The organism is Paenibacillus sp. FSL R5-0473 (genome assembly GCF_038004565.1).
GTDB lineage: Bacteria > Bacillota > Bacilli > Paenibacillales > Paenibacillaceae > Paenibacillus > Paenibacillus amylolyticus.
On record NZ_JBBORL010000001.1, the window covers coordinates 1,730,145 to 1,787,815 of the forward strand.

Genomic DNA, 57,671 nt, shown 5'->3' on the forward strand with positions numbered 1-57,671 from the left:
TTCTGATCCCCGTACAGAGGGCAGCCGATTTCTTTCATTTGCACTCGAATCTGATGAGATCTGCCGGTGTGCAGTTCGATATGGACGAGGCTGTAACGGTCTGTCTCGCCGATAACACGGTAATCCAGAACGGCATCCTTACCGCCAGCCGTACCTTTAGGTACAACAGTAACGGTATTTGTACGTGCATCTTTCAGGAGCGTGTGTTTTAACGTTCCCTGCTGTGCAGGCAACCTGCCGTGTACAACAGCCGCATATATTTTACGGAAATGACGTCCCCGCACAGTCTCGGACAATCTCGAAGCTGCTTTAGAAGTCTTGGCAAAAATCATTGCCCCTCCAACAGGACGATCAAGTCGGTGTACTAACCCGAGATAAACATTGCCAGGTTTGTTGTATCGTTCTTTCAGATCCTGCTTCAGCAATGTAAGCAAATCCGGATCACCTGATGAATCTTCCTGTGTAGGTACATTGACCGGCTTCGTAATGCCTAACAGATGGTTGTCTTCGAACAGAATCGGAATTGCATCGTGATCATGCCGATGTTCTGACATGATTAAGACTCCCAACGGCCCAGAATACCACAAGGCAGATCAAGACCACTACGTGTGATCGGCAGACCAATTTCACCTGCAGTAATTTCACCACCGTACTGAGCAGACATCGTCATGGTCAACATGTTGCGCAGAACCGTAGAGGAAATGCCCGTAGTGTAGGAGTTAACCAGCATGAATAATGGATTATCCGACAAGATCGTCATACATGACTTCAGGAAAGGATATAGGTTCTCTTCCAGTTTCCATGTCTCTCCATTAGGGCCACGGCCATATGAAGGAGGGTCCATAATAATGGCGTCGTAACGATTTCCGCGACGTTGTTCCCGTTGTACAAATTTGAATACATCATCTGTAATAAAACGAACAGGGCGATCAGCCAGTCCGGATAATTGAACATTTTCCTTGGCCCATTGAACCATGCCTTTAGCTGCATCCACATGCACAACAGATGCGCCTGCATAAGCAGCAGCTACCGTTGCTCCGCCTGTATAGGCAAACAGGTTCAAGACAGAAATAGGGCGTCCTGCATTGGAGATTTTGTCCATCATCCAGCTCCAGTTGGCGGCTTGTTCAGGGAACAGACCAGTGTGCTTAAAGCTGGTAGGTTTAATGTGGAATTTCAGGTTTTCGTATCCGATCGTCCAACGCTCGGGAATGGGCTTTTTCATATCCCAGTTACCGCCACCGGAAGAGCTGCGATGATAGTGACCATGCACCTGACGCCATTCATTGGTTTCTTGCTCAAGGGGCCAGATAATCTGTGGATCGGGTCTGCGTAAAATCACATCTCCCCAACGCTCCAGTTTCTCGCCGCCTCCTGTATCGATTACTTCATAGTCCTTCCAATTCTTAGCTACGTACATAATGATTTATCCATCCTTCAAAAGTCATTTGGATACTATTGTACAACAAAAAAGGGCTTGGACGCCAGTTGGGGGACGGGAGTGCGCCATATACTGAAAAACAAAGATAACCAAAAATTTAATTTGACAATGATAATCATTATCACATATGATTTTGTTAATCAAAAATTCATTCTTTCTTCATAGAGAGAATATAACATGATCAAATAAAGTGAGGGAAAAATAGATGGCTAAATTGTTAGTGGCTTATGCGAGCATGACAGGAAATACAGAAGAAATTGCAGAACTGATTGTGGAAGGAATTACACAGGGAGGCCACGAGGCAGACCTGAAATCCGTAACGGATTGTAATGCATCTGATGTATTGGACTATGACGGATTCATGATCGGTGTGTACACCTGGGGAGACGGGGAGTTGCCAGATGAATTCCTTGATTTCTATGAGGAGCTGGATGAGCTTGACCTGAGTGGTAAGAGAGCTGCGGTGTTTGGTAGTGGTGACACCTCGTATGAGCAGTTCTGCGGTGCAGTTGATCTGGCGGCTGCCAAGCTGCAGGAGCGTGGGGCGGAGGTATCTCCAGAGATGTTGAAAATTGAATATAGTCCGCTTGAGCAGGAGAAAGAAACATGCCGTGACTTTGGCAAACGCTTCGCTACTGCCGGATTACAGGTGTCCTAAAGATCATGTTAAGACATAATGTTCAGGCAGCGATGCCAGTCGGAAGGAATGATCTTCCTGGACGTCTGCTTGAAGATTACAGATTGGAAGAAATGCTGCGCAGCCCACATCGATTCATCCGCCCTGAACCAGTGTCTGAGCAGCGTCTTCCACTTCAATGGAGGCACCGTGTACAATATGCGGTGAGCCATGCGGTCAATGCTTTTTACAGTCTCGACCCCGATGTTCGTAAAGAGGTACCCGTACAGTATTTACTTGAGAAGTGGTGGCCCAGAAAGACGGATGGTTTCGAATCTGTTCTCCATTACTGGGATGTGAAGAACAAGATTACGGATGAATTGTCACTCGCCATTGCAATGAACGATGATTTGAAGCATCCAGCCATTCTTTTTGAACAGTGGAGAACGGAGTTACCTTCATTATCCATGCATTTATCGATGATAATTCAGGCGGCCTGGCAACCAGAAGGCTGGGATTCGCTGCTTATTCAGAAATATATGGTTGTCCATGATCCAAACGTAGTTGAGGCATTTCAGCATATGGTCAGTGCATTCTGCTGGGAAGCCTTCGGAAAATTACCGGGTATGATCGAGATATACTGCTTGTTGGAAGGACGCAAAATAAGGTACATCCCTGGACGCCAGTCTCTGATCCGTTCCATGGACTACATTCGCTTGATACGTGACAGCATGCCGCAAGCAGAAGTGGTGGAGTCAGAACAGTTTACGACGCGTGATAAAGCGCGCATCCACGAAGAGGTAGATCGCTGGAGAACGGAAGCCATTGAACCGAAGAAAACATGGTTGATGTGAAGACAGTTGAAGGATAACGATATATCATGCAGATAGAGGAGGGGAAGTTGCCATGTCTACCGGTCTAAGTCAAGATATAAGCAGCAGCAAGAGACGTGCAGGAACTTGCGAATTCAGTCCGTTGCCAGTACCCCAGTCGGTTATACGAAAGTTGCTTGATGAAGCAGATCCTTCATTATATGTAATGAGTTCAGAACCTTGGAGGTTTATGTTGTTTGCAGGCGAAGGACGACAGCTTTATCTGGAAGCGGTCAGACAGAGCTATCCACCCCATCTGGCTGATCGCTACGGCGATTGGGCTACATATCAATACACGGAAGCAATTCCAACCCATCTGGTTGTCGTGGCGCCTAGAAATGCCCGTGAGGATGATCTTCTGCCGGCCAAAGCCTGGAGCAAACGCTTTAGTATTCTGGCTGCGGAACAGGGGTTGAATGCGGTCTGGAAGATCAATGATTATCAACAACATCCTGTGTTTATGAATTTAATGGGTTTGACAAGTGAAGAGAAGGTGCAGGGGGTATTCCATATCGGTTACGGAGACCAGCCTGCATTGCGGGATATGGATGCAAGCAGACCAGCCTCTGAACTGATGACGGTATATGACCATCTGGTCTAAAAAAATGATTCATTAGTTCTCTTATTTGCTGGTGTTGAATAGAAAATCACGAACGAGCTGACGATTCGTCTGATCTTTGTTGTAGACGGAGAACAACCGATTGGATACGGTAAGGACATTGCCAAAAAAGAATCGTTCGAATTGGGTCTGTCTGCCCCCGAATGAACCAGATCCAAGCTCCCAGATTAGGCGGAACAGAGCGTTGCGTTCGTGAGAAGCCATATCGTTCCCTTTCAGATATATATTCAGTGAAGGAGCGATATCGGATTGAAACTCTTCTTCCTGAGGGATCATAATCACCCCGCTCGAACCTAAGAGCTGCAGAATTTCAATCATCTCAGGATAAAGTTTCGGAAAAAGGAGATTGGCTGCCATCAATGGTTTGGGTGCAGGTAATACAAATCCTCTTCCGTCTGGTATTGCACCTGCCTCCGCGGCCAAGGCCAATGCTTTTAACGATTCAAGACCTGCGAACACACGTGCAGATTTCTCTATAACATGTGCTTCCGTATTCAGATCCAGCGTATCCGTGAGAAGCTGGATTGTACCGAGAACAAATTCCGTCTTGGCAATATAACGACACAATACCTGATGACCTGCGTGAATATGAAAGTTACTACCACTGAAGAGACGCGAGGATATTTCCTCACTTCCTGCAAAAAATATTCGTTCATGCGGAACGAGCACCCGGTCAAAGATGACGATATTGTCCATTTCTTCATATCTGGAACTCAGGGGATAATTAGTGTGGGATTTGGCTGCGTAGGTATCCCTGCATACGAGACTGATTCCTGGAAGATCATTGGGGACAGCAAAAGAGAATGCAAATGGATTTTCGTCATCAAATGGGGCGGGAGAAGGTGACGGATAGACAAATATCTCATCCGAAGTGGCAGCTTGTGTAGCCATCATGAATGCACCACTAATAATGAGACCTTCCTCGTTGCGATCTACGACCTTTGCGGCAATAGCATCTTCAGTAGCATCCAATTGCCCTGAGATCTTGCTGGCATATGGCTGAATGAAGGCATGGGATAACGTGATATCATGATCACGGCAGTACGCATAATAATTCTTGAGATTTTCTGCATACTGGGGAGATAATTCTTTCAGGAGATCGGCACCTGTGTAAAAGGACATTATGGCTGTATTCATGTAATCGGGTGAGCGACCAAGAAAGCCATGATGCACATTTGCCCAGATATTCATCCCTTCCCGTCGTTTACGGAGGTCGTCGGCACTGGTTGGAGGCAGGAAGGATATGCCCACAGGTTTGCCGTCTGCCGGGGAGGCATACGTCATCGTTTCTGCAAATTTAGGATCAGATTGTAGATCATACATGTACATCTGAGTCTCCATTAAACCTGCAAATGCTACATGTTCAGAGCGTTTTCCAGTAATAAGGTTACCTTTGTACCAGCAAGGGACGGACTGTGCATCAATTCGTTCGCGATACTGTGTGCCACTTTTAACAGGCATTGTTATTCACCTCTTGGTTCTAATCGTTCATGGGCATACTGACTTCTTACGTAGTGTACGTAGGTCATCTGTCCAATGTGCATTGAAGAGGTGAGAAGGATTTTTACAGAATAGGGCTTGATAATAATTATCATTCTTGTTACAATAGACAAAGAAAAAAGGAACCGGTAAGGGCTCCTTTAAGTCGATTACATGAAATTACTTATTTTACTTCAAAAGTCTTGCAGTCTGTTTCAGCAGACTGACTTGCTTCTTTGTTACTGTGACTCACGATGTAGATCGAAGAAGCGTTACATTTGTTCTCTTGAGCCCAGTGACGACAGGAATTAACTTCACACAATACGTCTTTTGCCATGATTGTTAACCTCACTTTAATTGGATTACAGTCGTTGGTATAAAGAATCCGGATATAACAAGTTGCCGCTTGTTAATCTGGAAAATTTTTGCTCTCGTGAAATTCGGAGGGCTTTTTTGCGTTATACACAACGATGCATACTTAGAATAGCAAATTTAATTGAAGCTTGCAACCAAATGCCCCCATCTGTGGCAAAATAGTGGACGTGTTGTGGTTATATTTGCAAAAAGGCAGTAGTATGTTATTATTTAATAGTAATAATTACGATTAAAAGTCTAATTGAATCTATATAAATTGAACTAAACATTTACACGAAACTATAAATGAAGGAGCATGTGAATACATGAGCAAAATAAACCATATGAACCGGATTCCCCGCGCGAAAGGGATCGATATGGCTGCTTTTTACACGCCGAAAGAGTGTAGACGCAAAGCCCAGCATATTGTATTTTCCGCTGAAAATGAACGCATCATTAATGAATTTGTCACCATTCTGGGCATGAAAGAGAAGTTCAGAGAGCATGATGTATCAATCCCCAACAAAATGGTCATGTTCGGGCCTCCCGGTACGGGAAAAACATTAACGGCATCACATCTGGCGGAGCGCCTTGATCTGCCATTGGTTCTTGTGAGATTAGATGCGATCATTCATAGCCATCTTGGTGAGACGGGGAGTAACGTACGTAAGTTATTCGAATATGCACGAATGAATCCCTGTGTGTTATTTCTGGATGAATTTGATGCCATAGGCCGGACACGTGAGAGCAATGATGAAGTGAAAGAGATGGCTCGTGTCGTCAATACGTTGTTGCAATGTCTGGACGAATTCGATGGGGACAGTATTCTGGTGGCTGCGACGAATCTGGAAACCCAACTGGATCACGCCATCTGGCGGCGGTTTGATACGAAGATGACCTACGGTATGCCTGATGATTCGAGTCGCAAATTGTATATCAGCAAATTGGTAGGGGCATTTGAACAGGAGACTCGGCTGGAAGATTACATATGTGAACGCTTGACCGGGTGCAGTTATGCGGATATAGAGCAGATCGTTCTGAAAGCAAAGCGGAAAGCAATCATTGCCAGTAGTGTACTTCATAAGCAACTGATCTCGGATGCTTACGATGAATACAGACCACGTGTATTAGAGTGTTGATTGCTTCCATTCTGGATAAAGCAACAAAGAACAACGTTGAACTAGCCCAGTCTCCTGAATGGAGTTCTGGGCTAGTTGTCATGTTAGCGAGGTGCGTTATACTTTAACGGCTGCTCCGTATGCTTTTTCTGTATTCATAGCTTCTTGTGTTGCAGTCCAGCGTGGCAGGCTTAATCTGAACATGCTGCCTTCCGGGCTGCTGGAGACAAGTATCAGTTCACCGCCCTGTTCCTGAGCGAGTAGGCGGCTATATGTTAATCCTAGACCCAGACCGCGGTTACGACGTTTTTTGAGTTCTCCACGATAGAACCGTTCGAAGATTTTTGGTTGTTCTTCGGCTGCGATGCCTGTGCCGTGGTCCTTAACATCAACGTAAAGCATCTGTTCTTCTGTACTTAGATAAATATCGAAGACAGCCTTCTGTTCAGGAGCTGTGGCATGAAGTGCGTTATTAAGCAAATTGACAATGATCTGCTGAATGCGGAGAGCATCCCCCAAGGTAAAAAAGTTAATTGGAGGTGCGTGCAGCTGAACCTCTGGCATTTTGTCCTCATACGCAATCTTCCACTGATAGATGATCTCACCGACCAACAGTTTCAGATCCGTCCGTTCCTTGCGAACGGCAACACTTCCTGCAGCCATGGCGTTATAGTCAAGCAAATCTGCGACCATTCGCTCCATGCGTTCAGATTCCTTCAAAGCGATATCCAAAAATTCTTTACCTTCCTGTGGACTCACGACATCGTCACGTACCGCCATAACGAGCCCCTTGATGGAAGTTACCGGTGTCTTGAGTTCATGACTTACCCCTGCCAGCGAAAGTGTACGCCATTCTTCGAGTTGCTGGAGACGAGTGGCCATATCGCGAAATGAATTTACAAGTTCATTGATCTCACGTTCTCGTGTATTCAAGTCAAGACTCACATCATAATTGCCACCTCGAATCTGCTCAGCGGCATAGGCGACCTGACGAATCGGTCTGGATAACTTATTGGACAGGAGATAGATTGTAAACCATCCACAGAGGATTAGTCCTCCGAGGATTAGAGCCACGAGCCATATCGTCTCTGGACCAAATGTAATGGATTGTTTGGACTGCATGACCCACACTTTACCCAAGGTTTGATCGCCCTCGGATATGTTGACCGTTACACCTGCATATTTGTTGTTTCGAGGTTCAAGATAATCGTCTGACAGTCGATAATGCACATCTTTTTGCTCCATTTTAGGCTGGGAAAAGATCAATTGATTGTTGTTGTCCAAGATCATGACACAAAAATAATTATCTGTGTTGAATAGTTTCTCTCGCTTGGTTACCAGTCTGTCCAGATCGGGTGGAACCCGAAGCATATTATTTTCACTGGTCACTCGATCGGCAATCTCCAGCCCAAGCAGTTCTGCGGTTTTGAGGCTTTTCTCAATGGAAGTTGTTCGAATCCAGTAGAGTGCCCCTGCCGCAATAATCGTGAAGCCAATGCACAAAATGAGAAAATATCGCAGTGTCCAGTGTGACAGAATGGATATCGTGCGTTTGGGTTTCTTCTGTTTCAGTTGGCGATCCAAAATTGATACCCCATTCCTCGCAACGTCCGAATTTCTCCCGTCTCTGGCGACCAGTGGGAGAGGGCTTGACGTAGTCGTTTAATCGATAGATCCACAGCACGGTCACTGCCATCGTAGTCCATCCCCCATACCTGTTCAATAAGGTGATCCCTGGTAAATGTACGATTCGGATAATCGGACAGGAAGAACAGTAACGACAGGTCACGAGGTGTGAGTGCAACCTCTGCACCGTTCAGCAGCACCTGCTTGGCAGCAAGATCAATGACGAGATTTCCAAAGGAACGCTTCTCTTTGCCACCTGAGGTCCAATGTGGATTACGGCGCAACACCGCATTAACTCTGGCGACCACTTCTTCCGGTACAAAAGGTTTGCTCATATAATCGTCAGCACCGGCATTTAGTCCGTTGAGACGGTCTGAAATGTCATCCAGTGCAGTTAGCATGATCACGGGACAAGCACTTTTTTCACGAATAATCCGCAGCAGATCCCATCCGTCCATTCCTGGTAGCATCACATCAAGTAATACAAGGGAAGGCGTTACGGTATCAAAAAGGGTCAGTGCAGTAGGTCCATCTGCTGCATGATGAACTTCAAATTCTGCTTTTCTCAGATAAGCAGCCAATACTCGTGCAATAGCTTGCTCATCCTCGACGATAAGTATGGATTTCAAAAAAGCCGTTCTCCTTTCGCTTTGTAAACTTGTACTGATTTTACATGAGCCAGAGCGTAAAGCCAATCCTGTATTACGGATTTGAAAAAAATATGTGACTTGTCTTATCTTGACTTCTTCCTGACACATTCAATTGATATGATTCACTCCAAGAAGCAACCTAAACAATCATGTACTGGAGGAAACATAGAGATGAACAAGAAAGCAAAAGCATGGCTTATTACAGGTGTAGCGGCGGTTGCTGTAATCGGTGGCGGTGGTTACTATATCACAAACAGTTACTTGGGGAACAACGTGGAGATTGAGCAGGTGCTTCCTGCGAGCACAGCGACTTCCACCACAGCTGTAGATAGCACAGGAACGGTTGTAGCCAATGAAACTGCTGGAGCAGAGCAACTGAACGGAGACTGGAGCATCAGCGAAGGTTCCAAAGTATATTTCTCTGTAACTACATCGCAGGAGACCGTTAACTTTGTGGACGAGCAGGTAACAGGGAATTGGACAATTAATGTAGACGATGCTGCTCAGATGAAGGCAGAAGGACAGATCGAGATGGACGGAATTGATTCCGGGAATGGACAGCGTGATGGTCACGTGAAGCAAGCCGATTTCTTCGACGTTGCTACATATCCACAAGCTACATTTACAGCGACTTCATTTGAAGGGGTACCTGCGGAATGGCCTGTCGGTCAAACGGTTGATATCAAAATGAATGGTACGATTACGGTTAAAGGTATTGAAAAAGAAGTAACTTTTGATGCAAAAGCTGCTTATGAGAATAATGCAGTCTTGTTGTCGGCGACATCGATGGTAACGTTCGAAGATTTCGGAATGGAAAATCCACACTCCGTTGTGCTCTCGACTGAAAATGATATCCAGGTACAACTTGAATTGAAACTTACTAAATAAGTGTAACAATGATCATATACCTGAGAATCTGTTCTGTTCTGCCTTAGGGTGGACGGACAGATTTTTTGCTTTCTTTTGCAAAATAGCGTGATCGATATAGCTCAAATGTAACTATCACAGGATCACATTGTTAAAATAACTGCTGTTTCCTTTGGATTATGCCGTGTCGCCTATCACTATTAAGCGCTTACAATGAGGAGGATTCATAACATTCATTGATCCATGCACAATCAAACACAAAAAGGGGGAGATCAAGAGTGAATAAGAGTTACATAAGCGGGTGTCTGGTATTACTAATGCTGTTCTGTGATCTGGGGTTGATGGTTCGTCCAGCGGCTGCAGAAGATGCAAAAGTGAACGTGGCATTTAACAAGGTGGTTACGGTAAGAGAGGAAGATCTAGTGAATGAGGGGCAAAAAGAAAAGGCGGTAGATGGTGATGTGAATACTCACTGGAGTGCGAGCTCACCTACTTCTGAGAGTAATCCTCATTGGTTGACTATAGACCTAGGTGCGCCATATGATCTATCTGGAGCGGAATTGACTTGGAAGGACAAAGACCAAGTTGTAAAATATTTGATTGAAGTATCTGATGATGGTAACAACTGGTCAACTGTTGTGGACCAAACGACTAACGAAATAAAACAGACTGTTGCCAGTGAAGAGTTCCAGACCAATACACCTGTCCAGTATGTGAAGGTTACAATTCCGTACTATGCGGGAGCAAATTGGTGGCCCGGGATATCCGAGCTTAAAGTCTGGGGAAAAGAGGAAAAAATTGATCCAGCAACCATTACAAGTTACGATCCCGTTAAGGTCAATACAGTAGCTGGGGTTGCACCTGTTCTGCCAACAAAAGTGACAGCGAAGTATCCGAACGACAAATCTGGTTCGGTTCCAGTGGAATGGGAAAGTATCGACCCTTCAGAGTACGCACATGCGGGTAGCTTTACCGTGACGGGTGCAGTATATGGAGCCCCTGTTCAACCGGAGGCCACTGTAACAGTTGGAGGATATCGGACGGATTACGTTAGAGGAGTGGATATTTCCACGTTAACCGCCATTGAGGCTAATGGAGGGAAGTATCTGGATAGTAATGGCACTGAAAGGGACTTGCTTGATATCCTGAAGGATCGCGGTGTCAATTATGTGCGTCTTCGTCTGTGGAATGATCCACAGAAATCAGGGGGCTACAACGACAAGGACGATGTCATTCGTTTGGCCGAGCGGGTGAAGAAAAAAGGTATGAAGATCCTGCTGGATTTCCACTACTCGGATGAGTGGGCGCACCCGGGTCAGCAGCTTCGTCCCAAAGCTTGGGAAGGCCTTTCGCATGAAGAGCTGAAGCAGGCCGTATACAACTATACGTATGAAGTTGTGGGAGAAATGAAAGCAAAGGGCGCCATGCCTGATATGGTGCAGATCGGTAATGAGATCAACAGTGGTGTTCTGAACGGCTTGAGCAGCGACGTGGATTTTAAGCAAAATGTTGCATTGCTGAAAAGCGGAATTGATGCTGTACGTGCAGTAGAAGGAGAGATCACCAATAACGCTGATAAGGTTCAAATCATGATTCATCTCGCAGAAGGCGGCAAGGCGGATACGTTCGACTGGTATTTCAGTGAGCTGGAGAAAGGCGAACTGAAGTACGATATCATCGGACTTTCCTATTATCCGTTCTGGCATGGAACATTTGCCGATGTGCAGAACACCATGAATAAAGTATCTGACAAGTTCAAAAAAGACGTGATTATTGCCGAGACATCGTATCCATTCTCATATAAAAACGGGGATGCACACGGCAATATCATTGGATCGGATGAAGCGCTTCATGTTGGGGGAGCAACATTCCCTGCAACGGTACAGGGGCAATATGATGCTATTGCTGGCATTATGGATATGATTGCTGACGTGCCGGAAAACCGCGGAGCAGGCTTCTTCTATTGGGAGCCCGCATGGATTGCCGCCAATGTAGGCTGGATTGATTCCGAGGGAGATGCATGGGAAAATCATGCCATGTTCGACTATGATGAATTTCCGGGGAATGGTGGATACTCCTACGAAGGACGTGCCTTGCCATCACTGGATGTTTACAAACGCGGATTGGAGCTTCTGCCCGCAGACCGCCAGCAACTGGATGCGGCGCTTACACGAGCCAAATCATTGGTACAGACTGATTTTACTCCGGAAAGCTGGGTGACTCTGGCTCCGGCAATCTCGGCAGCGAATGATGTATACCAACAGGCATACACGCCGGGCGGGGTAACTCAAGCAGATACAGATGCAGCGACAACAGCATTGGAACGTGTGATGCAGCAGATGCAGGTTATCACCCCGCAGCTTGACGAGCTCAGAGCTAAAATAGCGGAAGCGCGTACGTATCAGCAGCCTGACTGGTCTGCGGCCACTTGGGCGGTATTGACCAAAGCGCTGGAAGGCGCTGATCAGGTCTTGAATGATCCAAGAGCAACACAGACGGATGCGAATATAGCGGTTAAACGTTTGCATGATGCCATTCAAGGTCTATCCAATGTGGACAAAACACAACTGCACCAGTACATTCAACAAATGCAGCAGCAGACTAAATCTTCCTATACACGCCGGAGCTGGTCTGTATTGGAACAGTCTTTGCAGGCAGCGATTCAGGTCCGAGATAACAATGCTGTTGTCCAGTCTGAGGTGAATTCAGCACTGAGTACGTTGAAACAAGCCTTTACTAATCTAGTCTCTCTGGAGGCTTTAACAACGGGAAAAACAGCAACGGCTTCAAGTAGTGCAGGGACAGGAGGCAATCAAGCCAATTCTCCTGAAGGTGCAATTGACAACAATTCGAACACTTCATGGGGAACAGACGAGAGTAAGGATAGCTGGTGGCAAGTGGATTTGGGTCAGGTTGCTAACCTCCGTAAAATCGAAATGTCGATGTGGAGTGGCGGCATCAAATATACGATCGAAGTGTCCAACGATAACAAAAATTTTGTGAAAGTAGTGGACACCACAAGTGATGTTGTTGTATCAACCGCACCTAGCCATGTACTTCCAGAAGGCACGGAGGGACGTTACATTCGGGTAACGATTAAAACAGGTCCCACATGGGTAGGATTCATGGAATTTGAAGCATACGGTACGTTCCCAGCGGACAAAACTGCACTGCAAACTACTGTAGATACCGCTGAGAAATTAAAACAAACCGAATACACGACATCAAGCTGGAATGTATTCAGTAAGGCACTTTCTGAAGCGAAGGCATTCATTCTGGAAGTTGAATCTTCAACGCAAGATGTAAGCAATGCGGATCGTGCGTTACAAGATGCTGTGAGTAAGCTTGTACGTCAAGATGTAACACCTGGCCCTGGCCAGCCATCAGAACCAAGTGTACCTTCACAACCTTCCAACCCGGGAACAGCACCATCGACGGGGAATCCTTCTGTAACACCACCGGTTGGATCAGGTACTGTACCAGAGAAGGGTTCAATAACGGTAAAAGGAACAGCAACCGGGGATGACAAGTATTCGATTCGTCCAGATGTATCTCAATTAACTCAGGCACTGCAATCCATGGATGCAGGAAATCGTACGTTGAAACTGATTGCAGATGTGCCTGACACAGCCAAGACAGTCACATTCCAATTGGGTGCAAGTCAACTTGCGGCATGGATTCGTTCCGAGGAAGTAAAATCTCTGAATGTAGTCGTAGGACAGACTACCGTTCGTGTTCCTCTAAGATCACTCCCGCTAATCATTGCGGAGAGTGCGGGAACGTTCGACATCGTAGTGGCAAAAGGATCGACAGATACACTATCCACATCGCAAAAAGCAGCGATCGGTAATCATGCGATTGTTGATGTAAGTTTGTTAATGAACAATAAGCCATTGCAATGGACAAACAGAACGGTTGAAGTTGCTCTATCCAATGTGGAGCAACCTAAAAAGAATGATGTAGTTATGGTTGTACATTCCGTATCTCCAAGTGGAGAAATGGAACCTGTTACGTATTCCATGTACGATGATAAGACCAAAACGATGGCGTTCAAACCGCTGGAATCCAGCAGTTATGTCATTGCAGAAGTTGAAGTGCCATTAAATGATCTGCAAAATTACAATTGGGCTCTCCAAGAGGTGCAGAACCTATATGGTAAAGGGATTATTACGGGGATGAGCGCAACTCGTTTTGCCCCACAAGGTGAACTGACCAGAGCACAATTTTTGCAAATGATTATTAAAGGTATTGGTGATACACGCCAGCCGGATCCATCTATTTCAGTCCCAACGGATGTGAAGGAAGGGCAGTGGTATGCCAATTCAGTACGACTTGGAATTGAAATGAACATTATTCAAGGCCGGGCAGATGGAAGCTTCGGAGCCAATGAACGTATTTCGCGAGAAGACATGGCCGTTATGCTGAACAGAGCACTGAAGGTTGTGCAACATGATCAGGATGCGACCAATGCTGTACAAGGAAATATGATGTTTGTAGACAACACCGAGATCGCGGCATACGCCAAAGAAGCTGTAGCCTCGATGCAACAACTTGGACTGTTAAATGGCATGCCTGATGGCACGTTTGCTCCGAAAGAAACAGCGAACCGTGCACAGGGAGCTGTTGCAGTCGCCAGACTGATGGAACAACTGTATTAGAGGTAGTTCAAACGTCCGTTTTTATTATGAAGGATGATGCTTGGTAGCATTATCAACACTCATGAATAGAAAATAACAAAGCAGGTAAAGAGATCGGATCATATGATTCGGTCTCTTTATTTTTTGCGGAAAAAATGAGGTTCAGACTTCATCCCTTTCTCTAAATAGGCATATAAACAATTTGTTAATGTCGTATTGACAATATCGAATTCATTTGTTATCATTTCGATAATATCAAAACGACAATATTAAAGAAATGGGGAATGAGCCATGTTTGGATTCCGATTTGCGAAATTTCAACCCAGTGAGTATGTCATGAAAGTTAAAAATGGTGAGGTACAACGTCAAGGTGTCGGATTGTCCTTCTATTACTATGAGCCGACCACATCGGTAGTGGTTCTACCCGTATCCTCGGTGGATGTACCGTTCATGTTCGAAGAGATTACAGCGGATTATCAGACGGTTACTGTGCAGGGGCAATTAAGCTATCGAATTGTGGATTATTTGAAAATAACCCAGAGCCTGAATTACACGTACAATTTGCGCAAAAATCGGTATATTTCCGACGACCCCGGCAAGCTGGATCAACGGGTGATCACCACAGCGAAAGTACTAACCAAGAAACATCTGGAACAAATGCCGCTGAAAGAAGCTATTCAATCCAGTGAACGTCTTGCTAGCAGCATGAAACGAGAAGTTGTGCAAAGTGAAGAATTGGAGAAACTGGGCGTTGAGTTGATGAGTCTATCGATACTTGCCATTCTGCCTAATAAAGAGACGATGCGTGCATTGGAAGCACAAGCGCGGGAAGAGATTTTGCGTCAGGCAGATGAAGCGCTCTATGTACGTCGCAATGCCTCCATTGAACAGGAAAGACGAGTGAAAGAGAATGAACTGAACACCGAAATTGCCATAGAGACGAAGAAACAGCAGATTCGTGAGACCCAATTGCAGGCTGAGCGCTCGGTGAAACAGAAACAAAATGAGATGGAGCAGGAGCAGCTTCAGTTCAATACAGCGATGGAGGAACGGAAGCAGCAACTGATTGAGTTAACCATTGCCAATCACAATGCCGAAGCAGATGCCAAAGCCTATGAGATTGCTGCCGTAATGAATTCATTGCAAAATGTACAGCCGAATGTACTGCAAGCAATGGCGAACATGGGCATGAATTCTGATAAACTGATCGCACTTGCGTTCCAGGAACTGGCTGAAAATGCGGGCAAGATTGGGCAACTTAATATCTCGCCAGATCTGTTGCAGGGATTGATGTCTCCTGCGCCGGGCCGAGATCAGGGAGGTCGAGCGAGATGAGATTAGGAAGAAGAGAGCAAGCAGAGCAGGCAGGGAAATCAGTACGTCAGCAGGCCACAACGAACGATCGAATGACCGAACACAAGCTGATTTTGGTGAAGCGCCGGACCCGACTGGAGGAACTGGTGGTTCGATATAACACGGTGCAGCAAGCTCAGTTCTATATTGAACGTCTGGGCGCAGACTTCAGTGATTATATGGAGGAAGACCGTCGTTATCGGCAATCTGTGCAGCAGGCACAACAGCAACTGGGTCAATTGGGACGGGTTCAGACGATTGATCGGGAACATGTACCCAATTTTATCTTTGGAGAGCAAGATATCGTGGTCGTGGTTGGACAGGATGGGCTTGTGGCCAATACCCTCAAATACGTAACCGAGCAGCCGCTCATCGGTGTGAATCCGGACCCGATGCGTTGGGATGGCGTGTTATTACCTTTTACCGTGGAAGATCTAAGCTTCATTGTTCCTGATGTCATTCGAAAGCAACGAACCTTGAAAGAAGTCACTCTCGCCAAAGTGGAACTAAATGATGGACAGTATCTATATGGTGTCAATGATCTGTTCATTGGTCGGAAGACGCATGTATCGGCTCGTTATGAAGTGCGTTTGGGTTCATCCACAGAACAACAATCTTCTAGTGGCATCATTGTATCCACAGGCATGGGATCGACAGGTTGGTTCAAAAGTGTGCTGGCCGGAGCCACCGGAATTGTTGGATCGGCGGCATGGCAGAACATGAATTCCGAAGCAGAGGTCGCTACAGCATCGGCATCCATTCATGGAAGCAGTCAAGATCTGAATCATTTTAACTGGGATGCGCCTTATTTATATTTTTCAGTACGTGAACCGTTCCCGAGCCGGACGACTGCGGCCAATCTCGTGTTTGGACAGATCCATTCAAAGCAACAACTGCACATTGTATCCCAGATGCCAGAGGATGGTGTTATTTTCAGCGATGGGGTCGAGCAGGACTTTCTTGAGTTTAACTCAGGGGTGGAAGCTATCATTGGGTTGGCAGAGAAGAGGGGGCGTCTCGTGGTCTGACCCTTTATTTTCAAGCCGTTTCCGACTAGAATGGGTAACTAGATGTGATACACTGACGTCAGGAAACGGAAAGAGGGTTAACGATGCAGTCGATATTGTTGGTTGAAGATGATGCCAAGTTAGCAGGATTACTGGCGGCTTATCTGACCCGAAATGGATTCCAGGTACAGGTCACAGATGATTTTCGTCATGTACTGGATGAATTTGTGGAAGTGAAGCCGGACCTTGTGCTGATGGATGTGAATTTGCCTCAATATGATGGATTCTACTGGTGCAGGCAGATACGCACACATTCCATATGTCCCATTTTATTCATATCGGCTCGTGATAGTGGTATGGATCAGATTATGGCGTTGGAACATGGAGCGGATGATTATATTACAAAACCTTTTCAATATGAAGTTGTTCTTGCCAAAGTCCGTAGTCAGCTACGCCGAGCCTATGGTTCTTACGCTGCTGTTCAACAGGAAGTAACAGTGACGAATGGTCCCATGATTCTCTATCCTGAGCGATTTGTATTGGAATATGATGAGCGTTCTACCGAGCTAACACAGAAGGAAGCGATACTGGTGGAAGCGCTGATGGCGAAGGCAGGGCGAGTTGTCAGCCGAGAAAAATTGTTAGAACAGATGTGGGAAGATCAGCATTTTATTGATGATAATACGTTGAATGTCTATATTACACGTGTTCGCCGGAAGTTGAAGGAGCTGGGTGCAGAAGAGATTTTGGAGACGGTTCGCGGAGCGGGTTATCGTGTGTTGGATCTGGATTCATCCGCACAGGGGAAAGGGAAATGAGACTTTTCCTGAAAGACCACCTGATGTTAGTCGGATTTTATGTGTTACAGATGCTGCTCGTTCCGTGTGTCTACTGGCTCTCTGGTGAGGGCCGTCCGATGAAGATTGTCCTTTATGGCATGCTGATCAGTATCGTGGTATTGATGGTTTATCTGGTCACTCGTTACTTCCAGTTGCGAGCATATTACCGTCTACTTCAACAACCACGCAAACTGGTAAATGAGCCTTTCCAAGCGCTTGGAAATTCGGGTGTGGCGGAAGCCATCCAGGAATTGTTACATGAACTGGAGCGTAATCGGCAGAACGAGATGGGTCAGTTACGTACTAGCAAGGATCAGCAGGTGGTATTCATGAATCGCTGGGTTCATCAGATGAAGACCCCGTTGTCCATTATCCAACTGACCTTGGAAGATGTAGAAGATGAGACGGCGGGCAGTATTCAGGATGAGCTGGATAAAATGCGCAAAGGACTTGAAATGGTCTTGCATTCATCAAGGCTTGAACAGTTCGAAGGGGATTTTCGTGTGGAGCTGTTGTCTCTGCATGAGGTGCTTCGGAGTAGCATTGCAGAGAACCGACGTTTGTTTATTCGCAGAGGCATTACGCCGGATATCCGTATGGAGGGCGACCTTCAGATCTACAGTGATTCCAAGTGGCTGCGGTTCATGTTCACCCAGATTTTGACCAATGCCGTGAACTATTCCGATAGCAAATCAGGCAAAAAAGTGATCATTATCGGCTATAAACAGGAAGAGCGTACAATCCTGGACATTCAGGATGAGGGAATCGGCATCTCGTCTGAGGATATTCATCGCGTGTTTAATCCCTATTTTACAGGCGAACGGGGCAGACAATACCATGAATCTACGGGAATGGGATTATATCTGGTCCGTGAGATCAGTGCCCGCCTGGATAACCGTGTCGAGTTGTTTTCTGAGCCGAATGAGGGAACGTTGGTTAGATTCAGCTGGATTCATTCGAAATATCCGAAGTGAAAAGTGCTTTGCCCATGGGCGAGGTGCTTTTTTTAATGGACAGAAGTGTGATAGAGAAGGCAGGGGAACAGAACCTTAAACGCGTTGTAAGGGAAGTTTAAGGTAATTCGATAGCACCGTTACGGGAGGTCAGTTAGGATAAGAATAGAATTAACGTATAAAGAATGACGGATTAGGAGGGAATTACGCATGGAAATGTTACAGGTATCAGGACTGAACAAAGTATATCAGGGCAAAGTGCAGACTCAAGCCCTTAGTGATATTCATCTGACAATCAAACAAGGTGAATTTGTGGGTATTATGGGCCCGTCGGGCAGTGGCAAAACCACATTGTTAAACATGGTCTCCACCATTGATGAACCCAGCTCGGGCAAGGTGCTGATTAATGGCATGAACCCGTTTGATATGAAAAAGAAAGAACTTGCCATGTTCCGACGTCGGGAACTCGGATTTGTCTTTCAGGATTTCAATCTGTTGGACACGTTGACTGTTGCTGAGAATATTGTACTTCCATTGACACTGGACAAGGTCAAACTGAAGGAGATGGAGAGCAGACTACATCGCATTACAGCGAAGCTTGGGATTGATCATATTCTGGATAAACGAGTCTACGAAATTTCGGGTGGACAGCGACAACGAACAGCCATTGCGAGATCCATGATCAATATGCCTTCGATTGTTTTGGCGGATGAACCCACCGGTGCCCTGGATTCTACGTCATCCCAAGCGGTCATGGAGTCACTTGAACAGATGAACCAGCAGGAGAAAACAACTATTATGTTGGTCACACATGACCCGCTTGCGGCAAGTTATTGCAACCGCATCGTGTTCATTAAGGACGGAAAGCTGGCAGCCGAGGTACACCGTGGAGATAATCGACAGACGTTTTTCCAGCGGATCATTGATACTTTATCCTTCTGGGGAGGGAATTCACATGAGCTTTCCTCAGTTCGCGTTTAACAATATTCGCCGGAATGGGCGAGCGTATATTGCTTTTTTTCTAAGTAGTGTGTTTATGGTCATGATATTCTTCGCTTATGCGGTGTTCATTTATCATCCGTATGTGACAGAGTTACCGATGGGTGACACAACCGCTACGGGAATGCAGATCGCTTCAATTATCGTATATGTGTTTGCATTTTTCTTTGTTATGTATTCCATCAGTGCTTTTCTCAAATCTCGGAATAAAGAGTTTGGCATTCTGACCATACTTGGTGCAGAACCCGCACAGATTCGGAGATTGGTCATTTTGGAAAACATGTTGATCGGCTGCCTGTCCATTATTGCCGGTATCGGCGGAGGTATGTTGTTGTCCAAGCTGTTCCTGATGTTAACTACTCGTTTTATCGGGATGGATGATCTGCCCTTTTATTTTCCCGTGAAAGCGATTCTGATTACGATTGGAGCCTTTCTGTTATTATTTTTCAGCATTTCACTCTTCACATTGTTTTTTATCGGAAATAAACGGACGTTAGAACTTCTAACGGGAACCAACAAACCTAAAAAAGAGCCCAAAGCTTCATGGTTCTTCTCACTTCTGGGTTTTGCATTACTTACAGTAGGTTTTGTGGTACTCCGTAACGGGTTAAATGGCGGAACAATCATGCTTGCAGCAGTAACAGGGATAGCCGGGACGTATTTTTTCTACTCACAACTTTCCGTGCTCATCATCCGTTTATTGAAGCGTAATCGTAAAACGGTATGGCATGGTACACGTCTGTTGTGGATCTCAGAGATGAGTTATAAAATGAAGGATAATGCCCGCATGCTCTTTATGGTGACCGTGGTGATTGCGATTGCTTCAATGAGTGCAGTTGTAATTTTGTCACTGGATCAGGAGAACCGGGAACAGTTTACAAACAACGATTTTGCAATTCAATACAACGTATTCAGACCAACAGAGCAACTGGATATGAGCGCTATTGATTCGAAACTTGAAGCCGCAGGCTTGGATTATCAGCAAGTCTATATTGAATATTTCTGGTCTGATGCAGATCAGAGTGCTGTCTCGGTTATGCCGCTTAGTCAATACAACCAATACAATCTGACACAAGGGAGAAAGATGTTCCAATTGGATACCGGGTCCGCTGTATTTGTGGATACCCGCAATGAGAAGGGTCAGGATCAGATAAAGCGCAACAGATTTCGTGATTATGCGAAGGGAGACAAGTTGACGTTGACTCTGAATGCTAGTCCGCTGGAAGTTAGGGTTACGGATACAGATATCGATCCACAGTTTGGAACCCTACTCTATGCTACAGGTGTAGTTGTCCTACCGGATGAGAAGTATGAAGAGATTGCCCAACAGATCAAAGATAATATGATATCTGGTAAATACCTGTATCAGATTCCTGCATGGGGTCATGCTGTACCTGATCGCCACTCTTCGGAAGCCATGGTTAGCGATCAGCTTCTATCCTCCGCGGATTCCATCCGAAGCAGCAATGCTTCAACGGATAACCAGTCTGGATATCTGAGTACGCGGTACGATGATTTTGAAAGATTCAGACAGGGTACAGCACTCTTTACCTTCCTGGGCATATTTATCGGATTAATCTTCTCGATCTCTTCCGCAAGCTTTCTGTATTTCAGACTGCATACCGATCTTGAAGCGGATGGAAAGATGGTGCATTCTCTTTCGAAAATGGGTCTCAGTTTCCAGGAGATGAAACGATCATCCACCGTTCAGATTGCCATTTTGTTCTTTTTACCGATCGGGGTAGCCATCATTGAAACTTTGGTCGTAGTTAAGCCATTCCTGACTGAATTCGGTATTACCAATTATACGATGCCGGTGTTGACTGTATTTGGTGCCTTTGTACTTGCACAGACGTTTTATTTCATCATTATACGTTCGAGATATATCGCTTCTCTGCGCAAAATGATGGTGTAACCATCTTAGAAACAGACGGTCATTAGGACCGACCATGATTTGTTCATTGCCCGCATTTTCTTGATTCAGATCAAGGAAACGCGGGCTTTTTTGCGATAAGATGAATGCATTCACAGATTATATTATCGAGGAGGACGATTATCATGAGTATCACGTCATTGCAAGAAGTTAAAACATTTAGTGAGGACCGTTTCACGAAACGAGTTTTATTCCAACAGGGTGGTGGAGTGACCTTTGTCCTTCATTTTCTGCCAGGTCAGCAGCTTCCCGTTCATAAACATCCGGGCACAGACGTTATTTTGCTGGTGGTTGAAGGCACAGGCACACTTATGCTGGATGGAAAAGAACAAGAGGTGAAACAAGAGGATGTAATTCATTGCGGCGGTGAAGTGGAGTTTGCATTCCATAATACAGGAGATCAGGAGGTTCGTTTGTTCGTGGTGTTAAACAAAGTGCCAGCAGCATCCTATGCAAAGGACATCTAACATCTAATATCAAGGAATCGATAGAATGATTCACTGATCGGCACTAATATGGGAAACTCTATTCTGGAGTTTCCTTATTTATTTTTTATTCAAGAATACCTTGACCAAGTGTGGCTTCCATCGCAAAACAAAAAGCATACCTGGGTCTGAGAACATCAGATCTTAAGTACGCTTCTTTGTATTCCGCCAGCAACTTGTTCATTCATCCGGTCTATAGTCATTCTGCTTAGAAGTATCCCAGCATTTCCTTGGCTTCATTTGACATCAGCTGTGGAGACCATTGTGGCTCCCACACGACTTGAACATCAATATCGGTCTTATTTGTATTTTCCTGCAAAACCCATTTCACCGCACCGACAATCGTATCATGCAGCGGGCAACCTGGTGTAGTCAGCGTCATCCGTACATGTACCCGTTCAGGCTCTTCCCTTAATTCATACACCAGACCCAGGTCAACGATATTGACACCTAATTCAGGGTCATACACTTCCTTGAGACATTCTAGCAAATGCGTGGTTTGTTCCATCATGTTCACTCTCCAGTCCACCTTATTAATATTAACGTCTGAATACCAAAGCAATATTTGTTATATAAATGATGGAGACAAGAGACAGTATCGTTCCTCCAACCATCATGACCTCAGCCAGATTAATCAGAATTCCACTGATAAGCAAAAGGCTTCCAGCGACCATGGCGAGCATACCCCAATTGACATACCGTTCATTCAACATACCTGCCATCAGCGGTGTTCCGGGTCTGCCGGCCTGCTTGCCATATTTGTGGGTCCACCATAGAAAAGGCACGATTTTGGAGGCATAACCAAGTATGGTGAGAGACACCCAGCCCCCGAGATATACCCATCCAGACAGCAGAACAACACGTGGATGGAGCAGCAACTCAGTCCCTTGCGAGGAATAGATCAGTAGTGCAACAGCATATACAGCAAACGCACGACTTACATAGACAGACCAGCGAATGCCCGGACCTGGGTTACTTTTGTGCCGTTTCTCCTGAATTTGCTCCAAGTGATACACATAGAAGAGAAGGGCGGCGGTTAGAAGTAAGAGCGCAAGCCAGAGCAATCCTCCCTTGATACCTGTCAGAAATGCGATAACACCTGTAACTACAGCTGCATTCCACAGAACCAAGACCACTTTTTGCAGTGGAATGGAATAATCGTGGGACAGGTAGAACATGGGCAGCATTTTGTAACTGAAGCCGGTAATTAACATGCCAAACCAGCCGAAGGTTCCCATCCAGATATGTGCACCGAATAATCGTTCATGCAGACCATTCCAATCACCAAAGGCAAAATTCAGACCCATCAGCATACCGGATAGCCCGGTAAGAACCAGATAAAGACAGGAACACGCTGCACTGATTGTTACCGGATTCCACTGTGAGGCACGGAAGAGGGTAACGGCCATATTCCATCCGAACAACAGAATGCCCGAGAGCGCGAGTGTAGCAGAACCCGCAATCCAGATGACATCTGCACGGATGAAGCCGTATAACATGCCCACGATTCCGATACTGAACAAGAAATAATGACAATAACCAAGAAACAGACTGTAGATATTGGATTGCAAAATAACATGTATCAACTGATAAACGGCACCCATAGCCAGCATGGTTGCCCACCCGAGCACAAACAGATGGGCATGAAACCAGCCTTCGGGTCCTCTGAGTTCATCACCAAGCCAGCCTGTCAGCGAGAGCAGGGAGAATGCGTGATACATTACAAATCCAAAGATGCCCGTGATGATAAAAAGAAACGGCAACCTGGACATGGCCTTTGCCTCCTTACCCTTTTTCAATTCTCACTTTGGCCGTACCATCGGCTTGATCCTCAACCGTGAAGGGGCAACCGAGATTGTTTAACTCTTCAATCAAGAAGACTGGCACACGGTCATTATGAATCAGTACGACTTCCCCAGGATTGCAACGTTCCAGTGCGGCAAGTGTTCGCATCATGGGTTGTGGCGGTTCCAATCCGCGATTGTCCAGTATAACGGTGGGCGTCTGTAGAGATTCAAAGTTTTCAATCGCAACAGCTTGCTCCTCCGGATGGCCTTTGCATGAAGCTGATTCTTCGTCTGAACCGGGCTCAGAATCGACTTCCGATCCAGATAAAACCATTGCAGATAATGCTTTGGCACCGGTTTTATTTTTTTTGTGCACAAACGTGGTAACCCAGTGATCTGAACCTTTTCGTTCCGATGTGCTGGAGTATCCTTTCATCTTGAGAATACCGAGCAGGGGCGTTGGTTTGAATGGAGCATGGAGTACAAAGACATCTTCATGTCGAAGGCCTTTGACCGTGTCCATGATCAGTTGAAACGGCTCTAACTTTTTACTTAGATGAGGACGCACATCCAATTCGACAATATGGACATCAGATGGAGACATGTGCGTTCACATCCGATCCTGCACTAGCTACATCCGCCTGCTGTACCAACTGCAGAGATGATTCATACAGGGCGGCCATTCCACCGTACAGCGCATAGAAGAATGACTCCGGCGCATCGAGGGAGAAGGACAGATAGGCTTTGGGGTCCATGCCGAGCAAACGCTCAAAAAGTCTTGCACTGTCATAGGCGTAAAAACAGAAATGAGTATATTCGAACACAGGCATTTTTTCGTAAATGGTGATAATCTCTTGCGCATATTCCGCTTGCTCACGCTGTGCCAATTGAACCATGGTTGTGGCGTCTTCCAGCCGTAGCGTGATGCGAAGTGTAGTATCGTCAATGATTTCAACGTGCGCCATAGCCGTTCAGCTCCAATCTATAATTTACTGATTTTGACTTGGAAGGTTGTAGGACCCTGCTCAATATACTCCCAGTTGAAGCCATCGGGATGTGTGGATTGAAACTGGAATCGAAGAGGCTTTGGATCGTGATCGTTAATAAGCAACATGGATTCCTGTGGTCGCAAATGATCAAACGTTTCGAAAATAACTTTATGTTTCAAATGCGGTGGATACTCCGTGGCATTAATGGTTGCTGCGTATGTGTTCATGTGTCATTCCTCCAAATAGGGATAGTGTGGTGTTGCAATTTGATTATAGAAAACGTGAAGGGGGGGCTGTGTGAGCCTGCTCACACATTTTTTAATGTCATAGTCTCGCCTTATTTGAGTCAGAATCCTGTATGGAAATATTGCCATGGGCAAGCCAAAGCTAACAATATCCTGATACGCATATTGCTAATTGTGAATGCGAAAGAGACCTTAACATTGATTACGGTCGTTAAGGTCTCTTTGTGCACACACAGTTTAATGTAATAGCGTGGGAGAAAACAGTGTAGCTGGGTGCAGGGTGGTCACGTATCCCTTTGTTCCTTCAAAGCTTGCAAATCATGAATGATGATCCGGCTGCGATCCACTTCGAGCAAATTCTCTTTTGTAAGCTGGTTTAAAAGCCGATTCGCTGTTTCCCTTGTTGTACCAATAGAATTGGCAAACTCCTGATGTGTCATGGGCAGGTTGATGATAATCTGGTCTCCATGCATTTGTCCGTGCTGATCTGCAAGCATGAGAAGGAAGGAAAGTACACGATTGCGTACATCCTGACCAGAGAGCACCTGCAATTTATCCTGTAATTCTCTTATTTTATCACCGAGCACACGCATAATTTTGATCGCAATTGAAGGTGTGCTCAGCATTAATCGTTCTAAAAGTCGGACAGGTATGGCTAGTAGTTCGGTAGGGGTAATGGCTTCTGCGGTGGCCGGGTAAGGGTGCGCATTAAAAAAGCCGGTGTGTGGGAACATATCTCCTGTTTTGAGGAAAGAGACAATCTGTTCATGCCCGTTCTCATCGGTTTTATAAGCCTTTACAATGCCGGTACGGATAAAAAAGACAGCTTCTTTTTCGCTTCCTTCGCTGAAAATAACCGATTTCTTCTGAATACTTCTGGAAATGGCGATATCTTCGACTTGCTTTAATTCCTCGGGGCTAAGGTCCTGGAAGATGGGGAACTGTTGTAGAAACTCCGTTGTTGTATCTTTGTTTACCCTACTCATGAGAATCTCTCCTCTCTGTGTTCATAGTTCTGAACGACGACATCATTTCATCATAACGTGATTTTTGAACACATCAGGTGATATAGATCACCGTAAAGCCACATCACTGTTTTTGATTACTCAACCTGGGTTAATGGAATGATAGAATATGATTGAACAAGAGAGGGGTCGGCCCGGATGTGGACTGCATTCATGTGGGGCGGCATCTCTGCCTCAGCGGTTGTCATTGGCGCACTCGCAGCCTTGTTTCTAAAGATTCCCAAACGAGTTATTGGCTGGATCATGGCTTTTGGGACAGGAACATTAATTGGTGCAGCGACCTTTGAACTTCTCGGAGATGCGCTGAATGATGGAGGAATAATACCTACAGCCATTGGATTTACGGCGGGTGCCGTCGTGTATACCTTGTTTGACCTGCTCGTTTCTGCAAAGGGAGGGGCAGGGCGTAAACGTTCGGCAAATTCGGGAGACTCGAACCAAAGCGGGCTTGGGATCTTTGCAGGAACAGTAATGGATGCTATCCCGGAATCCATCATGCTTGGTGCCAGCTTACTGGCCGGTAACGGTGTCAGTGTGGTCCTGGTAGTATCGATCTTTGTCAGCAACATTCCTGAAGGTCTGTCCAGTACGGTTGGACTACAGGGCAAATACAGTCGTGGCAAAATCATATTAATGTGGCTTAGTGTACTATTGATCTCCGCGATTGCAGCACTGGGTGGATATCTGTTTCTGGAGCAGCTTCCAGAGGAGATGGGTGCAGCGATTGGTGCATTTGCAGGTGGCGGAATCATTGCCATGATCTGCTCGACGATGATGCCGGAAGCCTTTGAAGAGGGTGGGCCAATTGTGGGTTTGATTGCATCTATGGGATTGCTTGTGTCGCTGTTGCTGGATCTGTAGATGACAGAACAAGCTTCCGATCTATTGGTTGAATTTATATAAAAAGAGTATCCGAACAGAGTGGTTTCTGATCGGATACTCTTTTTTGCCAAAACAGCTTCCTCGCATCCACAAGCTTTCTTACCCAGTTCATTGGCTTCGGGCAGGCGATTCAATTTTTTCCCTAAGCTGCTCCAATTGCAGAATAAGGATGCAGTTTCCTGTAACCTGAAGCAGTCCCTGAGTTTGCATCATGGCAAGTTTACGACTAAGTGTTTCGGGTGTGATCCCGAGTAACAGAGCCATATCTTTTTTGAATACAGGCAAGCGGATCTCATGTTTTGCATGATTTCGGGTATGGAAATACAAAAGCAACTTGGCAATCTTCTGTTCCGTTGTCATCGCACTTAGCGAGCTGTTCCATTCATCTGTTTCACGGAGCAGCTTGGTAATGGCAAGCAGGAAATGATAAGCAAGCTTCGGATCGTGTTCAAGTAATTGGTCAAAGTCATGCTTGCTGATAGAGCAGATGGCCGAAGGCTCCAGAACTTCGGCGTTTGCGACATGTGGTTTTTGGTGTAACAGGGAATCTTGTCCGAAGAAATCACCGGGAAACAGAAACCGAATAATATGTTCCTTGCCATTTTCATTGTATTTGGATAACTTCACACCTCCCTGATGAACCACATAAAGCGTATCTGAGCGTTCTCCCTCCTGGACGACAACTTCGCCTTTGTTATATTTGCGGGTATGCAGAAGGGAGATCAACAAGACAGCTTCGGATGGATCAAGATGCTGGAACAGAGATACTTTGGAGAAACAGGCATCCTTCGCTTCGTGTGTACAGATCATCGTTTAATCACCTCGAATGGTTCAGGATAGGTATAGCCATTATCTATTGTCATGTCTCAGTGAGACATCGCGGGTCCACCATGATCAGTTCCATCCTTGGTCACACGCAGAACAGCGGCAGCTCCTTTGGCTACATGGTTGAACTGATGGGTTACAATCGCATAATCACCTTCTTCGGTCACGGTGAACTCTACGACAGCTCCACCACTTGCGGGAAGCATAACCGTCTGTATTCCATACTGGATGTTGCGTGGATTCCCATCGGTATACACACGGTCCATAATGGTACCCACAACGTGGAAGGATGAGACTTCATTGGGTCCTGCATTACTGACATAGATTCGCACCGTATCTCCTACTTTGGCTAACAGGGGATGTTTTATTAATCCATAATCATTGCCGTTAAATACGACATAATCCGGTTCCCCGTTCAAAAAAGCTTCATAATCATGCTCTTTATACCATTCACTCTGAACAAGAGTATACTCACGGTCTACCAAGTGATCGGAAGGGTATCCTGCTTTGGGATCAACAATAATCATGCCGTACATCCCGTTTGCGATATGGGCAAGAACCGGTTTAGTTCCACAGTGATACATGAATACACCGGGTGAGGAGGTTGGATAGGTGAACGTACCTTCCTTGCCTGGCATAACATCAATAAATTTGCTGCTGGGAGCAGCATGTACAGCGTGAAAATCCATGGAGTGAGGCAGGCTGGAATCTTTATTTTTCAACGTGAACACCATGGTATCTCCCTCGGTCACTCGTAGGACGGGTCCGGGGACGGTACCATTAAATGTCCAAGCGTTGTATATCACTCCTTTGGAGATTTCGACATCTGTAACCTGGGCCGTCATTTCAATATATACCGTAGTACCTTCTCTGCGAATGATCGGGTCCACCGGGGGTTGACTGATCGCAGAGGAGGAGGAGGAGACTTCATCGTGGTGAACAGGTTTAACCGTGTCGGTTGAACTACAGTGAGAGAGAGTTGCTGTGAATATAGCAAATACGAGTGACCATTTGTATACATTCAGTAAGGAGAACATAGTTGCACAACCTTTACTCAAGTGATGTTTTTCACAATCTAAAAAGCAGGTTTTCTTTCATTTCAGTAGTTATTTAGTTATAGATTACGTTATCGAGGTGGAGACGGGTGTGATGAGGCACACACTTGGGTATGTCGTATTAGAGGCATTTCCAACAATCTGTCTTCAATTGTTGTGCTGAGCAACGGAGTTTCATATAATTTTAGAGAGATGGATTGGTAAATGTTGAGTATTTTGACGCTGTGTATGTCGTAGTTTTAGAAGAAAGGTGGATACAGGATGAAACGTTTCGAAGATGAAGGTGCGTATAAGTATAGTTTCTATTCGGTCCTTCGACGGGGAGAGCGGATTGATGTGAAATGTCCCAAATGCGGTGGGCACGCTTCGATTGATCAACGGAATGGTCAACTGGGATGGAAGTGTTACGAATGTTACGCTCAAGCTTTTGAAGAACCAGTATATCAATATAAAGCCAAGGGGAATTGTGCTGTATGTGAACGTTGGTTTAACGTGGAAGTCACAGACGAGAAGAAGACGTCTCACCGATCGACGCATGTGGAATGTCCGCATTGTAGTTCTGTGAATCAGGTTGAATTACACGCCAAGCCGACATACCAAAGGTGTTTTTCCGAGATTTGTGCAGGGAAAGATCCTGTGTTCGGGCTGGAATTATACTTCCTGGATAATTTCAGAGGAAAAATAATATGGGCTGTGAATCGGGAGCATCTGAATTATCTCATCGCTTATGTCTCCGCAGACCTGCGTGTAAAATACGGAAATATGCCTATACGAACGGCTTCACATAGTATTCCTTCTTATATCAAGGATGCGAAGAACAGGGATGTAGTTGTGCGTACACTGTCGAAGCTTCAGCACAAGACTGGATGAGACTGAAATTGAAGAGTTAAAGCCGCAAGGAGAGAAGAAATGAAACTACGAGTTAAACTTACTATTTTTGCAGTCATTCTGGGTATGTTGATGATTCCGGCTTATTTTATTTTACAGACATTTGGTGTATTTCAAAAAGAGACAGTATTATCTGACTATGCTCTGGCCGTTGATGTTAATGGGAAGTCCTATGGGGCCTGGCCGCTGATTAACAGTTTTGCAGCGATGGACAAAGAGGAAGATAACCGTCAGTTTTATTACCGAATTGATATGAATCATATCCAATACCTGTTTAATCTGGCCTATAAGGAGTATGATGTGAAGCCAGGCGGGGACAATCCGTATCTGGCTGGTACTGTAAACTATCAACGTACAGATCACAACTATGTACAGACCGAGAGACAGTATGAGAACGCCAATGATTTCACAACGGTTTTGAATCTGTATGATCAGGATGGGCAGGTGATCTACACCTACAATAACACCGGCAAGGGAGATAAACAGCTGGTAGAATCCATCATTCATCAGGGAATGAGCCGTAATAGTGGCGGTAGTAGCGAAGCTGCCCGCGATCCGTATATCAATATTACGGCGTTATTCCGTGACAAGCTGAACATCGATGTGAAACTGACGGTGGATGAGGAACACAAAGTGGTTACCATTCGAATGAACAAATCGGAGGCGAGATGATGAATGAGTATGGTGTACAACACGGACCTGCTTATCTGGAAGGATTAATTAGGAAGGAAGAGAACATAAAGTCCGATGAAGTGGAGTGGAAAGGCAAACTTCAAATGAGTGATGGTCATGATAAATTCCATATTTTTTATTATGGTGACTTGACTGAAGATGATCTGATTACCTGGCATGATTCGACACCTCTTCTTGTATATGCGGAGCATACGGTCACGGGTGAGCGCTATCTGCTCATTGATACCGCCAAGCACGGCTATGATGCTATGTTATGTGAGACCTATTCGGAAGACGCACTACATGACAGACCCCTTCGTCCTTACCTGGATGTTGAAGGTGAGGACATATTTGAAGTAGAGTTGACGGCTTACTACAATGTGCCTTGGGATGAAGAGTTTGGCGAAGATGTAGATGAAAATGGGGCATATGAACTGATTACGGGAGAGCGCATGCATTTTGATCAGGTCAAGCGTGATGGATATGATGCCTTTGCCGTTCGCATTCTGAATCGTAAAGGAGTATGGACTGAAATTGTACAGGAAGAACTGGCTTAGATCCTGAAAACGAATGAACCAAACTGAGATGGGAGATGTCGACAAATGTATATTGTATCCCGTGTACTTAAGCCGGTTCCAACAGAGGAACTGGATCACTTTGAACAACAGCACGGCATCTCGCTACCTTTATCATACCGCACCTGGATTGAGCACTACGGGGAAGGTACATATACGGGGTGGATGAATGTGCAGAGACCGGACCCAGAAGTGTTGAAGCCTTTTGTTGAATATGATTTTTGGATACATACGGATGATTCGCCTATAAGTCAGCATCAACTTGAGCAGTGCATCTCCATCGGCAGTTCTGTAGATGGAGATTTCCTTGCTGTTCATCCGGAAGTTGAGGGGCTGTTGTGGCTACCGCGTCATGATGAAAATATCACCTTATGGACATGCTCGGAGACTGAATTTGGCGAAACGCTGGACCGGATCTATTGTGGGTATTACCATCAGGATAAACCAATAACGCCACTTTACTTTGAGCCGTGGAATGAGCTGCGGAAACATACGTTTTACCATTTTTCAGGGACGGAACAGGGAAGCTCCATGAAGGAACTCGCCGATACATGCAAAACAGAATTTAAGTGGGATGCTGTGTTGGAGAATGAGTACATGTGCAAGATGTTCATGGTGTCGATGGGAGGATATTTACGATTTAACTATGCAGCTGGGAGAGAAGTTGCCCTGTTCTATGAAGAAAAGAATGGTGCGGAGGAGGCGACGGATAACGAAATCAGTATGTTCTTGCAGGCACATCATTGTACGGCATATGAATAGGGGCAGAGTGGAGGGACACCTATGAGTTGGTTAAAGGAAGACATTGCGGAACAATGGCGCAATGAAGGCAAGCGTTATGCAAGGGATGTCAATGCATTTGTCCGGAGAAGTATGCAGGGAGAGCAACCGGATGAATCCGAGTTGGAGGGAGACTCCAGAAGCGGAATGAGTACTGAAGTATTCCATATGGTGAGACAGGCCAATCTCCATGGTGATGTGGAGGTGCTTCGACATGAGCTACCCGCAGCGACGTGGCCATTGAACGAGGCGTTTCAGGCTTCCATGCAAGCGGTCAAAGTTGTAGGTTATCTGAACGAGGAAACGATTGTATGTAATACGGGGATTTTCACGGAGAATAGTCAGATATATACGATGGATCAGCACGGATGGCAGTTGATCTCTCCATATACTTTTGCAGGTTGCTCATCGGATGGACTTGACTTTGCGCTTGCAGGACCGGATGGGATTCGTATCATTCGTCAGCCAGATCGCAAGTTGGAAGGACAGGAGATAGCGACATATCAATGGGAAGATATTCAAGCCCGGATACAGTCGGCATTACCTCGGATTGAATCACTTGCGGACTGTGAGCATCCCGAACGGACACTTGAAGGACTTATACCTATGGATGAAGGCAGAGCACTACTTATACACTCAAGATACGGGATATATCTTGTAACGCAAGATCAGGTGACCTTGCTTCATCCCGATCTGGCAGAGATTGAAGAGTATGAGCTAGAGGATACACAGATAGATATGGGACATGCAGCTGTATCAAGGGATGGTAGATGGATTGCCTATGGCAGCCAAGGAAGCAATCATATGGTGATGGACCGTCGGCTGAGCAAGACATACTCTCTCTATCCAGAATCGAGCTACCCTCATTATGCAGCATTCACCAGTGATAACCAGACCGTCTGGTTTAACGCATGTCATTTCTATAACGGGGTCACGATACAGGTCCAGCTGAAATCAATTGCAGGCAACGAAACGAAGGAAGATTGGCCAGTGATGGATGAGAATGCACGTGTGTATGCAGCGGTGGAAATAGAGGCAGGCATGGTGCTTGGGGATGCATATGGTTATCTATATTGTGTAAATGGCGAGGGTAAGGAAGTATGGCGTCATTTTGTGGGAAGTACCATCTATTCTCTCGCCGTATCACCAGAGCGATCCAAACTTGCAGTTGGCACATATGGTGGCATGCTGCATGTGCTCGATCTTCGTTCCAAAGAGATGGACGAGTACGGGATCGGTACAGGTACTCTTCGTGAGCTGGAGAGGTATGTGTTGTGGCGTGGAGAAGAACCTCTGCGCTGGTAAGGTCTCGTATTACAACCTGCAAAGGGGTGAAGGAATGGAACGTGAAGAGGCTGTAACGTTATTAAAATGTCACTCCTTTTCTTATGATGATCTGAGTCATCCCAAGATGGAGAACGGTTTTATTGGCAGTTTGCGGCCTTTCCGTGGACATTTGATTGAGGAGAATTTTCATGAGTTGATGGAGATATTGCGTGTTCTGGCACCAGAACTTGCACGGCCTTCATTGGATCGGGAAGTCACGGCATGTCTATGGGGAATTACTCATATGGCACGTGCCTGGGCCGTTGAGCCTGAGGGTATGCTTCGCAGCAACAACCTCATTTCGGACGAACAGGTGGCATTGATGGAACAATGGCTTAATTTGTTATCTTACGCAGTTATGATTCTGATTGAAGGCGGCGGTGAGGAAGAAGCGTTTTGGGGATATCATCAATATCTACAAGAAGAGAAGAACTGAGTTAGGGGAGGTGTGGTGTGATTGGAGCCGAATGTATCATTAAACGTGCTAATGGACGAGCTGAATCGCTTGCTGGGTGAGAGAATACAGGATCAAGAGATTCGCCAATTGTTTGCAGAATATCAACATCGGGAAGGTGCATCCGAGGAAAGTCTGGATCTATTCGAAAAGGAGTATGGCGTCCGGCTGCCTGGCGATTTTCGTACCTTTTACCAAAGAAAAGACGGCAGTGGTTATGGGTTACATGTGCTTTACCCAGGGGATGCTGAGGAGGGTCGATGTACGCCCTTTTATCTCATGTCATTGGAAGAGATTCGAGAGACCAAACAATACTTCTGTGAAGTGGATGAGAAGCTTGAAGAGTATTATTCTGCCGAAGAGATCAGCCAGCTGGACCCGGAGATCAAACCATATTTGTTCCATAAAACATGGATTCCTTTTGCAACAATTGCGGGAGGTTCGCTGTATCTGATGCTCGATTTTGATCCAACGGCGGAAGGCACGTATGGGCAGATTATTATGTACGTGCACGATCCGGTCTTTGTTTATTACCTTACACCTACCTTCACGGATCTCCTCAGCATGTCGAACCGTAATCTGAAGATGATGGATGAGATCACCTATTAAAATCCTGCACGATTAGACAATTCCTTCAATAATAAAGAAGCTGCCGAAGCAGCTCCTTTATCTGAACAAGTACTTTGAATGAGTCTAATGATTACCACTGGAAGAAACGATGCCCATGAAATCCTCCACCTGGAGGTCCTCCGTGTCCACCTGGACCACCCGGCCCGCCTCCATGAGGTCCGCCTGGATAGCCACCTCCTGGGAAATGACCAGGGTGTCCACCGGGGTAACCACCGCCGGGATATCCACCATGCCACCAAGGACCACCGATCGGATATGGTAGTGGAACAGGAACGATGGGCGGGTATGGATACGGATAAGGGTAAGGATACGGTGGGGGTGACGGATAATAAGGGTAAGGATAACCCGCAGATTGCGGGGATGAAACTGAACCAGGGCCGTATGCCATGTAATAAGCCTCCAATGACTGGATTGATGATATCAGCCTATGCCACAATGTAATCAGATGATACAGCAGATTGAAGATTAATGAATAATGAGTAATGAGGGGGAACATATGGTAGCCGTAGCTTTTCACACTGATCCAAGAGGAACGGCCTATGAGCTGTTGATTGACGAATTGATCGAGAAGGCAGATCGTTTTATGCTGGTAGACAGACAAAGGTACGAAGAGAACGAGATACCGGAAGTAGTTCGTGTGTTAGAGAGATTGAAGCCCTATCTTGTGGAACGTGCTACGATGGAAGAAATGATGCTAAAAAGCGGAGCCTATTATTCCGAAGGCACCTATTATACATATCGCTGTACGCCGGAATCGGGTCGCGTGCTCAAAGAAGAAGCCAATCGTTTTCATGATTGGTGTTATCCGTCATTGCCGGACGATCTTTGCTTTATGACAGAAGACGGAAATGATTATTTTTTCTCGGTTGCCCATGAGCATATGTATGGCATGAGGATTACATACAAAGAAGCGAGTGAACTTATGGAGCGGATTCCGGGGTTGTTCTTTGATTTGGACCGTCATAAGGAAATTGATCATCTCCTGGACGATGCGATCAGACATCAGACCGATAAGCTGGATATCAGCTTACATGGTTTAAGTGAGCTTCCCGAACGAATTCGGGAGTTGAAGCACTTGAAGGAGTTGACGATTTTTGAGCAGAATCTGTACTCACTCCCTGCAAGTCTGTTTGAACTTACTTCATTGGAAAGATTGGTCATTACAACGTTGGATCTGGAGTGTATTCCGGCAGAAATCGGGAAATTGAAGCAACTTCAAGAGTTAAGAATTTATTGTGGCAGTCCTTTTGAATCTGCACCTGGTTGGAGGCCCAAACCACAAACTGAGTTGGGATTAAATTGTATCCCGCCTGAGATTGGTGAATTAAGTGAGCTGAAGTATTTGGAGATCGTATATTCTGGTATACGTGAGCTCCCCCCGGAGTTGGAAAAACTGAAGAATCTGCGTGCTTTACTGGTGACAAATGCACTGATTGAGGGAACTCCGGATGTTGTCACAAGAATGCATTGGCTGAAGTATGTAGACTTAATGAATATTCCATTTGGAACCCATTGGGAAGAAGTCTGGGAAATGAAAAAGAACATGTAACAAATAGAGCCCTGCTCGGGATGTCCGAGTCAGGGATATTTGTTATGCGAGGAAAACTTGGCGGAAATGGGCTCACGTATCTGGGCGCTGGGCATAAGCTGGCATATAGGTTATGACCTAAACCGAGAGCGAAGGGCAGGCGTTTTATTTTGGCAACCTCATACATGGATTACACTTTACCAACCACCGAATTTACTTACGATTTGAGCAATAACCCGTTATTCAAGAAGGATGAGAACAACTATATTAACGCTCTTTCCATCAAGCAGTTAAACACACTGGGCAATGCTTCTTTACTGGATATTTTCCTCAACACGGGCAATGTGGTTGAACCACATACGCATCAGAATGCAACGGAGTTGGTATACTGTATCAGCGGTGCGGCAGTTGTTTCCCTCATTAATCCGTTTACCAACGAGCTTCTTCATTTCCCGATTACTCCGGGGCAGGTGGCTAACGTTCCTCAAGGCTGGTGGCACTATGAAGTGGCTACTGCAGATCACACGCACTTACTCGCAATCTTTGATGCTCCTATTCCTGAGGCGATATTTGGCTCAGACACCTTACGTCTTACACCTGCAAAACTTTTGGCTTATACGTACTGTCTGGATGAGAAAAAAGTTCAAGAAGCGCTGGCTCCCATTCAAAAAACAGTGATTATTGGCCCGCCGGCAGATTGCCAGCCTTCAATTGCTCCTGCCTCTAACAGTGCTCCAAATGTGAATCATCAGCCTTACGTAATGCCTAATGTACAGCCAAACATGCAACCAAACACACAACCCAATGTACAACCAAACATGCAGCCCAATACACAGCCAAACAACCAACCAAACATGCAACCTTACGTGAACCGTCTTCCGTACTGGGGCACTTGGGTTGATCCACGTATTATTCATGAGCCGGGCTGTCCGTATTATAGAGAGCTTCCTATGAATACGAATAATCAAGAGGACAGATGACGGTCATGAGGCGAGGTTTATCTAATACACATAAGTATTTCAGTTAAATTAGGTATAACAAAAGAAGCGTCCGCAAAGGAGCGCTTCTTTTGTTGATTAAAGGTGTCTTCAAACCTGCTGAAAGCCGATGCATACCTGAACGAGTCCGGAGCATGGAGTGCTAACGAATCGTAGGCGTCTTAATCAAGGATTTAAGGCGTGCCCAAAAATCTAAAGAATCTGAGACACGTTATATCAGAATAAACAACCGTATGAAGTGTTTTTATCGGGGGATTTTGGGAAATAACGAGTCTGAGGTTCCTTACAATTTTAAATGAGGACCTAGAGGCCAAATAAGATGTCCTGAGTTCCTAAGAAAATTTTCAACCCATTCCCCAGAGACCGCAGGATAGTACTTCAAGACTTTTTAGGCGCGACATCCATCATCGATAGCTTGCCTGAGGTTAAAGAAGAACACCTATTTAATTTACGATGTGTAATTTCGTCCCAAGCCAAGCTCCGTTAACAATTGACGATAAGCAATCGAAGTACGGTCTGCGGGAATATGGGCCTCGGCATGCAGATCAAGGGGCAGATCCTCCGGTTTCTGTGACTCGACCATCTCGCGGTCTTCTTCAAATACCTGCAAGTTGAACTTGATTGTGTCTTCAATCAGAGCGTCTTTGTCAAAGTTGCGTGTGATTGGACAGAATAAACGTGTATAACGGGCAGAGATTGGCGAAGCACAATTCAGAATATTCAGCTTGTCGTCTCCTGGGAAATGTACCGTAAGAGAAGCCGCAAAAGGTGGGAACACTCGAAACTCGCGCAGCCATTGGAAACCTTCAGGTGCAACAAGATCTTGCCCTTTGCCATAGTTACTTACAGTACTCCAATACTCCGCCAGTAACTCATTACCTTCGCGTTTCACTTTGTATTGGGGGACTTCGGTGTTGTTTCGATCACCAAACGTCTCGGTATGCACATAGGCAAAATGGGATACATCCAGGAATCCCTCCATTTGTCGTCCAGAGGAACCAGCAATGTCAAAGTTGGGTGGCAGAATATTGATATAATCCGGATCATCCCATCCAGGGAAGGAGGGGATCTGTTCTTCCGTTCCCGCCAAAGTGGTCCAGATCAAGCCATAACGTTCGACTGTCGGGTACACGATAAGTTTGAGCTTAGGCGAGATCTTGGAGCTTGGGTGCGCAGGTACTGCGGTACATTTTCCTTCACAATTATAACGGAAACCATGATAAGGGCAGACAATCTCGCCATTTTCTACCCAGCCTTTACTAAGTGGGGCCCCGCGGTGAAAACAAAGATCCTTGGCTACCACAATCTGATCATTACTGCGATAGAGAACCAGCTTCACATCGAGTAATTGAGCAGACAGGGGTTTGTCTGTTACTTCGGTTGCTTGGGCTACCGGGTACCAATATTGGGATAATACATGCCAGTCTTCAGCGGTGAACGTACACCCTCTAGGTAATTCGGAGGTCATTGTATGTTTTGCGTTGGAAGTTATCATAGGAAACACTCCTTGCTGATATGGATAAACGATTCTCTTTTTAATGTCAGAAAAGTTAACTTCATTAGCCGTATGTTACTACTCTTTTGGTCAAAATATCAATATATCCAACCTGCTTTTGGTTAAAATCACAAACGCTACAGCAAAAACCGTACATGAATACGGAAAAACGCGGATTTTTCTTACGTTAGATGTTAATTGTAGAAAAGAGAACAACCTTTCAGTATGTTTTTCCATTACTGATTATTAACTCCATGGAGGTTGTCCTGCCATCAGAATCTAAGTGTGAATATTCGTTAGTTGAGCAACTATTCTTGTGGGCATAAAAAGATTTTCGCAAAGAATGTCACAGATCCCAGCCTTCATTTGTCTACAGTATGTAAACCAAATGACGGAGGCGAATGAAAAATGAATTTAAGAACGAACTACAGAGTAGCGAGTCCAGGTGCTTTTAAAGCGATGATGGCAATGGAGCAATATATATCCGGGCAATTTGAAAATAAAGTATTGTATGAGCTGTTAAAAATCCGAGTGTCCCAGATTAATGGCTGCGCTTTTTGTCTCGATATGCATGCCAAAGATCTGATGAAACTGGGAGATTACGCGGATCATATTCTTTTGCTAAGTGTGTGGCGTGAAGTGCCTTTCTTCACGGATCAAGAACGTGTTATGCTGGAGCTGGCTGAGGCGGTGACCCGAATCTCGGAACATGGTGTACCACTTGCGTTGTACGATAAGGTCCGTGAACATTTCAGTGAATCCGAACTGGTGGATCTGATTCTGGCCATTAACACGATTAATAACTGGAACCGGATTGCGATTACAACTGGGATGTATCCGGGTTGCTTTAACTAAAAATACACGCACCATGCCAGGGGAGGCTTCTTATGAATTCTAATTTCCATGCCAATGAGCCAGAAGTGTCTTCTCTGGACGTTGGTGAGTTGTATATTCGTTATAAAAAATATGCATTTTCAATAGCTTACCGCATGTTGGGCAGTGTGGTAGAAGCTGAAGATATTGTGCAGGATTGTTTTGCGGGGATTCAGAGTACGTCTGCTCAGGATATTCGTAATCCCAAGTCCTACATCGCCAGATTGATTGTGAACCGAAGCTTGAATCTGCTAAATTCCGCTCGTAATCAGCGGGAAAGTTATGTTGGTGAGTGGCTGCCAGAGCCGATCGGTGACAGTGAAGAGGCGAACATGCCAGAGGAAACGATGGAGAAAAAAGAGCTGATCTCCTACGCCTATCTGGTCATGTTGGAGCGTCTATCGCCCATGGAACGGGCTGTTTTTGTCCTTCGTGAAGCGTTCCGATATGATTATTCTGAAATAGCGGATTGGCTGGGCAAAACGGAGAGTAACTGTCGTCAAATCTTTAGCCGCGCCAGACGAAATCTGCCTGAAAGACTTCCGCCGATCGAGCAGAGTGATGCGGATATGATAGCCAAAGGTGAATTGCTGAGCCGTTTTACAACGGCTTTCCTTCGTTATGACGTCTCTGCCATGCTGGAGTTACTGGCAGATCAGCCTGTATTTACAGCAGATGGCGGTGGCGTTGTGCATACGGTTATGAGAACAATGAATGTGCACAAAGGTGTGCTTGCACTCCTGACCTCACGTCGAGTCCTTACACGATTGCGTGAAAGGGAATGGGTACCGATGTGGATCAATGGCGAACTTCAACTCGCGTTGATGAAAGAAGGGCAGTTGTCCGAGGTACTCTGTTTGGAGTTGGACGCTTCCGGAGAGCGGATTGAGGGCGTGTATCTCGTTGTCAATCCGAACAAACTTACATCAATAGACACTTCAACTCTTTGATCCAAACGTAACGACTTGATATATAAACTTAAAAGCGACAACCTCTGTCACGAGGATTGCCGCTTTTTTGGCATTCACATTTTGCGATTCAGCATCTGATTATTCACGGACAAATTGTTGTTGAACAGGTTCAATGATTGCTCTGACTTCAGGTGTAAGCTCATCATTATTCTGATTGAGAACCAGTAAAATCTTTTCCATAGTGTCCAGAAGAACACTCTGCGTATCGGGCTCCCGGTAAGCCAAAGCTTTCTCGTAAGCCTGTTTCACCACAGGGTCCATGGTGCGAATTTCTTCATCCGTGTACCAATCATAAGCAGGCGTGTTGTCACTTCCGTAAAACAGATAATCCACAAATAACCCTTGCTTCACTGCTGATGTGCGATTGGAATTCGGGAAGTTGTTCAAAAAGGCTTCTTTCTCCAATGCACGCTGGATTAATTCGTTCCAAGAGATGATAATGCCCCCATCTGAAGTCGTCATTTGGTTGGACTCGGTAGCCATAATATTAATGTATGCAGCAATATCAGCCTTAACAAAAGGTTTGAACTTTTGATATATCTCATAATTGATGATGGGGTAATACAAGCCTTCACTGGTTTCCAGTTTGAACCCGAGATCTGAAGCTTCCTGCAGAAGCTTCTTCACGGTCGGATCTTTAATTTCTTTGAGCAGACGACTATATGTAAGCTTCTGTTCGTAACCAAGTTGTTCATGGGCTTGAGATATGGCCTGTTGAAATTGTTCCGTATACATTTGGTAGTCCATATTAGCCAATTTCACGTTTTGCATGTTCTCCAGTTGCAGCGTCATTAGTGTGGCCTGCCAAGGTCCGACTTTATCGATATGATTCATCAGGTATTTACGCGCTTTAACCAGACTTTCTGTGGACTTCACTGCTTCTGTTCGATAGGTTTGGAACTGATGATACACCGCTTTGGAAGCGGGGACAGGTGCAGCTAGTGTTGTTGAAGGTGTGAGTGTTGTGCCAATGGCAGTACAGCCGAGAGCCATAGCCAGTAAACCAAGTTTAGCAGGTTGCTTCCATCTCATTTGTATACCTCCCCATTAATGAAGAAAAAGCCATTTGAATTCTCGTATAACGGCATTTCACCCTATTTTATATGTATGATCCGTAAGTTGAATATGTACGGGTTTGTCTTTGATTAAACCAGTTTTTGGTAACCAAATCAAGAGTCTTAAGCAGGAAATGATTATAAATAACCAAAGAACAGCCCCTAAAACCCGCATGGGTTGAAGAGACTGTTCTGGGGAATCGGACTTTATTTTCTAATTAATGAAGTGGTTTATTGTTAATAGGCATCTGAGGTGCTCCGGTTGCTGGAATGTATGCCTGAAGCATCTGTTGTGTATCACTTGGAGTGAGTTGAGGTACTTGATAATAGGCGTTTTTATTCTGGAACATGAAAATTTCATAGGCCATCTCAATAAAATGCTGGATCTGCGAAGCGATGACTCGGCGAACCGTTCCATTTGTGATCTCGCTACAGGACATGCCGAGCAGACTCGCATGTGACTTGATCAGTCCCAGCATATGACCGCTAATCCCGGCATCCTTTACATCGGCCAAGCTCTGGTTTGGCTTTTTAGGTGCTGATGGCTTAAGGCCATATACCGGTGGTACCATGTTGGGGATCATATAGGTAGCTGTCTCTTGATGAGGCTTCTGTCCGGATGCAAAACACTCTGCTGTCAGATTGTACTGGGATAATATGAAATTGTACTGCCGGTCGAGAATGCCAATCAGTTCCTGGCTCTGCACAAATGTACGAAAGATCATGTATTGATCCAGGACGTTAATGGTGGAGGACAGAATCTCATGTACATCGAACATCTCATGACCGCCATGATTCATGTTAGGGGTGACATTTGGATTAGCATTCAATGTGGGTTGTACTAAATTTTGAGGGTGCATCGAATTTGGATTCATTGTAAATTTGATTCTCCTTTGGTAAATGGTATGATTCTATATAAGCTGAACGAAAGAATATTTACACTTGCCACTCCGATGACAGAACAACCTTCCGATCGCTGTTATCCCCAGATTTTTAATTCAATTTTACAAAGGTGAAAATCCGGTGATAAGCTTATGCTTCCGAAGTAGCTTTCTTGTAGAAAGCTTTTAGCGAACGCTTCGCTTCTGTAGTTTGTTTCTGTCCTCTGCGTTCTTGTGCAAATGTATAGTTCAACTTCTATAGTATGCTTGTAGAGTAGTGAACTTATGTAATATGTTAGGAATATAAGCACAAATAGGAATAGGCATGGTGGTGGTTAAGATGGAAGAGACCGATTGGGGTTTAGCAAAGGATTTGTTCGTCAAACATTACGGGAGCGCTATACAGATGCATCGAGAAGGCGTGTATGCCGACTATAAGCGATGGGACGTACCCCAAGAGTTAGAGGAACAATGGATAGGAGAGCGAATTCAACAATTAAGTTCCGAGCTGTCTATCATGAATTGGGATGCGGTGGATGAACTTGCGTTAATTGCCAAACATCGGACAGAACCGAGTATAATTAAGGCCATTACAGCATTTGCTTCAAGACAATTGAAGAGTGCGGACAGTATGGTTCGTCTCGTGTATGCTGAACGTCTGATTGAGCTGATTAAACGGTATGAATCTTCTCTACCGATGGACAAGTTACGGGAAACCTATCAACTGACGATGGACTTGTTGGTTGATGTGGCGACTAAACCATTAGTGCTGGATCCAGGTCATGAATTACAGCAGTATGGATTAAAGGATAAACGAGGATTGAATTTGCGTGTGGAAAAGAATAAAGAAGAAATCATCCGATATTTTCGAAACTAATTGAATTTTATCAAGTGAGGTCAGAATCATTGAGAAAACTGAATTATATTCGCATATTTATTTTCCTTAGTGTGGTTACTATAGTAACGCTTGGCTTGTACTACGTAGCCGCAGATTGGCTGGATCAGCGTTATTTCCGCTTCCTGATCTGGAATCTGTTCTTGGGCTGGATTCCTTTTGTGTTCTCTTATGCAGCCTATCTTCTAAGTGATGTGAAATGGAAAGGTGCCGCATGGCTTGCAGTTGCAAGTGGTCTGCTGTGGTTGTTATTTTTCCCGAACTCTTCTTACATTGTTACGGATCTGGTTCATCTGACAGCGAGAAGTTCCCGGTATTATGGTGGGAACGGGGTGGACTACACGTATTGGTACGACTTAAGTGTTCTATTAATGTTTGTCTGGACTGGACTTCTGCTTGGATTCCTGTCGATGTATCAGCTTCAGGAAGTGATCTATCACCGAATTGGACGCTGGGCATCCTGGATCTTTGTACTGGTTGGCAGTGCTTTGGGAAGTTATGGGGTCTTGCTTGGACGTGTATATCGACTGAATAGCTGGGATGCACTGACGAATCGCGAGACGCTAATTGAACTGATGCACGAAAGTGTAAGCCGTCCGTCTCTGGCGTTTTGCCTGTTTTTTGGCACGTTTATTACTACAATCTATGCCACATTGTATTATCTGATTAATACGAGGTCTCCCCGTGAAACGAAGAAGAGTGCAGGAAGTCCCGAATCGGACCTGCAAGCGTTACGCTAACCTATGTTGTTTTGAGGAGATAGACTTACGGTAAAACGAGTGGAACAAGTGATTGAACAGCATTTGAGCATGCTTTGTCAAACTTAATCTTACGTTGTCTGAAGAAGGGTTATTTCCTTTTATAAGGGAGTAATCCTTCTTTTTATGAAAATTTGGCAGGTATGCAGGATATGACGAAGAATTAAGAATGAGAATGTAATGAATACATAGACAAGTAGGTGAACAACAAAATGTTGAATGCAGTAGAGCTGACAACAAAAGTAGAAGAAGTCATGGAACACGTGAATTTTTCGGGTGTTGTATTACTCCAGCAAGCCGGAAAAACCCTTTTGAATATGAAACGTGGTTATGCAAATCGCAGTGAAGAGCTTGCCAATCAGGTGGACACACGCTTTGGAATTGCATCAGGATGTAAGATTTTCACGGCAGTGAGTGTATGCCAACTGATTGAAGCAGGCAAGTTGTCTGCCGATTCCAAGCTGAACGATGTGTTGGATGTGGAGTTTCCACTGTGGGACAAAGGGATCACCATCCAGCAGTTGTTAACACACACGTCAGGCATTCCGGATTATTTCGATGAAGCAGTGATGGATGACTTTTCAGAATTATGGAAAGACAGACCCGTCTACGCGATGCGGCGTTTAAGTGACTTTCTGCCCATGTTTCAGCATCTGCCAATGAAGTCTGCTCCGGGTGAACGTTTTCATTATAATAATGCGGGTTTTATTGTGCTGGGGCTTGTCGTGGAACAACATTCAGGACTGGCGTTTACAGATTATGTGGAAGAGCACATTTTCAAAAGGTGTGGCATGAAGGACTCCGGTTATTTCGTAACAGATCAGCTCCCGCGTAACACAGCTTTAGGGTATATCGATCATGAAGATGGCTCTTGGAATACTAATATGTTCTCCATTCCTGTCAAAGGTGGATCAGATGGTGGAGCCTATGTTACGGCACCGGATATGATTCGATTTTGGGGTGCTTTGCTGGGTCACCAATTGTTGAATGAAGAGGCGACACAGCAGTTATTAACTCCACATGCTCATCAAGAGGATGAAGAGTATTATGGGCAGGGTATCTGGATTGACCGCAAGGGAGAAGCGATTTTCAAATTTCATGTCATGGGGTTTGATCCAGGAGTGTCGTTCATGTCTTCCGTGTATCGGGACTATGATCTACAACTGGTTGTGGTCTCTAATCAAGAGTCTGGTCCGTATCCAATAACAATTGCTATCGAAGAAGCTTTGGCATGACGAATAACCCCCAACCTATGGTCAGGTTATGGCCACAAGGTTGGGGGTTCATTGGTCGAACAGGATAGATAGGACTGCCTCCGGTTATAACATTTTCCATAGCTCAGGGGCGATTAATCGAGGGAAAACATCCAGCGGAGGTTTCTCTTTCTTTCGTTTGTCATTGGTTAACACCGTAACAAGTTCGAGCTCTGGGACAATATATACATACTGACCACCAAATCCTCGCGCGTAATAATAATGGAGATTGGGTTGGTTGTCTTCAGCAGCAATATTTTCGGAGTCAGACCTTTCGTTCGGATAGACATCCACCCACCAATGCCAAGCATAACTGCCGTGATTCGGTGGAGTGACTGTAATGAAAGGCTGCGTCGAACGGGATACGAGATCACTTGAAATGAGAGACTCACCCTCCCACATACCTTGCTGTAGAAACAGCTGACCAAATTTCAGCAGATCTACGGGTAACATCTTAAGACCGAATCCGCCGGTATGTACACCTTGAGGATCACTTTCCCATTCATAATCCTTAATTCCCAGCGGGCCAAAAAGATAACGTTCTGCGAACTCGGCTACGTCCATACCTGCATTTTGCATCAGGATGGCGGATAGGATCTGTGATACTCCTGAATTGTATTCCATGTATGTACCCGGTTCATGACTTAAGCGTTGTTCCAACGCAAAATCCACCCAATGATCGGTGCGGGTCATGCGAGGGAATGAATTCTGCCCGCCGAACTCGTCCCAGTTGAACCCGGCTGTCATGGTAAGCAGTTGTTCCAGCGTGATCGCTGGTTTGCGCGGATCAGGATCGGATGTCAACTGTGGGAAAAAAGTAGAGATTGGGGCTGATGCCTCTGGCAACAAACCTTTATCCTTCGCTATACAGATGAGCGCGGACAGCACACTCTTGGTACATGAATTGATTTTTGCAATATCAGTCGCAGCCTCTTGGTTGCGGTAGTGTTCGTACATAATCTCACCGCGTACGCTGACGAGGCAGCTTCGCAGATCCAGCTGCGGAACGATCTGTTGTAATTTGGGTGACAGTGATGAAGGATTCATAGTGTCCTTTCTGTACGGTTGATTTGTTATAGGATTTTGTAGAAATAGGTGTCCATTATCTTAGCATACTCCCGAGGTAGGGCTCAACAAGCGCTACATTATTATGTCAAAGCAAGCATGCAAAATGCGATATCCCATGAAAGCTATAAGAATCACATGCGAATATCGCATAAATTCCCAGCATTGTCTGTCAATCTTATATAATTGTCATGAGAAGAGTACCAGACATGTATAAGAGAAAGGGGTCTGTGATGTGGGAAATATAATAGAAGAATTATATTACGGTAACCTGAGACCAGAGGAGAATATTGTTCCTAAAGATTCGGAGTATCGATCTATTAACAAGGAGATTACAGCTTATATCGAAAAATTTCAGAGCAAGCTTTCGGAGGATGACTTTAAACAACTCGAGGTATTGTTTGATATGATGGATCAAGTTCACTCTATTCATTCAAGAGAGGCTTTTGCGAGTGGTTTCAAAATTGGGACGTTGATTATGATCGAGAGTGGATACTCAAGCTAATATTCTGGTTTTTCACAATTTGTGGTTACATAGTTAACCTCTTTCCTATGAAGATATGGAAGAGGTTTTTACTATTATGAATATGCTAAATATAGGAAAAATATCATATGAAACATGAACTATGTTAGTGCGTATTAAGGTTAGAAATGGTAAAATATCAATGCCTAGACATGGAATAAGTAGATTAAAGACAATTAAATATAGGAACTACTGTAGAATCAGTGTTTTAACAAAAGAACTTTTTAGTAAATTATAGTAATCTAATACTGAATTGAGGAATTAAACATGGCGATTATTGACGTAATTAAGTATGATGGCTCACCTGATGTGTTTGCTTGGAAACATCCCGAGACTGAACTGGGAACATGGACTCAGTTAATTGTTAATCAATCTCAACAAGCAATTCTTTTCAAGGATGGAAGAGCACTTGATATGTTTGGACCCGGAAGGCATACGTTGAGTACTGCAAATATCCCAATCTTGAACCGTCTCGTTAACCTTCCGTTCGGAGGAAAGTCACCTTTTGCAGCAGAAGTATGGTATGTCAATCAAGTAAGCGCATTGGACGTTAAATGGGGAACGGCGAATCCGATTCAGATCCAGGATCCCAAGTATAATATTATTGTTCCCGTAAGAACATTTGGACAAATGGGAATTAAAATTTCGGATTCACGAAAATTTTTGGTCAAGCTTGTGGGAACACTGCCTGAGTTTAACCAAGCTAATATGATTAATTACTTCCGTGGGTTGATTATCATGAATATTAACTCCATGTTGTCATCATATCTAATACATAGAAAAGTAAGTGTTTTGGAGATCAATGCATATATCGCCGAGATATCACGACATTTTGCAGATACGGTAGCTTCTACTTTTGAAGAATTTGGTATTGAGTTAATCAACCTGTATATTCACAATGTTAATCTGCCTGAAGAAGACCCTTCAGTCATTCGATTAAGAGAAGCGTTGGCACGCAAAGCTGAGATGGATATTATTGGGTACACATATCAGCAAGAACGTTCGTTTGATACGCTTGAAGGTGCAGCGAAAAATGAAGGAAGCATGCAGTCAGACATCATGGGCGCAGGGCTTGGTATGGGCATGGGGGTTGGTCTGGGTGGTTCTTTCAGTGGCGAGATGTCCCAGATGTCTAAAGTGATGTCTACGAAGGAAACGCCTGCAGTAAGTATATGTAAGCAGTGCCATCATCCGAATCAGGAGAACAGCTCTTTTTGCAGCAAATGTGGCAATTCATTAGCCGAAAAATCGGTAGCAACAACAGATTGCAACAATTGTGGACATGCCTTGCCAAAGGGAACCAAATTCTGTCCTAACTGTGGTGACAAATACCATGCATGTCCTTCATGTGGGGCGGATAATGCGGAGAACGCATTGGAATGTATCCAATGTCATCAACCGATGCCTAGCCCATGCCCAAATTGTAACCATATGAATTCCGGTCATACAAAATTCTGTGGCAACTGTGGCACAAGTTTAAGCTTGAAATGCAGTCGGTGCCAACATGAAGTAAAACCCGGCCAGAAGTTCTGTCTCGATTGCGGAAACAATCTGCAAGAAGGAGGACAGGCATAGTGATGGTAAAACGGAGCAATCTCTTGATTTTGGATGTCGTCTATTTAATATGCATGTTAGTATCCTCAATCGTTTCTTTTACGGTGTTTAATCATGCGCTACTATCGTTTTCTTTTTGGATGAATCTCGTTGCTTCTTATGTAGCGATTACGGCTATTTGGATCTACGCGCGGTTCATCATGCAAAATATGGATCGGTTTAAACGGTTTGTTCCAGGTTACACAGCTTTAGGTGTAGTATTGGGTATTTATCTGATTTGTGTGATGATCTACACGTTGTTAACAGGTTCAGCAGATCATGCGCTTCGCTGGTTCGTATTGTTACACACGTTAACGATTGCGATCGCAATTATTTTGTGCGGAATCATTATGATCTATATTCAAAGTGCGCGCCGTCATGAAACAGATGAACATACAAAAATCGCAAACTTACAATTAATCGAAAAAGCCTTACAGCAATTGCTTCATACCATGGTGCAACATCCCGTCCTAACTGTGGAAGAGGAGCGCAAAACCGTTCAATCATTAATTGAACTTGTAAAGTATAGTGACCCAATCACTCCGGATTTCCTTGAGAAAAATGACCGCCAGATCTTGCTGGACATTGAATTGATGAACAGTGAGCTTGCAAATCAGTACGAAGCAGGGGAATTGGTAAATAGTGAACGTTTTGCTTCGCAACTATCCCAGTTAAAGTTCCGTTTGAAAGAGCGCAATCAACAGATCATGACAAGCAAATCATAAATTGCAGGAGGAGAAACTTTGAAAAAGAAATTTGGGATTATATTCATTATAATTTCATGTATAGCAATTCTGTTCTCTTTAGTCGAACTATCCGAGGGAACGGATGTGGCAATTATCAATGCATTTGTACTTTTTGTAAGTGGGATTGTTCTGCTTGTTATAGGAATTAAAATGTGTGGTCGACCTAAATTTCAACTTAAAGCCGATCAACATTATGTTGACGATTCTAGTAGTAATGTGCAATATGACGGAGGTAACTATCACGAGGAGTATGAAGAAGTCGAGGAATCTCAAGAACCTTTATCCTTAATATGTTCAGGGTGTGGAGCTAGAGTAAAGGTATATCCTACTTCGTCTGCGGATTGTGAATATTGCGGAACAACGATGAGAATCTCGTAAACCGTGTAGCGGACTAAATGACTTCTTTTACGGATACTTGTAATATACACTGCTAGGTAGAGTGTGATGTTTTAAGGAGGAAACGCGGTGAAAAGATTTTTTGGAATTATATTCATTATCCTTTCGTCTCTGACGATCTTGTTATCTTTAATATTAATATCCGAGGGAACAGAAACAGCCATTATCAGTACGATAATTCTTTTTATCCCTGGGGTTATCGTACTTGTTACGGGCATTAAAATGTGTGGTCGACCTAAATCTCGTTCTAACACTGATCAATACCATCACAATTCTAATGATAATCAATATTACGAAGATCAGCATAATGAGAAATATGAAGATAGAGAAGATGAACCTCAAGAATCTGTATCCGTGAATTGTTCAGGGTGTGGGGCCAAGGTAAAGGTATATCCTACTTTGTCTGCGGATTGTGAGTATTGTGGAACGACAATGAGGATCTCGTAAACTGCATAGGAGGAATCGTGTTGTTAAGGAAGTTATTTGGACTCTTTTTTATGTTTTATGCCATTGCTATACCCATACGATTACTTATGGAAGAGAATTTCGTAGATCAATTGAATATAGTTCTTGTAGTTGAAATTATTATCGTTGAATTTTTATTTTTGTTTTTTGGTATTAAATTGCTTAGGAAAAAACGTGTTAAGAAAAAGCGTGGCCCTGAACGAAATTTTTATGGGGGAGACTATGGAGGTTCTCTTGATCGCGAAAATGCAAATCCACATACTTATTCAAGTTACAATAGCAACACCGTGAGTTACAGCAGTCATAATACAATTAACTATACAGAGATCAATTTTTCAGATAAGGAAAACACTGAAGAGAAAGTCGAAGAAAAAGTTGAAGAGCCACAAAGGCCTGTTTCAGTGAGTTGCCCGGGATGTGGGGCGAAGGCAAAAGTACTTCCTAAGCAATCAACGGACTGCGAGTATTGCGGAACAACAGTTGTAGCAACTTAGAACGGTTTAGAATGGATACGTGAAGGGTTAAGCCTGATTCCTATGGAGTCAGGCTTTTTACCTCTTCAATTTAGAATCTCTAAAAGACCCTCAAACGATCAAATCGTCATATAATTCCACGTGAGTTGCCTTAATGTAGTCCCTTTAATGAAACGTTTCGAATTTACATTTATTAATAAACCGCATAATAATCAGTATTTGTAAGCGTTCTATTTTATTGTTTACGGAAATGGGAAATTTATGATAACATATACACGAAACGTTTCGAATCCATTTGAAGGGAGAAAATCATGAAAATCATGAAAAAAGTAAAACAATTCAGCTTCATTTTAACTTTTTGTCTGTTAGCTAATCTAGCTTTAACTCCGATGGCTTCAGCAGGTGACTCAAGCAATTTAATTGGATTTCGAGCAGAATTGAAAGCGATTGCATATAAAACCTATACGTTTTTTGAGGACTATACGGATCAGAATACTGGCTTGACTTACGATGAAGTACGGCACACTGACAACGGGATAGAAGAAGCTAAACGTACCTCGCCCACAAACATCGCAATGTATATGATGAGTACGGTTTCAGCGCAACAATTGGGCATTATTTCAAAGAAAGAAGCTGTACATCGCCTGCAAACAACTATAAATTCCCTCGAGAAGTTAGAAAAGTGGAACGGCCTATTTTATAACTGGTATAACACGGATGACGGTTCGGTGAAGAAAGATTGGGGGCAATTTATTTCCCAAGTCGATAATGGCTGGTTATCCGCTGGTTTAATTGTTGTTGGGCAAGCCTATGAAGAACTTCATGGGGGAACAAGCAAGTTGGTTACAAATATGAATTATACTCCGCTATATGATCCTGAAGTCGGCCAATTCCGCGGCGGTTATGATGTGGCTAAAGGCGCGCTGACGGACCACCATTATGGGATGTTTTATACGGAACCACGTGTAGGCAGCTATATTGCTATTGGGAAAGGTGATGTTCCTCAAGATCATTGGTGGAAGATGTATCGCACATTACCTCAAGAATGGGATTGGCAAGCTCAGATTCCTCAAGGCAAATCCGTTAAGTACGATGGAGTGGATGTGTTTGAAGGAAGTTATGTATACAAGGATAAAAAGTTCGTACCAAGCTGGGGAGGTAGTATGTTTGAAGCTCTTATGCCCGGTATGGTCATAAAGGAAAAAGACCTGGGTACTCAAGCTTTGGGATTGAACAACCAGCGTCATGTCGAATTGCAAATCGAATATGCCAAAGAAAAAGGGTATGCCGCATGGGGCTTCTCACCTTCTGCCACTCCGACAGGTTACAGTGAGTTTGCAGCAACACCGTTAGGTACCTCAGGTTACAAAGATGGAGCAACGGTAACAGCACACGCAACATTCCTTGCTCTGGATTATGCCCCTGAAGCAGTTCGAAAGAACATTAAAGCTCTAAAGAGCTTCAAAATGTTTGGCAAATATGGGTTCTATGACTCAGTCAATGTTGAAACGGGAGAACTTGCAAAAGCTTATCTGGCACTGGATCAAGGGATGATTATGGTGTCGATCGCCAACTATCTTCAAGATGGCGTTATCCGCGATTATTTTCACAGTGATGTGATAGGGCAGACGCCAGAAGAATTATTGAAAAAAGAAGTGTTTTCCATTCAATGAAGGGCTGCTTTAGATTAGAGCAAGATCACTAACGAAATGGGACGAAGATTAAAAGATGGGCGGAACGAAGCAGGGTATCAGCATGCTTCGTTCCGTTTTTGCGTTTACCATTGATAATGAAGTCGCAGATCGATTAGATTATGGAATTTATCCGGAAATAGAAAAGGCATTTACAATGGCGATTTTAAGACTTACGTTGTGGGGCATAAGCGCAAAGAAAGACGCGTACGCCTTCGGTGATGATATGTTTAGTTTGGTCCTCCTCTAACGTCCCGATTTTTCCCGGTTGATTGAATACCAATAAAAACGTTAATGCAGCGAAGTGCTTTGCAGCCATTATAGGATCAATCACATGGAGCAGTCCGTTTTGTCCAAACGCTGTAAACCTCCTGATAATCCCCTCTTCAGTTGCGTTATCCAGCCTTTCAAAAAACGAGTCTGGCAGGTTGGCAGCTTCCACCATAACCAGACGGATCAAAGCCTTGTAATCTGCCGAACCGTTTGCAGAAGCTACGATTTGCTCACAAAATAAAATGAGCGCCTGCTCAAGATCTTCGAATTTCAAGAGGTGGTCTGAAATCCCTTGCTCAATCATGACCAGAATCGCCGAACTGGATTCTTCCACAACGGCAAGCAGTAGGTTCTGTTTGTCGCCATAATAATCATAAACTGTCCGTTTGGAAACTCCCGCTTTAGTTGCGACCGCATCGACGCTGGAACGATCAAACCCGTCTGAAAGAAACAGATCTCGTGCCGCCGCAATAATTTTAGCTCGTTTGTCTGAAGAGCCTTTGCGGATTTTCTTGTTTTCCGTATGATCCATTCTTACGTTTTCCCCCTTATATGTATATTTAAGAAATTGATTAGAGTCCTGCTTTACAAACTACACTGTACGGTGTAGTGTAACAAATGTAGCGTATCAAATCAATGCTCAAGGAGGTTTTTGTCCATGAATACCATACCGTCTGTTGTTGATGTTCTCATCGTCGGGGCCGGACCCACAGGGCTTACACTTGCCTGCGACCTTGCCCGTCGAAACGTCAACCATCGTATTATTGAACGAAGCACCGTGTATAACGTTGCATCTCGCGCCAAAGGAATCCAGCCTCGCTCGCTTGAAGTCATCGATGATTTGGAGGCCGTTCACTACATTGTTGATACAGGTGTTGTGGACTTGCCTGTTCGTTATTATACCGCAGATGGCAGAAGTGTGGACAAGCCGACTATTACCGTTGCAGCGAGCGCCGAACTTGAGACACCCTATCGTGATCCGGTCTGGATTGCTCAATTTGATGTGGAAAAAGCGTTGCGCGACCGATATGCAATGCTTGGCGGTCAAGTTGAGTTGGGCATGGAAGCTGTAGGGCTTGTTCAGGATGTGGATGGTGTATCGATAACGGTGAATACAGCACAAGGAGAAGAGCAAATTCGTGCTCGTTATGTAGTCGGCGCTGACGGGGGCAAAAGCAATATCCGCAAATTTATACACTTACCGTTGGTTGGGGAAACACATGATCATGAGCGATGGTATCTTGGCGATGTAGGATTGGAAGGGTTAGATCGTGACCATATCCATATCTGGACTTCTTCGGAGGGGATGATCGGGGTGACACCGCTGCCAAAATCCGATATTTGGCAACTGCAGGCTACAATTCCGGCAGACATCGATGAACCAGAGCAGCCGTCGTTAGAGGGGTATCAAGCCATGTTTGACCGTCGTGCCGGGTCCGGACGTGCCCAGCTTACGGATGCATCTTGGTTGTCCATCTACCGTGTCAACGTTCGTATGGTTGAATGTTACCGAAACAACCGGGTTTTCCTTGCCGGTGATGCTGCTCATGTTCATTCACCGGCCGGTGGTCAAGGCATGAATACGGGAATACAGGACGCATACAACCTCGCCTGGAAGCTGGCGGCTGTCATACGCGGAGCGGACACCGCCTTACTTGACACGTACGATGAAGAGCGCCGCCCGGTGGCTCAAGCCGTGCTCAAAGACAGCACAAAGAAGATGGGAGGCGTCATAGGAACGGCGACAGAAGGCGGAGTGTTGTCCCAATCCTTGAGCACCATATCCGACGATCTGACGAGCGGGCTTCTCATTTCCTATCGTTCAAGTTCGCTTACCCGTCCGTCTGCTCGAACAAATGCTACCCGTTTACTTCCTGGAGATCGTGCTCCTAATGCTAGGGGACTACAAGGCACCGGGTTTGCAGGAAGTGTCTTTGACCTCTTGCGCGGCCCACACTGGACGCTTTTGGCTTTTGCAAACTACATCGATCCTTCTCTGAAGAACTTCACCAACGATGCACTCCATTTGCATTATATCCTTCCATCGAAGGTAGAGGGAGCGGAAGGCATAATTGACACTGCAGGGAACGCTTATCGAATTTACGATGTCGCAAGTAAAGAGCTTGTATTGATTCGTCCTGACGGTTACATCGCCCTGCGCACCTCCATTGATGATACCGCATCGATCCTGAATTACTTGAATTTGTGTGGCTTATCATAGGATCGAGCGACCCAAGGCTCTGCCCGAGTCACGTCGTCTTATTGAAAATAGAGTGCAAGAAATTCTATTCATGCAAAAAAGGGTCCTCTAATGTTCATAACAGGACCCTTTTTCCGTAAACAACGGTTTATTGGTGAACTAAAAATCCCTCAAACGATCAAATACCTCATATAATTCCTCGTGATTGACCTTAATCAAATCATCTTGACGCAGTTCCCAATTCTCCTGTAACTGATTCAGTAACTCCGTTAGAACAACATAAATCTCTTCCCGCTCAACAGTTTCAATAAAGCCGGTCTTGGCATCCATCTTGTTGAAGGCCTGTGTGTAGTTCTCAACCATGGAGACGAGCTGTTTGTGCATAGCTTCCTGATTGTTAAAATCTTGACTTAATTGACGGATTTCCTTCAAGCACTGCTTGTACAATTGAGCTGCTTTTTTGGCGTGTGCCGCCTTGATATGGTCCCGCCCATCCCAATCCCGAAACGGATTGTTCAGGTTCTCCGCAAGCCATTCCGGTTTGCGTGCTTTGGTGATTTCCATATCAAGTCCGGCAGCAGCGTTTTTTTTATATCTTGTTTTGATCGATCTGGCTGCATCGGCAGGCAGGCTGGTTAGCCACAGCGTAGCCAATTGTGGAAGTTGCTCTGGGTCAGGGAATTCTTCACCATTGAAGCCGAACAGGTCATATGTAGTGAAGGTTTGCAAATTTGCCAAATGCTGAATCGACTCTATATGGGATACATTGCCGGGTTTACCCCACAGTCGCAACTCTGAAAGCTCAGGATAATACTGCACAAGTGGCTCCAGATTGATTTCCGTGATATCTCTGATATACAGACCTTCAAGTCGTGAGATACCCGTAACCTGTGGCAGGCCCGATGGAACATTGAGAGTGATGCATCTACCGTCTTCATAAGCCAAGATACGCAGATCAGGAGACAACTCTCCTGTGAAATTCAGACTTTTCATCTTTGTGTTCAAAATTAATTCCTTCAACCCACTGACATCCACAATAAGTCTGGTCAGGTGGCTCTTGCTGATATCGAGCATCGTTTGACCATGATGTATGATATGAAGTTCATTAATGAACGGGTTGTCCTCTATAAATGAAAAGATTGATTCCGTATATCCATCCATTTCAATATGTGTCAGACAAGGTAGCTTTGCGAGTTCGGCTACATCTTCAGAAGATGTAGGGCTGAAATCGCGGAGTGTACTCGTACTGCCCCGCATTACACGATCGCCAATCATCACTTCTTCGTCATCATCCGCAGCTTGTTTGAACTGCGCTCTTCGGATCGCATCGATACCTTCCCATTCACGCTGGAGATAGAGACTTTCTCCGATCGGCCAGCCTCCGCCATACGTATTTGTTTCCTCGGTGTAGAGAGGAGGGATGTTGCCTGCAAGCACATACTGTGAAGGAACATTAGCACTCACGAAACTATGGGCAAGTCGGTCATTCCAGAAATAGAAATTACAGATCAGCGGTTTCATCTGATGAAGATGCATTTCATTAGGCAGTTGATCACCAGTCCAATCCAACTGAAGGACGGAGGCAAGCGTGTCAGAAGTTTTACCCTCTGTTTCTTTCAGTCCAGTTACCTGGCAGGCTGTATATTGTTGTAATTTTTCGACGTACACGCAGTACACATCTCCAACATTGGGGATCATGTTATGCTCCTTTCGTTCTGCATCAATCGATGCTAAGCTACTTGTAAACCAAGTATTCTGTAGAACTAATAATAGATGAATTATATCAAAGTCATTCAGAGACTACCATTTTGGGATAGAGTCGAATAGGCTTGATTACTTTTATAAAAAAGGAACGATGTCTATGGATACAAGTATGAGCCGCAACAAAAAACTGGGTGAGTTTTTGAAATCACGGAGAAGCCGCATTCAACCGGAACAAGTTGGATTGTCAGGATCTTATGGACAGCGAAGAACATCCGGTCTACGGCGGGAAGAAGTAGCGGTATTGGCTGGTGTCAGTGCAACGTATTACACGTGGCTCGAACAGGGGAGGGAGTTGGCGGCTTCACGAGAAGTGATGCAGAGTATAGCGAATGCGCTCCGTTTAACCCTGGAAGAGAAGAGTCATCTGTTTGACTTATGGGACCCTAATACGGAACATGAATTCCTTGCTTCGTATTCGCAACTGGAGCCAGGGTGGCAGAGTATTATTGGCCAGTTGACTCATCCTTCCTTTATTACTAATGAACGTTCTGAGGTACTTGCCTGGAATGAAGCTGCAGATACGAACCTCTTCAACTTCTCGTCGATGAATGTGAATGAGCGTTTGATGATGCGGATTTTATTTCTGGATACAGCGCTCAGGGAGCGTATGCACAACTGGGAGGAATTCGCGCGGCACTCGGTAGCCGTATTCCGTACGTATTATGACAAGTATCCGAGTGACCCCGAATTTAGCAGAATCGTGAAACAATTGAGTGAAGAAAGTATAGACTTCCGAACGATCTGGAACCTGCACCAAGTTGAACTAAAACAAGTCAATCGTGTCCTGCTTGAAACGACGGATCGGACAGATGGCGTTGTGCATGCATACGATATCTTTTCCATGAATAATCTGAACAGTCAATCAGGCATTCATTGTTGTATTTACGTTCCTGTTGCCATATAGAAAGTTAATCAAACTGGTAATTTCTTTACTAGCATAAACAGAGTGTGGTTGGGGTCTCGGAAGTGAAATAGAATGAACTCAAGTTCAACGTATCTAGTTAACGTTTCTATTTCAAGATGAAAAGAGGGAGCCACATGCTCAAAACAAGAACACTGGGAAATGATAAATTACGAATATCTGCGCTCGGCCTGGGTGTGATGATGATGCCGGATAATGACGAATCGGTACATACCATTCAGGGTGCGCTAGATGCAGGAGTCACCATGTTTGATACGGCGGATCTGTACGGAGCGTATGAAAAACAGCGATTTGGAGGGAATGAAAAACTGCTTGGACGCGCGCTTCAAGGTCGAAGATCCGAGGCAATCATTGCCACCAAATTTGGTATAACACACACCCAGGGCCCCAAGGGAGATCCAGCCTACATCAAAAAATCAGTAGATGCGAGTCTCTACAACCTGGGAATGGATTATATCGATCTGTATTATCAACATCGTCCTGATCCGAATACACCCATTGAAGAGACTGTAGGCACACTTGCCGATCTGGTTCAACAGGGGAAGATTCGATATATTGGTTTGTCCGAAGCGCCAGTAGAGATCATTCGACGTGCACATGCTGTTCATCCAATTACAGCGTTGCAGACCGAATATTCATTATGGAGTCGAGAGCTTGAGGATGAGATTATGCCTGTCCTGCATGAATTGAACATTGGCTTGGTTCCATACAGCCCTTTGGGGCGGGGCTTCCTGACAGGTCAGATCCGTTCTATAGACGATCTGCCGGAAGATGATTATCGTCGTCACTATCCGCGTTTCCAAGGTGAGAACTTTCAGAAAAATCTGGAGGTTGTTGGATTGATCCAAGAGATGGCTAAGCAAAAAGGATGT

General features: G+C 44.8%; 59 protein-coding genes (2 of these 59 cut by a window edge). 38 read left to right on the forward strand and 21 right to left on the reverse strand.

What is annotated here, in order from left to right:
* Positions 1-554: the 5' portion of an RluA family pseudouridine synthase gene (locus tag MKY28_RS07615; RefSeq protein ID WP_340935472.1), read on the reverse strand. 178 nt of this gene lie to the left of the window's left edge; the window shows 554 of its 732 coding nt (coding positions 1-554); its start codon is at positions 552-554; its stop codon lies beyond the left edge, outside the window.
* Positions 555-556: 2 nt separating this feature from the next.
* Positions 557-1,420 carry a class I SAM-dependent methyltransferase gene (locus MKY28_RS07620; RefSeq protein ID WP_036613317.1) on the reverse strand — a complete coding sequence of 288 codons (864 nt, stop codon included), beginning with the start codon at positions 1,418-1,420 and terminating at the stop codon, positions 557-559.
* A 226-nt stretch (positions 1,421-1,646) separates the two neighbouring features.
* Here MKY28_RS07620 and MKY28_RS07625 point away from each other — a divergent pair, with 226 nt between their 5' ends.
* From MKY28_RS07625 to MKY28_RS07635, 3 genes are read left to right on the forward strand one after another with little or no spacing between them, the layout of a single operon-like run.
* Positions 1,647-2,099 carry a flavodoxin gene (locus MKY28_RS07625; protein WP_340935474.1) on the forward strand — a complete coding sequence of 151 codons (453 nt, stop codon included), beginning with the start codon at positions 1,647-1,649 and terminating at the stop codon, positions 2,097-2,099.
* Positions 2,100-2,104: 5 nt separating this feature from the next.
* Complete coding sequence (locus tag MKY28_RS07630; protein WP_051447301.1) at positions 2,105-2,911, forward strand: hypothetical protein; 807 nt, start codon at positions 2,105-2,107, stop codon at positions 2,909-2,911.
* Positions 2,912-2,963: 52 nt separating this feature from the next.
* Positions 2,964-3,530: a nitroreductase family protein gene (locus MKY28_RS07635; protein ID WP_036613319.1), complete on the forward strand. Its 567-nt coding sequence runs from the start codon at positions 2,964-2,966 to the stop codon at positions 3,528-3,530.
* Positions 3,531-3,551: 21 nt separating this feature from the next.
* Here the strand turns inward: MKY28_RS07635 and MKY28_RS07640 are convergent, their stop codons facing one another.
* Both MKY28_RS07640 and MKY28_RS07645 read right to left on the reverse strand, forming a co-directional pair.
* Positions 3,552-5,009, reverse strand: a complete 1,458-nt coding sequence (locus MKY28_RS07640) for a 4-hydroxyphenylacetate 3-hydroxylase family protein (RefSeq protein WP_036613320.1) — start codon at positions 5,007-5,009, stop codon at positions 3,552-3,554.
* Between the two features lie 202 nt (positions 5,010-5,211).
* Positions 5,212-5,364, reverse strand: a complete 153-nt coding sequence (locus MKY28_RS07645) for a DUF1540 domain-containing protein (protein WP_076209985.1) — start codon at positions 5,362-5,364, stop codon at positions 5,212-5,214.
* Positions 5,365-5,707: 343 nt separating this feature from the next.
* Here MKY28_RS07645 and MKY28_RS07650 point away from each other — a divergent pair, with 343 nt between their 5' ends.
* A complete protein-coding gene (locus MKY28_RS07650) occupies positions 5,708-6,520 on the forward strand; it encodes an AAA family ATPase (protein ID WP_076328435.1) in 813 nt (270 codons plus the stop codon).
* 96 nt (positions 6,521-6,616) lie between these two features.
* On the opposite strand, the gene MKY28_RS07655 is transcribed toward MKY28_RS07650, so the two are convergent.
* Both MKY28_RS07655 and MKY28_RS07660 read right to left on the reverse strand, forming a co-directional pair.
* Positions 6,617-8,083, reverse strand: a complete 1,467-nt coding sequence (locus MKY28_RS07655) for a HAMP domain-containing sensor histidine kinase (RefSeq protein ID WP_340935478.1) — start codon at positions 8,081-8,083, stop codon at positions 6,617-6,619.
* On the reverse strand, positions 8,068-8,754 hold the full coding sequence (locus MKY28_RS07660) for a response regulator transcription factor (protein ID WP_036672909.1): 687 nt from the start codon (positions 8,752-8,754) through the stop codon (positions 8,068-8,070). Before MKY28_RS07660 ends, MKY28_RS07655 begins: the two co-directional genes overlap by 16 nt.
* 192 nt (positions 8,755-8,946) lie before the next feature.
* Here MKY28_RS07660 and MKY28_RS07665 point away from each other — a divergent pair, with 192 nt between their 5' ends.
* The 9 genes from MKY28_RS07665 to MKY28_RS07705 all read left to right on the forward strand — a co-directional run bounded on the left by MKY28_RS07665 (position 8,947) and on the right by MKY28_RS07705 (position 21,830).
* Positions 8,947-9,663 (forward strand): YceI family protein, encoded by a 717-nt coding sequence (locus MKY28_RS07665; RefSeq protein ID WP_036613327.1) that lies wholly within the window; start codon positions 8,947-8,949, stop codon positions 9,661-9,663.
* Positions 9,664-9,920: 257 nt separating this feature from the next.
* Positions 9,921-14,300 carry a glycosyl hydrolase 53 family protein gene (locus tag MKY28_RS07670; RefSeq protein WP_340935481.1) on the forward strand — a complete coding sequence of 1,460 codons (4,380 nt, stop codon included), beginning with the start codon at positions 9,921-9,923 and terminating at the stop codon, positions 14,298-14,300.
* Positions 14,301-14,570: 270 nt separating this feature from the next.
* Positions 14,571-15,614, forward strand: a complete 1,044-nt coding sequence (locus MKY28_RS07675; protein ID WP_036613328.1) for an SPFH domain-containing protein — start codon at positions 14,571-14,573, stop codon at positions 15,612-15,614.
* A gap of 71 nt (positions 15,615-15,685) precedes the next feature.
* Positions 15,686-16,660 carry a sugar kinase gene (locus MKY28_RS07680; RefSeq protein WP_340937855.1) on the forward strand — a complete coding sequence of 325 codons (975 nt, stop codon included), beginning with the start codon at positions 15,686-15,688 and terminating at the stop codon, positions 16,658-16,660.
* Between the two features lie 83 nt (positions 16,661-16,743).
* Positions 16,744-17,457 (forward strand): response regulator transcription factor, encoded by a 714-nt coding sequence (locus MKY28_RS07685; protein ID WP_340935484.1) that lies wholly within the window; start codon positions 16,744-16,746, stop codon positions 17,455-17,457.
* Positions 17,454-18,452 (forward strand): sensor histidine kinase, encoded by a 999-nt coding sequence (locus MKY28_RS07690; protein ID WP_338706397.1) that lies wholly within the window; start codon positions 17,454-17,456, stop codon positions 18,450-18,452. Before MKY28_RS07685 ends, MKY28_RS07690 begins: the two co-directional genes overlap by 4 nt.
* 189 nt (positions 18,453-18,641) lie before the next feature.
* Positions 18,642-19,412: an ABC transporter ATP-binding protein gene (locus tag MKY28_RS07695; RefSeq protein ID WP_036613332.1), complete on the forward strand. Its 771-nt coding sequence runs from the start codon at positions 18,642-18,644 to the stop codon at positions 19,410-19,412.
* Positions 19,387-21,345, forward strand: coding sequence for an ABC transporter permease (locus tag MKY28_RS07700; RefSeq protein WP_340029098.1), 1,959 nt, complete (start codon positions 19,387-19,389; stop codon positions 21,343-21,345). Before MKY28_RS07695 ends, MKY28_RS07700 begins: the two co-directional genes overlap by 26 nt.
* Positions 21,346-21,488: 143 nt before the next feature.
* Positions 21,489-21,830, forward strand: coding sequence for a cupin domain-containing protein (locus MKY28_RS07705; protein ID WP_127549532.1), 342 nt, complete (start codon positions 21,489-21,491; stop codon positions 21,828-21,830).
* Positions 21,831-22,056: 226 nt separating this feature from the next.
* Here the strand turns inward: MKY28_RS07705 and MKY28_RS07710 are convergent, their stop codons facing one another.
* The 6 genes from MKY28_RS07710 to MKY28_RS07735 form a co-directional block, all read right to left on the reverse strand.
* A complete protein-coding gene (locus MKY28_RS07710; RefSeq protein WP_340937857.1) occupies positions 22,057-22,356 on the reverse strand; it encodes a metal-sulfur cluster assembly factor in 300 nt (99 codons plus the stop codon).
* Positions 22,357-22,387: 31 nt separating this feature from the next.
* A complete protein-coding gene (locus MKY28_RS07715) occupies positions 22,388-23,620 on the reverse strand; it encodes a hypothetical protein (protein WP_340029099.1) in 1,233 nt (410 codons plus the stop codon).
* 13 nt (positions 23,621-23,633) lie between these two features.
* A complete protein-coding gene (locus MKY28_RS07720) occupies positions 23,634-24,239 on the reverse strand; it encodes a DUF2249 domain-containing protein (RefSeq protein WP_076328442.1) in 606 nt (201 codons plus the stop codon).
* A complete protein-coding gene (locus MKY28_RS07725; RefSeq protein ID WP_076328443.1) occupies positions 24,226-24,600 on the reverse strand; it encodes a hypothetical protein in 375 nt (124 codons plus the stop codon). Before MKY28_RS07725 ends, MKY28_RS07720 begins: the two co-directional genes overlap by 14 nt.
* A 17-nt stretch (positions 24,601-24,617) precedes the next feature.
* Positions 24,618-24,851 carry a DUF2249 domain-containing protein gene (locus MKY28_RS07730; RefSeq protein ID WP_076328444.1) on the reverse strand — a complete coding sequence of 78 codons (234 nt, stop codon included), beginning with the start codon at positions 24,849-24,851 and terminating at the stop codon, positions 24,618-24,620.
* Between the two features lie 302 nt (positions 24,852-25,153).
* On the reverse strand, positions 25,154-25,855 hold the full coding sequence (locus MKY28_RS07735) for a Crp/Fnr family transcriptional regulator (protein WP_340935487.1): 702 nt from the start codon (positions 25,853-25,855) through the stop codon (positions 25,154-25,156).
* A 177-nt stretch (positions 25,856-26,032) separates the two neighbouring features.
* On the opposite strand from MKY28_RS07735, the gene MKY28_RS07740 reads away from it, so the two are divergent.
* Entirely contained in the window at positions 26,033-26,755 is a 723-nt protein-coding gene (locus MKY28_RS07740) for a ZIP family metal transporter (RefSeq protein WP_036672896.1), read from the forward strand.
* Positions 26,756-26,884: 129 nt separating this feature from the next.
* On the opposite strand, the gene MKY28_RS07745 is transcribed toward MKY28_RS07740, so the two are convergent.
* Together MKY28_RS07745 and MKY28_RS07750 are read right to left on the reverse strand one after the other, a co-directional pair.
* Positions 26,885-27,586: a Crp/Fnr family transcriptional regulator gene (locus MKY28_RS07745; protein WP_036672895.1), complete on the reverse strand. Its 702-nt coding sequence runs from the start codon at positions 27,584-27,586 to the stop codon at positions 26,885-26,887.
* Positions 27,587-27,642: 56 nt separating this feature from the next.
* Entirely contained in the window at positions 27,643-28,638 is a 996-nt protein-coding gene (locus tag MKY28_RS07750) for a multicopper oxidase domain-containing protein (protein WP_036672893.1), read from the reverse strand.
* A 279-nt stretch (positions 28,639-28,917) separates the two neighbouring features.
* Between MKY28_RS07750 and MKY28_RS07755 the strand changes: the two genes are divergently transcribed.
* Genes MKY28_RS07755 through MKY28_RS07785 form a run of 7 tightly spaced genes read left to right on the forward strand, consistent with a single transcriptional unit; the run spans position 28,918 to position 33,960 of the window.
* Positions 28,918-29,526 (forward strand): hypothetical protein, encoded by a 609-nt coding sequence (locus MKY28_RS07755; protein WP_036672892.1) that lies wholly within the window; start codon positions 28,918-28,920, stop codon positions 29,524-29,526.
* Between the two features lie 39 nt (positions 29,527-29,565).
* Positions 29,566-30,216, forward strand: a complete 651-nt coding sequence (locus tag MKY28_RS07760; protein ID WP_036672890.1) for a hypothetical protein — start codon at positions 29,566-29,568, stop codon at positions 30,214-30,216.
* Positions 30,216-30,773 (forward strand): hypothetical protein, encoded by a 558-nt coding sequence (locus MKY28_RS07765; protein ID WP_084650449.1) that lies wholly within the window; start codon positions 30,216-30,218, stop codon positions 30,771-30,773. The genes MKY28_RS07760 and MKY28_RS07765 overlap by 1 nt, the downstream gene beginning before the upstream one ends.
* 45 nt (positions 30,774-30,818) lie before the next feature.
* Positions 30,819-31,553 (forward strand): SMI1/KNR4 family protein, encoded by a 735-nt coding sequence (locus MKY28_RS07770; protein WP_036672888.1) that lies wholly within the window; start codon positions 30,819-30,821, stop codon positions 31,551-31,553.
* Between the two features lie 21 nt (positions 31,554-31,574).
* Complete coding sequence (locus MKY28_RS07775) at positions 31,575-32,876, forward strand: hypothetical protein (RefSeq protein WP_340935489.1); 1,302 nt, start codon at positions 31,575-31,577, stop codon at positions 32,874-32,876.
* A gap of 34 nt (positions 32,877-32,910) precedes the next feature.
* On the forward strand, positions 32,911-33,333 hold the full coding sequence (locus tag MKY28_RS07780) for a hypothetical protein (RefSeq protein ID WP_340935491.1): 423 nt from the start codon (positions 32,911-32,913) through the stop codon (positions 33,331-33,333).
* 21 nt (positions 33,334-33,354) lie between these two features.
* Positions 33,355-33,960, forward strand: coding sequence for an SMI1/KNR4 family protein (locus tag MKY28_RS07785; protein WP_340935493.1), 606 nt, complete (start codon positions 33,355-33,357; stop codon positions 33,958-33,960).
* Positions 33,961-34,051: 91 nt separating this feature from the next.
* Here MKY28_RS07785 and MKY28_RS07790 read toward each other — a convergent pair whose 3' ends face one another.
* Positions 34,052-34,369: a hypothetical protein gene (locus MKY28_RS07790; RefSeq protein ID WP_076328451.1), complete on the reverse strand. Its 318-nt coding sequence runs from the start codon at positions 34,367-34,369 to the stop codon at positions 34,052-34,054.
* Positions 34,370-34,456: 87 nt separating this feature from the next.
* On the opposite strand from MKY28_RS07790, the gene MKY28_RS07795 reads away from it, so the two are divergent.
* Positions 34,457-35,530: a leucine-rich repeat domain-containing protein gene (locus MKY28_RS07795; RefSeq protein WP_340935495.1), complete on the forward strand. Its 1,074-nt coding sequence runs from the start codon at positions 34,457-34,459 to the stop codon at positions 35,528-35,530.
* 149 nt (positions 35,531-35,679) lie between these two features.
* The gene (locus MKY28_RS07800; RefSeq protein WP_340935496.1) at positions 35,680-36,489 is read left to right on the forward strand and encodes a cupin domain-containing protein; all 810 of its coding nucleotides are present in this window, start codon (positions 35,680-35,682) and stop codon (positions 36,487-36,489) included.
* Positions 36,490-36,955: 466 nt separating this feature from the next.
* On the opposite strand, the gene MKY28_RS07805 is transcribed toward MKY28_RS07800, so the two are convergent.
* Positions 36,956-38,002 carry an aromatic ring-hydroxylating dioxygenase subunit alpha gene (locus MKY28_RS07805; protein WP_340935497.1) on the reverse strand — a complete coding sequence of 349 codons (1,047 nt, stop codon included), beginning with the start codon at positions 38,000-38,002 and terminating at the stop codon, positions 36,956-36,958.
* A 408-nt stretch (positions 38,003-38,410) separates the two neighbouring features.
* Here MKY28_RS07805 and MKY28_RS07810 point away from each other — a divergent pair, with 408 nt between their 5' ends.
* Complete coding sequence (locus MKY28_RS07810; protein ID WP_036672879.1) at positions 38,411-38,857, forward strand: carboxymuconolactone decarboxylase family protein; 447 nt, start codon at positions 38,411-38,413, stop codon at positions 38,855-38,857.
* 32 nt (positions 38,858-38,889) lie between these two features.
* The gene (locus MKY28_RS07815) at positions 38,890-39,825 is read left to right on the forward strand and encodes a sigma-70 family RNA polymerase sigma factor (protein WP_036672877.1); all 936 of its coding nucleotides are present in this window, start codon (positions 38,890-38,892) and stop codon (positions 39,823-39,825) included.
* 99 nt (positions 39,826-39,924) lie between these two features.
* On the opposite strand, the gene MKY28_RS07820 is transcribed toward MKY28_RS07815, so the two are convergent.
* Entirely contained in the window at positions 39,925-40,878 is a 954-nt protein-coding gene (locus tag MKY28_RS07820) for a hypothetical protein (protein WP_340029104.1), read from the reverse strand.
* 241 nt (positions 40,879-41,119) lie between these two features.
* A complete protein-coding gene (locus MKY28_RS07825) occupies positions 41,120-41,761 on the reverse strand; it encodes a spore coat protein (RefSeq protein ID WP_051447307.1) in 642 nt (213 codons plus the stop codon).
* 361 nt (positions 41,762-42,122) lie between these two features.
* Between MKY28_RS07825 and MKY28_RS07830 the strand changes: the two genes are divergently transcribed.
* From MKY28_RS07830 to MKY28_RS07840, 3 genes are all read left to right on the forward strand, one after another.
* Positions 42,123-42,659 (forward strand): hypothetical protein, encoded by a 537-nt coding sequence (locus tag MKY28_RS07830; protein ID WP_036672873.1) that lies wholly within the window; start codon positions 42,123-42,125, stop codon positions 42,657-42,659.
* Between the two features lie 29 nt (positions 42,660-42,688).
* On the forward strand, positions 42,689-43,417 hold the full coding sequence (locus MKY28_RS07835; RefSeq protein ID WP_036672872.1) for a DUF1361 domain-containing protein: 729 nt from the start codon (positions 42,689-42,691) through the stop codon (positions 43,415-43,417).
* 230 nt (positions 43,418-43,647) lie between these two features.
* Positions 43,648-44,670 carry a serine hydrolase domain-containing protein gene (locus tag MKY28_RS07840; protein WP_340937861.1) on the forward strand — a complete coding sequence of 341 codons (1,023 nt, stop codon included), beginning with the start codon at positions 43,648-43,650 and terminating at the stop codon, positions 44,668-44,670.
* An 84-nt stretch (positions 44,671-44,754) separates the two neighbouring features.
* Here the strand turns inward: MKY28_RS07840 and MKY28_RS07845 are convergent, their stop codons facing one another.
* Entirely contained in the window at positions 44,755-45,735 is a 981-nt protein-coding gene (locus MKY28_RS07845) for a serine hydrolase domain-containing protein (protein ID WP_340935502.1), read from the reverse strand.
* A gap of 253 nt (positions 45,736-45,988) precedes the next feature.
* Between MKY28_RS07845 and MKY28_RS07850 the strand changes: the two genes are divergently transcribed.
* From MKY28_RS07850 to MKY28_RS07880, 7 genes are all read left to right on the forward strand, one after another.
* Positions 45,989-46,258 (forward strand): DUF6809 family protein, encoded by a 270-nt coding sequence (locus MKY28_RS07850; RefSeq protein ID WP_100527308.1) that lies wholly within the window; start codon positions 45,989-45,991, stop codon positions 46,256-46,258.
* A gap of 285 nt (positions 46,259-46,543) precedes the next feature.
* Positions 46,544-47,851 (forward strand): SPFH domain-containing protein, encoded by a 1,308-nt coding sequence (locus MKY28_RS07855; RefSeq protein WP_047843479.1) that lies wholly within the window; start codon positions 46,544-46,546, stop codon positions 47,849-47,851.
* Positions 47,851-48,594 (forward strand): hypothetical protein, encoded by a 744-nt coding sequence (locus tag MKY28_RS07860; RefSeq protein WP_340935506.1) that lies wholly within the window; start codon positions 47,851-47,853, stop codon positions 48,592-48,594. The genes MKY28_RS07855 and MKY28_RS07860 overlap by 1 nt, the downstream gene beginning before the upstream one ends.
* An 18-nt stretch (positions 48,595-48,612) precedes the next feature.
* Positions 48,613-48,993, forward strand: coding sequence for a hypothetical protein (locus tag MKY28_RS07865; RefSeq protein WP_340935508.1), 381 nt, complete (start codon positions 48,613-48,615; stop codon positions 48,991-48,993).
* Positions 48,994-49,080: 87 nt separating this feature from the next.
* Positions 49,081-49,458, forward strand: a complete 378-nt coding sequence (locus tag MKY28_RS07870) for a hypothetical protein (RefSeq protein WP_340935510.1) — start codon at positions 49,081-49,083, stop codon at positions 49,456-49,458.
* 20 nt (positions 49,459-49,478) lie between these two features.
* A complete protein-coding gene (locus MKY28_RS07875; protein ID WP_340935512.1) occupies positions 49,479-49,970 on the forward strand; it encodes a hypothetical protein in 492 nt (163 codons plus the stop codon).
* Between the two features lie 290 nt (positions 49,971-50,260).
* Positions 50,261-51,622 (forward strand): glucoamylase family protein, encoded by a 1,362-nt coding sequence (locus MKY28_RS07880; RefSeq protein ID WP_235193894.1) that lies wholly within the window; start codon positions 50,261-50,263, stop codon positions 51,620-51,622.
* Between the two features lie 184 nt (positions 51,623-51,806).
* On the opposite strand, the gene MKY28_RS07885 is transcribed toward MKY28_RS07880, so the two are convergent.
* Positions 51,807-52,445 (reverse strand): TetR/AcrR family transcriptional regulator, encoded by a 639-nt coding sequence (locus MKY28_RS07885; RefSeq protein WP_036672856.1) that lies wholly within the window; start codon positions 52,443-52,445, stop codon positions 51,807-51,809.
* A 126-nt stretch (positions 52,446-52,571) separates the two neighbouring features.
* On the opposite strand from MKY28_RS07885, the gene MKY28_RS07890 reads away from it, so the two are divergent.
* Positions 52,572-54,134 carry an FAD-dependent monooxygenase gene (locus tag MKY28_RS07890; protein WP_340935515.1) on the forward strand — a complete coding sequence of 521 codons (1,563 nt, stop codon included), beginning with the start codon at positions 52,572-52,574 and terminating at the stop codon, positions 54,132-54,134.
* A 138-nt stretch (positions 54,135-54,272) separates the two neighbouring features.
* Here the strand turns inward: MKY28_RS07890 and MKY28_RS07895 are convergent, their stop codons facing one another.
* Positions 54,273-55,811, reverse strand: coding sequence for a hypothetical protein (locus MKY28_RS07895; RefSeq protein WP_340935516.1), 1,539 nt, complete (start codon positions 55,809-55,811; stop codon positions 54,273-54,275).
* 163 nt (positions 55,812-55,974) lie between these two features.
* On the opposite strand from MKY28_RS07895, the gene MKY28_RS07900 reads away from it, so the two are divergent.
* Both MKY28_RS07900 and MKY28_RS07905 read left to right on the forward strand, forming a co-directional pair.
* The gene (locus MKY28_RS07900; RefSeq protein ID WP_340935517.1) at positions 55,975-56,781 is read left to right on the forward strand and encodes a helix-turn-helix transcriptional regulator; all 807 of its coding nucleotides are present in this window, start codon (positions 55,975-55,977) and stop codon (positions 56,779-56,781) included.
* A gap of 134 nt (positions 56,782-56,915) precedes the next feature.
* A protein-coding gene (locus tag MKY28_RS07905) for an aldo/keto reductase (RefSeq protein ID WP_340935519.1) crosses the window boundary here: on the forward strand, positions 56,916-57,671 show its 5' portion. It continues 201 nt past the right edge of the window; 756 of the gene's 957 nt are visible here — the first part of the coding sequence; the start codon lies at positions 56,916-56,918; its stop codon lies beyond the right edge, outside the window.

Bases quoted from the DNA above. Each gene is read 5' to 3' on its own strand.
- MKY28_RS07620 (WP_036613317.1), bottom strand. From the start codon at position 1,420: ATGTACGTAGCTAAGAATTGGAAGGACTATGAAGTAATCGATACAGGA.
- MKY28_RS07625 (WP_340935474.1), top strand. From the start codon at position 1,647: ATGGCTAAATTGTTAGTGGCTTATGCGAGCATGACAGGAAATACAGAA.
- MKY28_RS07630 (WP_051447301.1), top strand. From the start codon at position 2,105: ATGTTAAGACATAATGTTCAGGCAGCGATGCCAGTCGGAAGGAATGAT.
- MKY28_RS07635 (WP_036613319.1), top strand. From the start codon at position 2,964: ATGTCTACCGGTCTAAGTCAAGATATAAGCAGCAGCAAGAGACGTGCA.
- MKY28_RS07640 (WP_036613320.1), bottom strand. From the start codon at position 5,009: ATGCCTGTTAAAAGTGGCACACAGTATCGCGAACGAATTGATGCACAG.
- MKY28_RS07645 (WP_076209985.1), bottom strand. From the start codon at position 5,364: ATGGCAAAAGACGTATTGTGTGAAGTTAATTCCTGTCGTCACTGGGCT.
- MKY28_RS07650 (WP_076328435.1), top strand. From the start codon at position 5,708: ATGAGCAAAATAAACCATATGAACCGGATTCCCCGCGCGAAAGGGATC.
- MKY28_RS07665 (WP_036613327.1), top strand. From the start codon at position 8,947: ATGAACAAGAAAGCAAAAGCATGGCTTATTACAGGTGTAGCGGCGGTT.
- MKY28_RS07675 (WP_036613328.1), top strand. From the start codon at position 14,571: ATGTTTGGATTCCGATTTGCGAAATTTCAACCCAGTGAGTATGTCATG.
- MKY28_RS07680 (WP_340937855.1), top strand. From the start codon at position 15,686: ATGACCGAACACAAGCTGATTTTGGTGAAGCGCCGGACCCGACTGGAG.
- MKY28_RS07685 (WP_340935484.1), top strand. From the start codon at position 16,744: ATGCAGTCGATATTGTTGGTTGAAGATGATGCCAAGTTAGCAGGATTA.
- MKY28_RS07690 (WP_338706397.1), top strand. From the start codon at position 17,454: ATGAGACTTTTCCTGAAAGACCACCTGATGTTAGTCGGATTTTATGTG.
- MKY28_RS07695 (WP_036613332.1), top strand. From the start codon at position 18,642: ATGGAAATGTTACAGGTATCAGGACTGAACAAAGTATATCAGGGCAAA.
- MKY28_RS07700 (WP_340029098.1), top strand. From the start codon at position 19,387: ATGAGCTTTCCTCAGTTCGCGTTTAACAATATTCGCCGGAATGGGCGA.
- MKY28_RS07705 (WP_127549532.1), top strand. From the start codon at position 21,489: ATGAGTATCACGTCATTGCAAGAAGTTAAAACATTTAGTGAGGACCGT.
- MKY28_RS07710 (WP_340937857.1), bottom strand. From the start codon at position 22,356: ATGGAACAAACCACGCATTTGCTAGAATGTCTCAAGGAAGTGTATGAC.
- MKY28_RS07715 (WP_340029099.1), bottom strand. From the start codon at position 23,620: ATGTCCAGGTTGCCGTTTCTTTTTATCATCACGGGCATCTTTGGATTT.
- MKY28_RS07720 (WP_076328442.1), bottom strand. From the start codon at position 24,239: ATGTCTCCATCTGATGTCCATATTGTCGAATTGGATGTGCGTCCTCAT.
- MKY28_RS07725 (WP_076328443.1), bottom strand. From the start codon at position 24,600: ATGGCGCACGTTGAAATCATTGACGATACTACACTTCGCATCACGCTA.
- MKY28_RS07730 (WP_076328444.1), bottom strand. From the start codon at position 24,851: ATGAACACATACGCAGCAACCATTAATGCCACGGAGTATCCACCGCAT.
- MKY28_RS07735 (WP_340935487.1), bottom strand. From the start codon at position 25,855: ATGAGTAGGGTAAACAAAGATACAACAACGGAGTTTCTACAACAGTTC.
- MKY28_RS07740 (WP_036672896.1), top strand. From the start codon at position 26,033: ATGTGGACTGCATTCATGTGGGGCGGCATCTCTGCCTCAGCGGTTGTC.
- MKY28_RS07745 (WP_036672895.1), bottom strand. From the start codon at position 27,586: ATGATCTGTACACACGAAGCGAAGGATGCCTGTTTCTCCAAAGTATCT.
- MKY28_RS07750 (WP_036672893.1), bottom strand. From the start codon at position 28,638: ATGTTCTCCTTACTGAATGTATACAAATGGTCACTCGTATTTGCTATA.
- MKY28_RS07755 (WP_036672892.1), top strand. From the start codon at position 28,918: ATGAAACGTTTCGAAGATGAAGGTGCGTATAAGTATAGTTTCTATTCG.
- MKY28_RS07760 (WP_036672890.1), top strand. From the start codon at position 29,566: ATGAAACTACGAGTTAAACTTACTATTTTTGCAGTCATTCTGGGTATG.
- MKY28_RS07765 (WP_084650449.1), top strand. From the start codon at position 30,216: ATGAATGAGTATGGTGTACAACACGGACCTGCTTATCTGGAAGGATTA.
- MKY28_RS07770 (WP_036672888.1), top strand. From the start codon at position 30,819: ATGTATATTGTATCCCGTGTACTTAAGCCGGTTCCAACAGAGGAACTG.
- MKY28_RS07775 (WP_340935489.1), top strand. From the start codon at position 31,575: ATGAGTTGGTTAAAGGAAGACATTGCGGAACAATGGCGCAATGAAGGC.
- MKY28_RS07780 (WP_340935491.1), top strand. From the start codon at position 32,911: ATGGAACGTGAAGAGGCTGTAACGTTATTAAAATGTCACTCCTTTTCT.
- MKY28_RS07790 (WP_076328451.1), bottom strand. From the start codon at position 34,369: ATGGCATACGGCCCTGGTTCAGTTTCATCCCCGCAATCTGCGGGTTAT.
- MKY28_RS07795 (WP_340935495.1), top strand. From the start codon at position 34,457: ATGAGTAATGAGGGGGAACATATGGTAGCCGTAGCTTTTCACACTGAT.
- MKY28_RS07805 (WP_340935497.1), bottom strand. From the start codon at position 38,002: ATGATAACTTCCAACGCAAAACATACAATGACCTCCGAATTACCTAGA.
- MKY28_RS07810 (WP_036672879.1), top strand. From the start codon at position 38,411: ATGAATTTAAGAACGAACTACAGAGTAGCGAGTCCAGGTGCTTTTAAA.
- MKY28_RS07815 (WP_036672877.1), top strand. From the start codon at position 38,890: ATGAATTCTAATTTCCATGCCAATGAGCCAGAAGTGTCTTCTCTGGAC.
- MKY28_RS07820 (WP_340029104.1), bottom strand. From the start codon at position 40,878: ATGAGATGGAAGCAACCTGCTAAACTTGGTTTACTGGCTATGGCTCTC.
- MKY28_RS07825 (WP_051447307.1), bottom strand. From the start codon at position 41,761: ATGCACCCTCAAAATTTAGTACAACCCACATTGAATGCTAATCCAAAT.
- MKY28_RS07830 (WP_036672873.1), top strand. From the start codon at position 42,123: ATGGAAGAGACCGATTGGGGTTTAGCAAAGGATTTGTTCGTCAAACAT.
- MKY28_RS07840 (WP_340937861.1), top strand. From the start codon at position 43,648: ATGTTGAATGCAGTAGAGCTGACAACAAAAGTAGAAGAAGTCATGGAA.
- MKY28_RS07845 (WP_340935502.1), bottom strand. From the start codon at position 45,735: ATGAATCCTTCATCACTGTCACCCAAATTACAACAGATCGTTCCGCAG.
- MKY28_RS07855 (WP_047843479.1), top strand. From the start codon at position 46,544: ATGGCGATTATTGACGTAATTAAGTATGATGGCTCACCTGATGTGTTT.
- MKY28_RS07880 (WP_235193894.1), top strand. From the start codon at position 50,261: ATGAAAATCATGAAAAAAGTAAAACAATTCAGCTTCATTTTAACTTTT.
- MKY28_RS07885 (WP_036672856.1), bottom strand. From the start codon at position 52,445: ATGGATCATACGGAAAACAAGAAAATCCGCAAAGGCTCTTCAGACAAA.
- MKY28_RS07890 (WP_340935515.1), top strand. From the start codon at position 52,572: ATGAATACCATACCGTCTGTTGTTGATGTTCTCATCGTCGGGGCCGGA.
- MKY28_RS07895 (WP_340935516.1), bottom strand. From the start codon at position 55,811: ATGATCCCCAATGTTGGAGATGTGTACTGCGTGTACGTCGAAAAATTA.
- MKY28_RS07900 (WP_340935517.1), top strand. From the start codon at position 55,975: ATGGATACAAGTATGAGCCGCAACAAAAAACTGGGTGAGTTTTTGAAA.